Below are 57671 nucleotides of genomic sequence, written 5' to 3' on the forward strand. Positions count from 1 at the left end.
AAAGTAATGGTGGTGAACTACCTCAGGCCATAGCCGACTTGACCGACGTCATTGAGCTGAGCGCTTCCAGTGCCAAGGCGTTCACCGCCAAACGTATCACTGGTCAGCTCGTCGCTTGGGGACGCGAAAGTTTCGGAGGAACCATTGATCCAGTTATTGCCGAACTGAAAGATATTGTTGAAGTGAGTTCGACGGCAAATGCATTTGCCGCACGTAGGACCAACGGCCGTGTGATGGCTTGGGGTAGTGAATTGAACGGTGGGAAAATCCCACCCGAGATTGCACTAATGGACGATATTGTTCAGGTATGCGGTTCCAGTTTGGCGTTCGCAGCCTTGCGTAAGAACGGCACAGTCGTCGCTTGGGGTAACGCCAATTACGGCGGCGACGTCTCCCCCTTGGCTGATCAACTCGTTAAGGTGCAAGCTCTTTATAGCGGTCACGCCAGCTTCATTGCATTGACTGCCGATGGCCGCGTGGTCACATGGGGCGACCCGAGATTCGGCGGCGACAGCAGTGCCGTCCAAGACCGTTTGCGGGGCCAGGTATCCTATCTGGCCAGCCCTGTCTCAAGAGGTTTGGCACTTAAAGCCCGGCGTTTTAAAGAGGGAAGTAGATAACAGTAATTAACATTGGCAATCGTCCCGCAAGTCTAACAAGCGGTGCTCGTGTCCAGAGCGCCGCTTGTTTAATTCAATCTTTTTCAACGAGTTTTCACACGACTAGAGCCGATTAAAAATGCACTATTGTGAAAGCCCCCGCGAATTTTAAAATCCAGCCCACACTCCCCTCCCACTCGTCGGACTCCAACCCGACATCCCCCTTCTCGACGCCCTCGAACACGCCTCCGTTTACCTCAACTGCGCCGAAGCCCTCGCCCACCAAGCCCCCACCGCCACCCGCCCCGAGCACTGCGCCTCACTGCACTGGGCCAGTCAGCAAATGCTAGCCACCGCCCGCGCGTTGTTACTGGCCTCCGTCGCCAGAATTAAACGGGGCCAGACCACGTTATCTGCATTTCTGATCGAAGATCGCAGTCTTCAGTAACTCCTAAGCGATTCAGTAGGAACTGCTGCAGGCTGCGATCTCTTTTTGGCGGAGGGAACTGACAGATTGTCAAAGCGCGTAGCCTTGCCCCTACAAAGAATCCCGCCAAACGCCGGCAGATTGCAGCGGTTGACTGCCCTGCCCTCACTCCCTATCCTCGCGCCTGTCACGACTCATTCGTGATCGGGTTTGACGGCTCGGCGGTTTTTAAGGTGTGCATTGTTCTCCAACTTTGCTAGCGCGCTCGCGTGCTCGAAACAAAGCTAAATGGTGACTGTGTGCGGGGCACTTTCGAGTGCGCCGGGTACCTTAGACCGGTCCGTCAACCTGCGCACAGTTGCCACCCATTCGTTTGACGGCGATCTGGTGGCAACTCCTGATGACTAAGGAGCTACACCGATGACCGATCCAACCACGATATCCACCCCCTTCGCCCCCTGCGACCACGTCGCCCACCACCTCTTCACCGTCCAACCCGATATCCCCCTCCTCGACGCCCTCGAACACGCCACCGTTTACCTCAACTGCGCCGAAGCCCTCGCCCATCAAGCCCCGACCGCCACCCGCCCGGAACACAGTGGCTCTCTGCACTGGGCCAGTCAGCAAATGCTAGCCACCGCCCGCGCACTGGTACTGGCCTCCGTCGCCGGTCTGCACGCCGCGCAGGCCGGAGGTGAAGCATGAGTGCGCACATTTCGATGACCCACAACGAGGACAGCATTCCGGTTTTACTGATCTCCACCGAAGCACCGCTGGATGTCTTGCACAGCAGCGCGGCCAGTCGCTTTCTGGCGGCAACGCAGATGATGGAAAGTCTGGCCAGTCTGGATATCTCGTCCGCCAAGGGTGCCGATGTGCAGCAACTGGCCCATGCGGCGGCGATGTTGCTCCGCGATGGTTGTGACGTGATGGATGTGCTGGGGCGACAGATTCGCTTGCGGGTCTGAGTCTTGACTGGAAGCTCTGATCCCCGTTCTTCGGGCGCGGCGCACCTTCGTTTGATGTGCGCCGCATCTCTCAGATATCGCCTCGCAACATGCTGCAAAACCTGCACTGAAGGGGCGTTAACCCCGCGTTAATTCAGGCCTCCCAGACTCTCTTCCGAGATCTGCTTCATGGACGAACGGCTCCCACTTGTTCAGTAGGAGGCACCATGAAAATCACCACCGCAATCCTTGCCGGGCTGTTTGCCCTGGGTTCTGCCAGCGTTTTTGCCGAGGGCGGCGCTGAGCGTATGCGTTATTACTACGACAATTTCCCGGTTCACCAGGCCCAGAGCGAGCAGAAGAGCGACGCCAACGGGAAAGAGATTCGCGTTCCCGCCGATCAGACGGCGCAAGTGACCGAGTCGTATCGCGACTGAGATTGACCGAGCAACCGATGGACCTTCCGTGGCTCCGCTCTGGCCTGGAAGAAGACAGTTTGGCGCCCTGATTGGGGCGCCTTTTTTATGGGCAATGAGCGGGGTGTTCGACCTTATGCTGTCGCGAGTTCGCAGATGGGGTTGGGTCAGCAAGATCCAACCCCCTCACCCCAGCCCTCTCCCCAAAGGGGCGAGGGGGAAAGGGAGCTGTTTTGTGTGCTTTTCAAAACCTGAGTTCGGCTTGATGTCTCAGGTCGGCGTACTTTGCCTGAACACCTCGGTCAGTCCCCTCTCCCAAAACACAGGAGCTGTTTTGTGTGCTTTTCAAAACCTGAGTTCGGCTCGATGTCTCAGGTCGGCGTATCTCGCCCAAACACCGCGGTCAGTCCCCTCTGCCAAGACACAGGAGCTGTTTTGTGTGCTTTTCAAAACCTGAGTTCGGCTTGATGTTTCAGGTCGGCGTATCTCGCCAAAACACCTCGGTCAGTCCCCTCTCCCTCTGGGCGGTCCGACGTTTCGGGAGGGTTAGGGTGAGGGGCTTCTAGGCCTGCAAACTCTTGATCCAGAACTGCATGCGCCCGTGATCCGGGTCGAACATGCCCGGCGCAAAGCCGAACTTGCTGTAGGCATTCTGCGCCACGGCGTTGCCTTCCAGCACTTCGAGGGTGATTTTGCAGCAACCGCGCTGGCGAGAAATTTCCTCGACTTTCTGCAGCATCTTCTGGCTCAGGCCGAGACCGCGAAAGCGGCCCACCACCGCCACGTCATGGACGTTGACCAGCGGCTTGCAGGCAAACGTGGAAAACCCTTCAAAGCAGTTCACCAGCCCCGCCGGTTCACCACCGACAAAGGCCAGCACACTGAACGCATGCGGGCGCCGGGCCAGTTCTTCGGGCAGCCGACGCAGCAGCTCAGGGTCGAGCGAATGACCGCCGCCCATCGGGTCTTCTGCATAGTGGTTGAGCACGATACCGATGGCCTCGGCGTGCGTTGGATTGCTGTAGCTGGCCTGAAGTACAAGAATTTCTGCGGAATCCATTTCCATCCCCGAACACAAAAGCCCCGGCGCGCAAAGTGCGTACTGAAAGGCTGCCTGACATTAGCGCGGGGGTGATCGGGCGGGCAACCGACAAATGCAAAAGACTTTTGCTGTTTACCCGTCAGTGCCCCCAGATCAACTCTTCGGTCCAGCCCAGTTCGGCAAAGTCCTCGGCGCGTAGACTGCTCTCGCCGACGCAGAAAAACTCATCCAGTTGCGGCGGTTTCACCACGGTATCGCTGAGCATCGCATGCACCTGCCCCCGGTGATGAAGCTGATGCTCGAACAGGTGCGAAAGCATGCGCAAACGGCTGTCGTGCTGCGGCGTATCACGGGCGATGGTGACGATGCGGGTAAGATCGGCATCGCGCAGTTGCTCGCAATAGGCGATCAGACGTCGATCAACGTGGGCCTGCTCTTCGCGCAGTTGCGGGCCGTCGGCAAACGGCTCGTCCACGTTGAAAAACACGTAGCAATCGGAGTGCGGTTCAGCTCCGCGCAACTCACGCTCCAGTGCATCGACGTAGAACCAGTCGCAGGTGAGGATGTGATTGAGGGTCAGACGAATGCTCGGAAAAAAACTCACCCGAGGCGCCGCCAGATCCGTCGTACTCAGCTGCGTCCAGGCCTTGGCCAGGCGATGATTGGCCCAGGCATTCTGGTAAGCCATGGTCAGCAAATGATGGGATAACGCTTGGCTCATGTCGGCGCCCTCTTCCATTCAAGCTTCGGCAAAACGCTGCAGCTGCATCTCCTGCAAGCGACTGAGGGTGCGGCGGAACGGAAATTCCAGATAACCCTCGGTGTACAGCGCATCCATGGGTACTTGCGCTTCGATGTACAGCGGCACCTTACGGTCGTAGCACTCGTCGACCAGCGCAATGAAACGCCGCACGCCGTCGTCGTGAACCGACAATTGCGGCAACTCACGGTCGCCCGCAACTACCCGCTGCGCGGCGTCTTCAGTGCCGCGCGCGATCCGCCCTTCGCGTTTCTGCGCACTGAGATTGGGTACTTCGCTCAACAGAATAGCCGTGTAGCGGTCGCACAGCGCGATGAAATCCATGGCGGCGAACGGTTGCTCGCAGAGATCGGCGTAGCGGCACCACAACACCGTTTCACTGGCCTGCACCACGTTCAATTGGCGATGCCCGACCGCCACCGGTTCGACGCTGGCCCGTTGCCCGGCGGTCAATGCCTGAAAGACTTCCTCTAGCGCACTCACCGCAGACGTGGCGACAAAGTAGCGTTGCAGACCTGCCCCCGGATGCAAGCGATGATCCTCGGCGCCATTCACTGCAACCACCTGCATATGCGCCTTGATCGCGGCAATCGCCGGCACAAACCGGTCGCGATTGAAGCCATCGGCGTAAAGATCATCCGGCGGCAGATTGGACGTACAGACGATCACCACGCCTTCGTCGAACATCACCTGAAACAACCGACCAAGAATGATCGCGTCACCGATGTCGTTGACGAACAACTCATCGAAACACAGCACCCGCACCTCGGCTGCCAGCTCCCTGGCCAGCGCACGCAACGGATCGGCAATCCCGGTCAACTGGAATGAACGCTGATGGACCCAGCCCATGAAGTGATGAAAGTGTTGGCGTCGCGCCGGCACCCGCAGGCTCTGATAGAACTGATCCATCAGCCAGGTCTTACCGCGCCCGACCGCCCCCCACAAATAAACGCCGCTGACCGAAGCGGCCCCGGCGTGCAGCGCTTCATGGCATTTTTGCAACGCCCAGACCGCGTGTTCCTGGGCTTCATCCTGGATGAAGCCCTTGTGTTGCACGGCGTGTTGCCAGGCGCTGAGAGGAGAGTCGAAAGTCATGCGCGGCAGTATGCCACGATGGTTACAGGGAAATATCCAGTCGGGCGATTTTCCCCTGCTCGTTCAAGCGAAACGTGTAGCGCAGCTGCGCCGGGCTGCCGGGGAAAGTTCCGGAAATCAGCCCGTTTACCAGCACTTTGCCGGTGCGCTGCTGCACGTCCAGCACTTCGACCCGTGGCTGATAGCGTTGCCCGGTGTCGTGCATCCATTGCGCGATGGCTTGCGGGCCGACCTGATGTTGGCCCTCGTCGAACACGTTGGCATCCTCGGCAAAAAAACTGGCGACCCTGGAAGTATCGCGTGCGTTGGCCGCATCGATATACGCAGCAATCGCCGGGGCCAGTGCAGAGACGGGATGAGACATGGTTGCAGCTCCTTTTTGTTTGGTTCTGCGCCCATCCTAAAACAGCGTTGCGTCAGTTTTTGTCAGGAGTGAAACGTCCGCTTTCATCCAGTTGCATCTGCTCGCGCCATGTGCGCAACAGATCGCTGCGCCGTCCCGGATAACCCTCGCCCTGGCGGCTGGCTGCGCTGATGCGGTCGGTACGAAACGTACGATAGGCGCTGCGCAACTCGCACCACGCAACGATGATTCGCACCTCATTGAGGAAGCCCAGCGCCAAGGGCCAGATCAACCGCTGGCTGGGCACCTGTTGCGCGTCGGCGTAATCGATGTGCAGTTTGGCCTGGTCGCGGATGGCATGGCGAAACACGTTCAACGGCACGGCGTTTTGCGGAAAACCATAACCCGGCGGGCCCGCCATCACGGTGGGATTGCGCAGCGCTTCCTGAGCCTGCGGATCGAGCACGGCAGCAATTTTCGCCAGCGCATCCGCCGCGGCTTTGCCGAGAACTTCGTCACCGCGCTGATCGACGTAACGCAAACCGAGGACGATGGCTTCGGTTTCGTCGGCATTGAGCATCAGCGGCGGCAGAAAGAGGCCGCTGCGCAACACATAACCAATCCCCGCCTCGCCATGGATCGGCGCGCCGAGGGCGGTCAGTTCCGCGATATCGCGATAAAGCGTGCGCTCGGACACTTCCAGCTCGGCAGCCAGGGTCGCCGCCGTCACCGGGCGCTTCTTGCCGCGCAGCACTTGCAGCAAAGTCAAAAGACGAGTGGTACGCGACACGTTGGGCAGGCTCTGGAGGGCAAAGATGTTCGAGCTTAGCAGAGGCTGGTGTCAGAAACTGGCAGGAGCCTTGGCTGAAAATGTGGGAGCGAGCCTGCTCGCGAAAGCGGCGGGTCAGTCAACAAAGATGTTGGTTGAGCTGACGCCTTCGCGAGCAGGCTCGCTCCCACAGGGGTTATGGTGTGCGGGTTAAATATCAACCTTGTGGCGGGCGGCGTAGAGGCAGAGCATTTCCATCGCCAGTGTGGCAGCGGCCAGTGAGGTGACGTCGGCGTGATCGTAAGCCGGGGCGACTTCCACCACATCCATCCCGACCAGATTGATGCCGCGTAAACCGCCAAGAATCTCCAGCGCTTGCGCGGTGCTCAAGCCGCCGCACACCGGCGTGCCGGTGCCAGGTGCAAACGCCGGATCGAGGCAATCAATATCGAACGTCAGGTACACCGGGTTATCGCCAACCCGCGCGCGGATCGCTTCGACAATGGCGTCGCAACCACGTCGATGCACCTGCCGCGCATCGAGTACCTGAAACCCCATGTGATCGTCATTGGTGGTGCGCAAGCCGATCTGCACCGAGCTTGCCGGATCCACCAGCCCTTCCCGAGCGGCGTGCCAGAACATCGTGCCATGATCGACCCGCTTGCCCTCTTCGTCCGGCCAGGTGTCGCTGTGCGCATCGAAGTGAATCAGCGACAACGTCCCATGTTTGCGCGCGTGAGCCTTGAGCAGCGGGTAGCTGATGAAGTGGTCACCGCCAAATGTCAGCATCGCGCTGCCAGCGTTGAGAATGCGCTCGGCGTGAGCTTCGATGCTTTGCGGAATGCTGTGTGGCGCGCCGAAATCGAAATCGCAGTCGCCATAATCGATGACCGCCAGATGATCGAACGGGTCAAACGTCCACGGCCAGTGGCGTTCCCAGGCAATTCCGGTGGAAGCGGCGCGAATCCCGCGTGGTCCGAAGCGGGCGCCGGGACGGTTACTGGTGGCGGTGTCGAACGGCACGCCGCTGACCGCGACATCGACGCCGCGCAAGTCACGGCTGTAGCGCCGACGCATGAAACTGGTAATGCCGGCGTAAGTACTTTCGGCGGCGGTGCCATAGAGGCTGTCGCGAGTCATGGCCTGATCGTTTTGCATGGGCACATCCATCGTGGGGCTCCTGTTGTTATTGATGACTACGGAAAGTGGTCCACAGACGCGTGCGCTGACGCATGTCTTTGAGGCTCATGCTGCGATCGGCATACAGCCGCGCGCGAACTTCGCTCGGCGGATAGATGTCGGGATCGTTACGCACGGCCTCATCCACCAACGGCGTGGCGGCCTGGTTGGCGGTGGCAAAAAACAGTGTGTTGGTCAGTTCGGCCACGGAATCGGGGCGCAGCATGAACTCGATGAACGCCCGCGCGGCTTCGGGGTGCGGCGCGTCTTTGGGAATGGCCAGATTGTCCTGCCACACCAGCGTGCCTTCCTTAGGAATGCGGTAGGCCACTTCGTACGGTTTATTGGCCTTGTGCGCCTGATCAGCGGCCATGCTCGCGTCGCCGTTGTAAGTCAGCGCGAGGCACACGTTGCCGCTGGCCAGGTCATTGATCTGCCGGCCGCTGGCGACATAGAGCACCGACGGCTGGAGTTTCTGCAACAACGCCTCGGCGGCGGCCAGGTCGTTTTTGTCGGTGCTGTAGGGATCCTTGCCCAGATAATGCAGGGCCAGACCGATAACTTCCTGCGGCGAATCGAGGATCGCGATGCCGCAGTCTTTGAGCTTGCTGGCGTTCTCCGGTTTGAACAACAGATCGAGGCTGTTCAGCGGCACATCAGGCAGCCGCTGCTTCACGGCCTCGACGTTCATGCCCAGGCCCAGCGTGCCCCAGGTGTACGGCACGCCATAGCGATTGCCGGGGTCGACAGCGGCCATTTTCTCCAGCAAATCCGGATCAAGATTGGTGTAACCCTTAAGTCCCTCGTGAGGGATTTCCTTCAACGCGCCGGCCGCGAGTCCCCGCGCCAGAACGCTGGACGACGGCACCACTACGTCGTAACCACTGCCGCCGGTGAGCAACTTGGTTTCCAGCACCTCGGAAGTATCGAAGGTGTCGTAGCGCACATGAATGCCAGTCTCCTGCTCAAACCGTTGCAGGGTTGGCGGCGGTACGTAATCGGCCCAGCTGTAAAGATTGAGTGTCTTGTCCTCGGCCTGAGCCTGAACAGCCACCGACAACAAAAGCGCGGGGAAACACAGCTTGAACACGGGAGCCATGACGAACACCTGACCGGAGGAAGTGGTTGCAGGATGCGCCGTCGGATACATTAGAAAAATAGCCGAATAATTATCCTGACTTTACCCCGGAGTAATGTGATGTTGGGTCAACTCCACGACGTGGACTTGCAGCTGTTGCGCCTGTTTGTGCGGGTGGTCGAGTGCGGTGGTTTCAGTGCAGCCCAGGGTGATCTGGGCCTGAGCCAGTCGAGCATCAGCCAGCAAATGGCCAAACTCGAAACTCGCCTCGGCTATCGTCTGTGCAGCCGTGGCAAGGGCGGTTTCAGTGTCACGCCCAAGGGCGAGCAGTTACTGACCGCGGTGCGCAGCCTGTTTGAATCGATCGAAGCCTTTCGTCATCAATCCAACGGCGTCGCCGGGCGCTTGATCGGCGAAGTGCGCCTGGGGATTTCCGAGTCGGTCGATCAGTCGGTGCTGCAACGGGTGGCGGCGGCAATCCGGCGTTTTCGCGAGCGTGATGAGTCGGTGCGCATCGAACTGATCAGCGCCATGCCCGGCGAAATGGAGCGGCTGCTGTTGCAACAGCGGTTGGACTTGGCGATCGGCTATTTTTCGCAGGTGCAAAGTGCCTTCGACTATCGCCAGTTGTTCAGCGAAACCCAGCATTTGTACTGCGCTGCCGGCCATCCCTTGTTCACTGATGACGCGCCCAGCGATGCCGCGTTGCAGGCCTGCGACCGGGTCGATCACCCCTATCGGTTTTTTCGCAGTGACGAGCCGTTTCAGGGCAAGGTCTGCTCGGCGCGCTCGGAGCAGGTGGAAGGCACGCTGACCTTCATTTTGTCGGGTAAACACGTGGGGTATCTGCCGGATCACTATGCGCGGAGCTGGCAAGCGAAGGGCCTACTGAAGCCGATCCGTGAGGGCGAGTTGAGTTTCGAAGTCGCCTTTCATCTGGCCCGGCATCGGGCGCAGGTGCCGGGGGATGCGCAAAAAGCTTTTGAAGAGGATTTACTGGGCGCATTCAATCTCGCGTAGGAGCTGCCGCAGGCTCGGGCCGCGATCGGACGATCTTTTGATCTTAAAAGATCGCAGCCTCGTTTCACTCGACAGCTCCTACACGGGCGTTTGCCGTAGCGACCCGTAAAACCTGACCTTTCAGGCAGTTATTGCTCGTTGCCCTTACCGCCCTCTTCCGGCATTCTGCGCCTCCATTTTCTGACCCGGCCCCGCCTCGCGGCGCGCAAAACACCATGACCGCCTCTGAAAAAGCCCCGCGCAACAACGACCTGATTTACGGCCTCAACGATCGCCCGCACCTGACTGCTACCGTGTTTGCCGCGCTGCAACACGTGCTGGCCAGCTTCGTCGGCATCATCACCCCGACGTTAATCATGGGCGGCGCCCTCGGTCTGCAAAGTGAAATCCCCTACCTGATCAGCATGGCGCTGTTCGTCTCTGGCCTCGGCACGTTCGTCCAGGCCAAGCGCTTCGGCCCGGTCGGTTCGGGATTGTTGTGCCTGCAAGGCACCAGTTTTTCCTTTATCAGCGTGATTCTCAGCGCCGGTTTCATGGTCAAGGCGCGCGGTGGCGGCACCGATGAAATCCTCTCGACGATCTTCGGCGTGTGCTTTTTTGCCGCGTTCATTGAGGTGGTGCTGAGCCAGTTCATCGGCAAACTGCGCATGCTGATCACCCCGGTGGTCACCGGCACCATCATCACGCTGATGGGGCTGTCGCTGATCAAAGTGGCGATGACCGACATTGCCGGCGGTTTCGGCGCGCCGGATCTGGGTGCAGCCAGCCATGTGTTTCTGGCGGCGCTGGTGATCGGCACCATCGTCGTGTTGAACCGCGTCGACGTGCCGTTTCTGCGCTTGGGCGCGATCGTTATCGGCCTGACCCTTGGCTACGTAGTCGCATGGCTGATGGGCACCGTGGATTTCGCCGCGATGCCAGAGGTGCCGCTGGTCAGCGTGCCAGTGCCGTTCAAGTACGGTTTCAACTTCGACTGGGTGGCGTTCGTGCCAGTGGCGGTGATTTTCCTCGTGTCGCCGCTGGAGGCTGCGGGTGACCTGACCGCCAACTCGATGATTTCCCGGCAACCGGTCAAAGGCCCACTGTACATCCGGCGGATCAAGTCCGGCCTGCTCGCCGACGGCCTCAACTCGGCCATGGCCGCCGTGTTCAACAGCATGCCAATGGTAACCTTCGCGCAGAACAACGGCGTGATTCAGCTCACCGGCGTGGCCAGCCGTTACGTGGCCTTCTTCATTGCCGGTTTGCTGGTGCTGCTGGGACTGTTCCCGATGATCGGCGCAGTCTTGCAACTGATGCCGAAACCGGTACTCGGCGGCGCCGAACTGGTGATGTTCGGCACTGTGGCGGTGGCCGGGATCAAGATCCTCGCCGAAGCCGGCCTGCATCGGCGCAACATGCTGATCGTGGCGATTTCGCTGGGCATGGGCCTGGGCATCGCGGCGGTGCCGGAAGTGTTGCGCGAACTGCCGCAAGCGCTGCGCAACATCTTCGAATCACCGATCACAGTCGGCGCGTTGTGCGCTATCGTGCTGAACATCTTCCTGCCGGAAGAATTCATTGAGCTGGAAGAAGACGATTTCGACCCGGAAGCTTCTATTCTTCAGGTCATGGAAAACCCGGACATGCCGGCCAAAGGTGAACCTGCCCCAGCGGCGGCTGTCGCACAGTTGAACCGCTAACGTCTGGCCTTCAATAGAAAGGGCTGAGCCGGCGACGGTTCAGCCCTTTTTTGTTGAGAGACCGTTTATGCGCCGTTTTCAAGCCGTCATTCTGTCACTGCTTCTGCTGTCCCTCAGCGCCTGTGCGCTATTCCCCAACCGTGATCCGGTGAACATCAACGTGGTCGGCCTCGAACCGTTGCCAAGCCAGGATCTGGAAGTGCGCTTCGCCATCAAGATTCGCGTACAGAACCCCAATGAGACGGCCATCGACTACAACGGCATCGCGCTGGATCTGGAGGTCAACGGCCATTCGCTGGCCTCGGGTGTCAGCGATCAGAGCGGTTCGATCCCACGCTTCTCCGAAACCATTGTCAGCGTTCCGGTCAGCATCTCGGCGTTCTCGGTACTGCGCCAGACCTTGGGCCTGAGCCAGACGCAAACCCTCGACAACCTGCCCTATGTGCTGCGCGGCAAGCTCGCCGGCGGCCTGTTTGGCACCATGCGCTTTGTCGACAGCGGCAAGCTCAGCCTGCCCAAGGCCACTGCCGCGACCTGGTAAAAATGCGTTAGCCTGCTTCTTTCCCCAAAGACATTCAGGGAGGCTGCAGGTTTATGGAAGACACACCGACGCTGTACACCGAACGACTGATCCTGCGCCCCTTGCAACTGGCCGATGCCGACGCCGTGCAGCAACTGTTTCCCCACTGGGATGTGGTGCGTTATCTGAACGCGGCGGTGCCATGGCCGTATCCCGAGGACGGCGCCCTCACCTATTTGCGCGATGTTGCCTTGCCAGCCGTGGCGGCGGGCAAGGAATGGCACTGGTCGATTCGCCGCAAGTCCGCGCCCGAACAGTTGATCGGCAACATCAGCCTGATGGATCAAACTGACAACCACCGTGGATTCTGGCTGACACCGGCGTGGCAAGGTCAGGGCTTTATGACCGAAGCGAGCGCAGCGGTGACCGATTACTGGTTCAACGTACTTCAACGCCCGCTGATGCGCGTGCCGAAAGCGGCGCCGAATACCGGCTCGCGCAAACTCTCGGAGCGCGCCGGGATGCGCTTGATCCGGACCGATGAAGATGATTTCGTCGGTGGGCGTTTTCCACGAGAAATCTGGGAAATTTCCCGGGAAGAATGGCAGCAACGCCACTGATTTCCAGACACACCACCGATCCATTGTAGGAGTGAGCCTGCTCGCGATAGCGGCGGATCAGCCGGCATCTCTGTTAATGACACACCGCTATCGCGAGCAGGCTCACTCCTACAGGGTTCGGTGTCAGGCAGTACCCTAAGTGTTGAATCGCACGCCCGGTTTGGCGCGCTCATCCACACTCAACTCAAACACATCCGGCCGCGCGTAGTGCCCGACCACATCGTAGTCATACCGCGCCCGCACCAGTTCATCGGTGTCAATTTGCGCCGTTAGCAACCCCGCCTCGCCCCGCAACGGCCCGGCCAGCACGTCGCCCATCGGCCCGACAATCACGCTCCCCCCGGCAATCAACGGGCGATCCGCCGGCCAGTTGGCAATCTCCACGCCCAGTTCATTCGGTGACGCCTGCACCTGACAGGCGCTGACCACAAAGCAACGGCCTTCATGAGCGATGTGGCGCATGCTGACCTGCCACATCTCGCGTTCGTCGACGGTCGGCGCGCACCAGACTTCGATGCCTTTGGCGTACATCGCCGTGCGTAGGAGAGGCATCATGTTTTCCCAGCACACCACCGCGCCGAGCTTGCCAACCTGACTGTCGAACACGGGCAGGGTCGAGCCGTCGCCCTTGCCCCAGATCAGCCGTTCGGTGCCGGTGGGCATCAGTTTGCGGTGTTTGCCGACAAGCCCGGCCTGCGGATCGAAATACAGCGCCGTGCAATACAACGTGCTGCCAGCCCGTTCAATCACGCCGATCACCAGGTTGGCCCCGGTGCGCGCCGACAGACCGGCCAGCGCTTGCGTTTCGGCACCCGGCACATCGATCGCATTGGCAAAATATCGGGCATAGGCTTCGCGCCCCTCCGGCAGGCGATAACCCAATTGCGTGCCGAAGCCCTCGCCTTTCGGATAACCACCCAACAGCGCTTCCGGCATCACCACCAGTGCCGCGCCAGCCTCGATGATCGCGCCCTCCCAACTCAGAATCTGCTCCAGGGTCGCGCTTTTGCCTTCGGGCAAAGCACCGATTTGCAGCGCAGCAACAATTGATTTGGCCATCGCGATAACTCCATCAGGTTCAGTGGTTGCCGATTCTGCGGCGTCACGCGATCATGAATAAAGCCCCATTCACTGCTGAATGATATGAGCCAAATGAATATCGCCACGGTCGACCTCAACCTGCTGAAAGTCTTGGAAGCCCTGCATGAAGAGTCAAGCGCCAGCCGCGCAGCATTGCGACTGGGGGTGACACAATCGGCGGTCAGTGCGGCGCTGCGCCGCTTGCGCGAGGTCTACGGCGATCAATTGTTCGTGCGTACCGGGCGCGGCCTGGCGCCAACGCTCAAGGCCAATCAATTGAAACCGGTGATCAGCGAAGCGCTGAACAAGTGCCGGCAAAGCCTGGCGATGGTAGATCCGGCGGCGAACCAGTACGACGGCCGCTCGGTCACCGTAGGACTGTCGGATGACTTCGAAATTGCCTACGGTCGCCGCCTGATCGAGGAAATTGCCCGCAGCGCTCCGAAGTTGCGCCTGATCTTTCGTCAGACCCATAGCCAGATCGTCGCCCGCGCGCTGATGGAGCGCAGCATCGATCTGGCGATTACCGCCGGAGGCTTTGCCGAGCGCTTGCTCAGCCGACAGGTGTTGGGCGAAGGCGGTTATGCATGTCTGGTCGATCCGGCGAGCCTTGCGCCCGGTCAGCAGCAGATCGATCTTGAGGAGTTTGTCGACCGCGAGCACATCCTGGTGTCGTCCGGCGGCTTTATCGGGATCACCGATGAGGGTTTGGCGGCGCTGGGCCTGAGTCGACGGGTGTGCGCGTCGACCACGCATTTCGCCGCGCTGCCGTATTTGCTCAAGGGCAGTCGGGCGGTGGCGACGATTCCGACGCATGCCGCCGAAAGTATTGCTGAGCTCAGCGGCCTGACGCTGCTGCCCTGCCCGCTGAAGCTGCCGCGTTATCCGATCGAACTGGGCTGGCGTACCAGCACGCAGATCGATCCAGTGGTGGTCAAAGTCCGCGAAGCGATTGCCGCGACGGTCACCTGAAGCGTTACTTGTTCGCGGCCATCAAGCGATTGACTTCACTGCGCACCATGTTGGCGAACTCCGGCGGCGACATGCCGTCCAGTTCCGCGCGGACCCACTCGGCCCATTTGCCTTTGCGCTTGCCGCGCTCGCCGAACAAACGCGCGGCTTCGCCTTTGGCTTTGCCCAGATTGTTTTGCCAGAGTTCGAACAGACGGGATTTCTCATCTTCCAGCGCAGCGCGCTCTGCGAGTGATTTGTCGGCCAGATTGAAACTCATGGGGAATTATCCTGCTGCGTAAAATGGCGACATCTTACACGCTCGACGGAAATCTCCCGCGCAGGTTTTTATTTCTGACCTAAATTCAGTGCAACTTTTCAGCAAGCGCCACACTCCATTGATCACTGTCCATTCAACTGCAAGGAGTCACCCAATGGCCCGCAAATCCGCCGTGCAAGCCGCCGAAGATCAAATCAAGGATCAGGCCTTCAGCGAACTTCAGGCTCTGATCCAAGAGTCCGACAAACTGCTCAAGAGCAGCGCCTCACTGGTCGGCGAGGAAGCGGAAACGCTGCGCGGACAAATCGCCCTGAAACTGCAACAGGCGCTGGATTCGGTGTCGAGCGTACGTGATCGCACCAAACCGGCGGTTGATGCCACCGAAAGCTACATCGGCGGTCATCCGTGGCAGACCGTGGCGATCTCCGCCGGTTTCGGTCTGGTGGTTGGCTTGCTGCTCGGCCGTCGCTGAGTCAAGGCACACAAAAAAGGCGAACCCACTGGGTTCGCCTTTTTTATGCCTGCGTGTTTTTACCGGCTTTGAACCAGTTCCGGGCTTTCAGAACCTGAGCTCAACTCGATCTCTCACGTCGGCGCACATCCCCCATTCACCGCGGTCAGTATCCTCTCCCTCGGGGAGAGGGCTAGGGTGAGGGGCTTTTGATCTTTGATCACGCCCCCGCCAGCTCACGCAACTGCGCCAGCGTCTGCGCATCCAGCACAATGCCCTCAGCCAGCGACTTGCTGCGCTGCCAATGCCTGCGATCGCCCGGCAACCGCTTGAGGCCGACACTGTGCATCTGCCGCACCAGCTCACCACTGCGCTCGGCAAAACTCTGCCCGGCGGCTTTGCTCGGGTCGATGACGATCAACAATTGCCCGGTCCACGGCGTTTTCGCCCCGGGATGATTGGCCCAATCGAACTCGAAAGAAAAATTCCCTCCCGTTAATGCGGCCGCCAGCAGCTCAACCATCATCGACAGCGCCGAACCTTTATGTCCACCGAACGGCAGCAACGCCCCGCCCTCGAGAATCGCCTTGGGATCCTGAGTCGGCTGACCAAGGCTGTCCACGCCCATTCCGGCGGGCAACCGCTCGCCTTTGCGCGCAGCGATCTGCACGTCGCCATGGGCGATTGCGCTGGTGGCCAGGTCGAAGACAATTGGCGCGGCGCCGGCCCGTGGCGCGGCGAACGCAATCGGATTGGTGCCGAACAGCGGCCGGTCGGCGCCGTGCGGCACCACGCAGGTCATGCTGTTGACCACGCTCAGCGCCACCAGCCCCTCGTCGGCAAATGGCTCGACGTCCGGCCACAGCGCGGCGAAGTGATGCGAGTTGCGAATCGCCAACACGGCAATCCCGGCGCTACGCGCCTTCTCCACCAGCAACGACCGGGCGGCGGCCAGTGCCGGTTGGGCGAAACCGTTGCCGGCATCGACACGCACAAAACCGGAAGCGACATCTTCGACTTGCGGCACCGCGTGGCCGTTGACCCAGCCGCTGTTCAGGGTCGAGACATACCCGGGTATGCGGAACACACCATGGCTGTGGGCACCATCGCGCTCGGCGCCGGCGCAGTTGGCGGCCAGCACTCGGGCGACTTCGGCGGAAGTGCCGTGGCGCAGAAAAATCGTTTCAAGCAGTTGCGTCAGCGCTTCAAGAGACAACGAGGACGAGACAGCAGAGGACACATGATCGTGTGGCGCAGACATCTGAAGCTCCAGAATGATTATTGGAGGGAACAACAGCGTACGGACGACTTGCCCGCCGATTAACCATGCCACAGCTGTCGGCTGTCAACCCTTGGATTGGCGATGACGGGCATTGGCTCATGGCACATTTCAACTCGACGTGTGCGGTAACTATGTACCGCCTGCACAGCGACCTGCGTACCTACTCTTGAACTCCCCGCCCAAGGCGCCCCGTTCAGAGTTCCAATGATGTCCAGCCTCCTGCTATTCCCCGAGATACTCAAATCCCCGGGCCGGCATGCCAGCCTGGGTCCGACCCACGGCCTCAACAGCAAAGATTTCAGCTGGCTCGCGCATGTGCAACTGGCGACCCACGCCCTGCGCAGCGAACAAACCCCACCCATGCTGGCCGAACGCATTCTGCTAAACGCCGACAAGCAACTCGCCATCCCCCTGCCCGGCAGTTTTATTCTCGGCACCGGGCCGGATGACCATGGCGTGTTTTTGTACACACCTTACGACGGTCTGAAAAAATACAGCGATTACCAGACGCTGATGGACGCGCTGCAAAAACGCCTCGATAACGCTGAAGAAACCGATGATCTGTTGGCCTTTCTCAGTGTCTTGCTGCGCAAGGAACTGGTAGAGAAACGCGGCATCACCCTCACCCGCGAAACCATCGAAGGTGATGTGTTTGACGATCAAAAAGCGGCGATCAGCCAGTCTCAGGAGACCTGCGCCCGCGATGTGCTGGATGAGCTGAAACGTCTGCCGTCGCTCGCCACCTTGCTGGAGAACATTCTCGACGAACTGCTCGAGCCGCATTTTGCCGATTTGCCGCAGTCGCGCACCCGCGTCGGTTTTTACCTCGACAGCGCCCCGATGTCCGCGGAGATAAGGCAATGGGTCAGTTCGCTGTCATTGAGTGAAGCGCTGCTGCTGCACTTTCGCCGTCAGGGCTGGCCGCGCGGCCAGACAGCGGAATTCTCCCACCCGGCCCGCGCAAGCCAGGCGGCTGACCAGACCGTCTGGGCCGATGCGATCAAGTCCGCATCGGGACGACTGACCATGCTGCTGTTTCGACAGCTGGAGGCCTACTGGAATGCCGCGGCATTCGAGGGCTCGCCCAGGCGCACGTACTTCAGCCAGGCGTTAAAGGATCAAATGCGTGCAGATCTGATGCTCAAGCGCGAAGCGGAAATCCTGTCTGCCACTGAATTCGACGCCCTGCACAGCGTGATCCGCGAACCGAATGTGGCGTCCCGGCGGCCCAACTTCGAAACCGTGTGCTTGCGCGAGGACACCGCCTACATCGAACTGGCCGGGTCGCTGATGATCAACCATGACAAGGCTTATCTCTACACCCCTACCCAAGGCTTGCAAGTCCTCACCAACTACGCCGATCTCAAACAGACGCTGACCGCCAAACTCAATGCCGCCGGCCATGAAGACGAGCTGTACGGACTGATGAACCTGGAAGAGCGCAATCGCTATCTGGGATTTGCCCACGCGCAAGTGTTCGGGGAAAACATCGGCGGCGACATCATCAGCACGCTGTTTGAAGCGATCCTCACCAAACAACGGCAAAACATTGAATTCGTCTTGCAGCTCTTCCGCCAGAGTGAACGCACAACCGACATCCATGCGCTTTTCGACAAAGCGCTGGATATCCGTTCGATGATTCATGAGCGTCTGCTCAAGCTCGACGTCAACGAGCGCTGGAGTACCCGACCGTTGTTTTCCAGTGCGCCGCTGTCGTCACGGGTACAGACCGACAAGGCCAGGCAACTGGCGATACAGCTTGAACGCGCCGAGGAGAATCTTGGCAGTCACTTCAAGGATCAGCCGACCACCAGCAACGCCGAACAACGCGTGTTTCTCGAAGGTATTCGATGGAAACTGGCACAGGCCTTTGAGGATGGCGTGCGCGCTGAGGCACACATAAGGAACCTCAGCGGTTCCTGGCTGACGGCCGAACGAAAGATTGTCGATGCCGTGTTCGATGCAAAACACGCCAAACGCAGGGATCGTCAGTCGCTCAATGGCTTCCGGCCGGATGCCTGGTCGCTCAGCGTTACCTGCGCAGGCAAAGCCGATGCACTGTCGCTTGCGCATTGCGTACTGTTGACCGAGCGCGGAGGCATGGACGTCGAGCATTCCGGGCGTGCGATCCTGTGGACGCCGGCCATGGGGCTGGAATCGTTCGACGACATCGCCATCGCGCAGAAGCAACTGCAACAGCGCCTGGACGACAATAACCAGTCTCAGACACTGCTGGAAAATCTGCCAACGGCGCGCTATCAACTGGACCAACAATACACACTGGGCCCGTTCCAGTTGATTGAAGGCAACGTGTTGAACGATCGCATGCAATCGGCCATTGAACACTTCCTGGCCCATTGTGAGGCGTTACGCGTTTGCATCACGGACAAAGATGTACTCGCCAGTTTCCTTACTCGAATAACAAACACCGCCATCGATACCAACTTGCGCCGGGCCATCGACCTGGCCCGGGCTTTCGTCCGCCAGCAGGATTTCCCTGACTGGTTACGCATAGCGCCGGTCACAGAACAACGCACACAACTGGCACTGCTGGATGAAGTGCGGCGCAGCGTTATCGATGGCAAGGATTTTCTCCACGACGTCCCCGCGTTAGCCAGCCATGTGGAGCAGACGCTGAAAACACTGCTCGACGCCCGATTCCCTGGCACCGATCTCAAACCAAAGCAGATCCAGATCACCCCGAATCTCACGCTGGCAGGCCCGCCCTGCAACCTGCTCGATTTTGCCTTGCATCACTACAACATCGTGCAGGACACCGGGTTCAAGGTCGCCTCGACCATCGCCAGCGCTTTGCCAGCAACGCTCAATCAGTCTGCGGTTCAGCAACTGCTGCAATCCCTCGACATCACCACCTCCTACACCCGGAAAGTCACCGAGGCGCTCTCATCCGACACTGAGCCGGCACGCACCAGCAAAGCACGTTTCCTTCGTCAGTTGCCCTGGCAGTTGATGCAGCACGCGCACGCCTTGAAGTTGCAACAACAGTTGTCGCAAAGCGGTTTCGACTACGTTTGCCAGGTTCTGGACATGCCCGACGGGGTAGCGCGCGCCACCGTAGAGGGTGCTCACGCCAGTGCTTGCCCGCTGTCATTGATCAAGACCCCCGGTAGCGATTTCGTCGACGCCCTCGGACTTTATGTCATTGGCCCCGGGGCGGAACATACAGGGCCACGCGTGCTCTACGCACCCTACTCGCGGTTCGTATTTCGTGAATTCGAGGACGAAGCGCAATTGATCGAGGCCTTGAATACACCGGGGCATTTTCAGGACCTGATCATCCGGCGCCTGCCTTCCGGGCAACAAGCCGTCTTCAAGAATCTGCTGAACACGACGATTGGCAAGACCAGTGAAATCAAACTTCACCGCACGCCCATCACCGGCAATCTGCTGGAGCATTTGCACAAGGACACGCTCAGCCTTCTACCGCAACTGCTCGCGTGCCAGCCGCAGATCAACGCACAAGCCGATTGGGAAACCGCGAAGTCTCTGTTCAGTCACGGTGTGCGCCTGGTTCCCCATCTCTTGTCGGGGAAAATCGCCTCGTTGTTTTTTCTCTGGAAAAGCTACAACGAGTTCAAGGAGTCCGCCGAAGACCTTCAGGATCATCATTGGGCCAACGCTCTGAAAGGCTTTATCGCCGGGGCGTTATCTCTGTTTAGTCTGGGTCGGCTGTCCTGGGAAACAGAGGCAGAGGCGCAAACAGCTGAACTTGCCTCCGAGACGCAGACCACTGGAGCAAGGGTTGCCGAAACCGGCGCGAACACCACGGAAAAAACCGCCGCTCGCTGGTCAAAAGTCCCACCGGTTAGCACCTCGCGCGCGAACTTGCAGTCTTATGAAACGACCACCGCACTCGACAACCTCACACTTGATAGCAATAAACTGGTTTACGGGGATTCATCCAGCACGCACAAATATGCAGCGATTGCCGGCAAGGTATATCCGGTGATCCAGGCCGAAAAAGCCTGGTACTTGCGCGAAAAAGACGGAGGCCGTGGGCCGGCGCTTGAACAGAAAAACTCACGACTGGTGCTTGCCCGCGCCAGTCAGGCCGTGCATCGCTGTCGATCGAGGAGGCCCCTGGCTCTGCAAACCAAAGTGGAGCAGCACTGTTCAATTCTGATGCTGATCCAGGCGCGTGGGATGGCAGAGATCAACCGCCGATACCCCGCCAGAGCCTTCGTGATTCAGCAAGCGGTTACCCGGGCAAGAAACTACGCGTTGTATTGCCTGTATAACTTCGTCGAACATCGCGACAACCTCGGGGGCACTCGTGTGGAAACGGTCCTCAGGGATTTTTTCGACGTGCGACAGATCACGCCGATGCTGCTGAAGAAAATCGAGAAGGTGATCCTGCCGATTTGCCGCGAACTGACGGACCCAAAGGATGACTTGCTCTACACAGAGCGCTTTTTCGCTGGCCTCAATGCGCGCTACGACGATGACACGGTTGCCTTTGTCTTCAAGGAAGACCGGCGAAAAGTCGTGCACTTCACCGAGCATTTTTTCAATCCGAAACTGGATGTCTACACCGCCTTTTTGCCACCCAGGTTCAATGTTGATTCCCATGCTCGCGCGATCACGCTGCTGCACGAACTGTCGCACCTGATCAACGATAGCGAAGATTTCGTCTCCGTAGAGGCGATGAGTCCCTACCCCGACCTTATCGATACCACCACCGCGGACGGGCAACAGCTCAAAACGGGTCTGGAACGTTATCGTAAATCCTTGTCACGCTCCGCTGCGCCCGAACAGTTATTCGCGACCAGGAATGAGCAGGGGCTGTGGGTAGATCTGGATAAGTTGCCGGAGCAGGCCGATGTCTACAAAAAAGTCCTCAGTCTGACCAAAACCAGAAACCTTGCAGAGGCACGTAAAGCCTTTCGCAATCCGCTCGCTGATGAAGCACGCATCGAAGTGCTGATGGCCAACGCCGACTCGATCGCCTTACTCATCAGCGAAATGGGCAGACAACTGGATCCGCGAACGGCGCCGATACCGTTGCCGGCGCCAACTTCAAGCCAGGCGGATTCCGTGCAAGCGTCACCGTGACCACGGGAGAAAAAAATGCGCCGGTCTGAGGCCGGCGCATTTTTTAGGAACACACTGAGTATTTACCGGGTGATCAATCCTTCTGATCGCGCAAGATATTGCCCGATGCGCCGTCGATGCGGAACTCGTAAACCACGCCGTCAGCCTTGCGTCCTTCACCTTTCCAGTAGCCGTCGTTGTCGGCTTTGATCTCATAGACTTCGACGTAACCGGCCTTGGTCTTGACGATCTCGATGGCTTTTTCGATGGTGACCCAGCCAGCGCCGGGGCGATCGGCCAACGCTGCGCCAGCACTGAGCAAACCGGCCGTGGCGATCAACGCTGCGAATGTCTTCTTGATCATTTGTTTTCTCCATTTGTGGATAGTGGTCTTGGTCGTCCTGCTTTTTGGGTGTCTGAGGGAAAAATAAGTTCCACTTTGATGGGTAAATGCCATGACGGTTGTTCTCGGTCACTTCCCGACAAGGTTAGAATGGGCGAAATCAGGACGAGTCAATGACCCAAGACACTCTCTCGGAAGCCGAATACGATGCGATCACCGATGCCGCCGCGCATTGGTGCATGCGGGTGCACGCCGATGACTGCACGGACGAAGAACGTCGCGCATTCAAGCAATGGCACGACGCTCATCCCCTGCATGCATTCGAGTACGAGGCCATGCTGGAAGTCTGGGAGGTGGCCGAACATTTGCCACGCCCGCAATCCGTTCCGGTCATGCCGGCCCGTCAGGCACCGCGCTCGTGGCGTCAACTCGTCGTAGCGGCCGGCGTCTGTGCGCTCGCCCTGCCGCTGGCGGCTTACACCGGCTGGAATCTGGGCTGGCTGCCCAACAGCTATCAGCATTTCGCCGCTACCGATACTGTCCGCCAGGTCACGCTGAGTGACGGCAGCCAACTCGAACTGAACCTGAACACTGATCTGACCTTCAGCAATTACAAGGACGAACGCCGCGTCACCCTGAAAAAAGGTGAAGCGTTCTTTACGGTCAGCCACGACATGGCCCACCCGTTTGTCGTCCGCGCAGGCGAAGGCAAGATTCGCGTCACCGGGACGCGTTTCAATGTCTGGATGTATCAGGACCAAGTGCGTGTGAACCTGATCGAAGGTTCGGTGCTGGTCACCAGCAATCGCTCGTTGCCGGGCGATGGTTTGCGCCTCGGCCCGTCGATGCAGGCGCGCTACAAACAGGGCGATTACATGCCCCAGATCAGCCAGACTTACCCTGGTGACACCTCGCTGGCCTGGCGCAATGGCAAACTGGTGCTGGATAACCTCGCGTTGAGCGAAGCGCTGCCACTGATCAACCGCTATCTGAGCAATCCATTGGAGCTGGCGGACAACAGCACCGGTACGATTCGCGTGGGTGGCATCTACAACATCAAAGAGCTGAACAATCTCGCCAACAGCCTGCCCAAGGCGCTGCCGGTCTACCTCACCCGTAACAAGGAAGGTAACCCGGTGATCAACTCGATACCGCAACAACCGCCAAAAAGCTGAAGGCCGCACCCCTTGCAGGATGCGGCCCTCTGGCTCAACGCAATTGACGCTCGGGATTACTGAGCGGCGACCTTCCCCGCTTTGTCCAGTGTCTGGCGCACAGTCTGCACCTGATACTGCGGGTCAGCCTGAATCTGCTGTTCGGTAAACGGCAGGACACTCCACTGTTTCTTCGAGAACGCCTCGGTCTGATCCCGCGAATACTTCGACGCCGGATCGCTCGACAGCGAGAACGCCAGCAGCCCTTGGGCGTGCGGGCCCTTTTCGTCGAAGGTCACGACTTGCAGGTAGCTGGTGCCGCTGACCACTTCGAGTTTGCCGTCTTCACGCGGCACACTCTGGATAGCGTTGTAGATGCCCAACGTGCCCGGCCCACCGTGAATTGGCGTCTGTTGCCCGCCGCTGCTGACGACCTGGATATCCCCCCAGCGGGTCTGCGGCTTGAGGCCCATTTTTGTGCTCGACTCGACCGATGCCAACATGGCCTCACGCAGTGCCTTGGCCACGGTTGGCTGCTCGATCGCTAGACCGCGCGGCGTGTGTTGCGCATCTTTGGGATCGAACGCGACACGCCAGACATCCGGCGAAGCCTGCAAGGCCTGCATGATGTTGTGGAAATGCATCAGGCCCATACCCGAATCAAGATTAGCGCGGCCATCCCATGCCTTGAGGCTGGTGCAAACCGGCTTCAGCGCTGGCGCATCGACACCGAGGTCAGAAGCACAGAACTTCAACAGATCCGGCACCACCTGAGTCGCCAGGTACACCTGATCGTCCATCACCATTTGCTGCAGATCCTTCACTGCCAGCGGGCCTTTTTTACTCAGCGTGCTCAAGCGATCCAGAGCAAACCGGGAGCGTAAGCCCAGTGGTTGGCCATCCTGACTGATCAGCGGCGAGAAACCGGTCAGCGGTTGCGCCGGGTTGGCCAGCCACGCCGAGTCGTTGGAGTGCTGAACGAAGTCCTTGCGCAGCAGTTGCGGCAATTGGCTGGAAGCATAAATACCCTGCTGCGCCGCTTGCGGATCAATGTCCCATGCGCACGCGCTGTTGGAGCCATCCAGCACGATCATCTGCGTGCCGATACGCGGATCACTGCACTTGGCCAGTTTCTCGGCATTGACGTTCGGCACCACTGACAGGTTCATGTACAGCGTCTGGCCTTTGTCATCCACGGCCAGGGTGTTGACCCACGGAATGCCCTGAATCTTATGTACCGAATTCTGCAGTTCCTGAAGCGTGGACGCCTGATTCATCGCGTACCACTGGTTCAGCACGCGATCATTGTCGATATTGGCATCGCGCAGGCTGTAGGCGAACTGATTGTCCCAGTCGAGCTTGCCCGGCCACTGCACGATCGGGCCAAACTGCGAGCTGTAGACATCACGCGAAACCGGCACCACCTGGCCGTCGGCCTGTTTGACCTGCACGGTCACGGTCTGCTTGTTCAGCGGCAAGGATTGGCCATCGAGCATATAGCGTGTGGAATCCTTTGGATCGAGTTGCAGACGATACAAGGTGAAGTGTTTCGACGAATCGACCGTGTGCGTCCACGCCAGATGCTGATTGAAGCCGATATTGATCATCGGCAAGCCTGGCAAGGCAGCGCCCATGACGTCGAGCTTGCCGGGGATGGTCAGATGCATTTGATAGAAGCGCATGCCACCGACCCACGGGAAATGCGGGTTGGCGAGCAGCATCCCACGCCCGTTGAACGAGCGCTCGCTACCCACCGCGACAGCGTTACTGCCACGGTCCAGAGCGAAGCGTTGCTGACGCGCATCGGCTAACTGATAGGCCTGCACATCGTGTTCGATCACCGCATTCGCCTGCGGCGGCGTAGCCCCAGCCAGCGCCTCGGCGAACTGCCCGACACCACCCTCGACCAGCAGACGGCGGGTCAGCTTCACCAGATCTTGCGGTGCAATCTCACGCACCCACTCGCCCTGACACTGTGGCGGCAAGCCTTGCTGACGACGCTCGCCCAGATAGCGGTTGTAGCCCGCAGCATAGCCTTCGACCAAATCACGCACCTGCGTAGGTTGCGCCTGCCAGAACGCCTTGACCGCTTCCGGTGTGTTGAGCCAGGTAAAGAACACATCGCTGACACGGTTTTCACGCTGCTCGACGGTGAACTGGTCCGGGCCGAAGTAGCGTGAACGCTGACCATTGACCGTCACGATCTCATTGGCCAGCAGACAGAGGTTGTCCTGCGCATAGGCATACCCGATGCCGAAACCAAGCCCGCGCTCGTCCTGCGCACGAATATGCGGCACACCAAAAGCGGTACGGCGAATATCGGCGCTGACATCCGTGGCCGGACTGAACGCATAGGCCGAACAACTCAGCCCGAAAGCCACGCCGGCCAAGGTCAGTCCCGTTAACTGTCTGGAAATTATCACGCTCGCTCCTGATCGACATGCCAAAGAGCGAACCCGGCGCTGGCACGGATCCGCTCTGGAAACACCCACGCGTCCACGCGCAATGAGCCTGTCCAAGAAACGAAGTCAGAGGAAAAAATTTAGGCTCTCCACGCAATCCCCGAAGCAGAATCAAAAGCCCCTCACCCTAGCCCTCTCCCAGAGGGAGAGGGAACTGACCGAGGTGATTGCGAGAGCTACGCCGACGTGTAATACCAAGCCGAACGCAAATCCAGAAGCAGATCAAAAACCCCTCACCCTAGCCCTCTCCCGGAGGGAGAGGGAACTGACCGAGGTGATTGCCAGAGCTACGCCGACGGGAAATACCGAACCGAACTCAAATCCAAAAGCAGATCAAAAGCCCCTCACTGGCCCTCTCCCGGAAGGAGAGGGAACTGATCGAGGTGACCAAACCCAACCCCCCCCGCCCCTCACCACTCCACAGGATGAGCGTTAGCTCGGCTGCAGCTCTTGATCTTGCCGTGCTGGCCCCTTCGGCAGGCTGAGTGGAGGGATTGATCCGGGGGTGGGAGCGCAGCGACCGTTTGGCGAAGCCAAACACAGCGAGAGGAGGTGCAGCGAAGCAAACCGTAGGCGCTGCGCCCGGATCGATCCCGGAGCGAAGGAACCCCGAGCCCCAGCGAGCGGGCCGAACGCCGGGGCCCAGCCTTTTGCTTACTTTTCGGCGTCTGGAAAAGTGAGTCGCTGTAAGAGCGAAACCGCCAGCCGCAACCCCAAAAAAAACGGATATACACCCAAAACCCAAAGAACCTGGTCGGCCCAAAGGCCGCCAAGGCCAACCCCCAATCACAAGGAAAAGACAAATCCCCGACAAAATTTCTACATTTTTTCTTTCATGATTTGTCGTGCTGATACGTCTTGTTCTAGAGAGCGCAAAAAAACCACCCCGATCAGACTCTGAAAAGGAGTAATCGCATGTACAACTCGCAACTACCAACGGACGGTAGCCAGGCACCCAAAGGAGTTTCCATGAGCCCTCACGCGAGCGATTTCGGGCAACGCGTCGAGCGTCACGGTAACGAACGCATCCGCTTGCTGCTGAAAAGTTTCGGGCTGCGCACCAGCCTGATTCGTCTGAAAGTCATCGACGCCTTGCTGGTCGCCGCACAAAGTGAACGGCGCCTGGGCGTTCGCGGTGTCCACAGCCAATTGCTGGATCTGGATATTCCGCTGTCCTTCCTCAGTGTGCGTGAGGTGCTCAAGCGCCTGTGCGCCGAAGGCGTGATCACCTTCAATGACGACAAGAGCTACAGCCTGCATCCACAGGCCGCAGCCGTCCTCAACCACGATTGAAGCGTGCAGCCATCGCCGTCAAGGCTTGACCTTGCGGCGCATCACGCCGTTGATCACCACCACGATCACCGCCACACCGATGGCGACGAACTGGAACGTCTTCTCCGAAATCATGCCGGCATTTTGCAGCCAGGACAGGCCGAGCATGATGGCCAGGACCGACACGGCGATCAGAATCGAATAAATCAAGCGTTGCTTGTGGGTCATTGCGGCTTCCTGAAACTTTGAAATGTATCCGGTTTGTATCCGTTTGCATGCCATGCACTTACCGTTCTACGGGGATGCGCCGCTGCAATCGGGGTCTCATGTTACAGCCGATGAAGAGTTTTGGCTTCATGACGGCGTAACCATGAGGAATTTTCAAAATGCTGCGTCGAATCACCTGGCTGATTCCCGTTCTTGCCCTGCTGACCCTGAGTGGCTGCATCATCTTCCCCCACGGCGGCTGGCATGACGATCACCACCGTTACTACCAGGGTGGCCCTGGTTATTACCAACATCGCTAGAACAGGATTGTTCGCCCTGCCCGCTTGCCAATGAACAGACCGTGGCAGGAAATCAACAAGTCCGATCAACTTCAAACAAAGCCCGCCCCGTTGCGGGCTTTTCTGTTTTTGCCAAATGCTTCTATAAATCGCTCTAACTCGTGCGCTGCGCAAAACCCGATCACTAAATAAGTTGCAAGCATTTGAAATCTAATGTCGCAGCAAAACAATAGGCCGGGCGCACCTCTGCAACTAGTCTCTGGCAACTTCCTTTCACTCACTAACAGGAACGTTTATGCAGAGAACTCTTATACAGATCCCGCCGCAAAAAGCGCTCGGATTTTGTTTGATGATCAGCGCGTTTGAACTTCTGACGTATATGGCCAGCGACTTGATCATGCCTGCGATGATAAGCGTTACCACCGAACTTGATGCCGATGTGCGGCATGTACCGAACGCTTTCAATCTTTATCTGCTTGGCGGTGTCTGCCTGCAATGGCTGATTGGCCCGCTGTCCGATCAATGGGGTCGAAGGCGGGTATTGTTGATCGGCTGCGCGTTATTTGCGGTCGCCTGCGCGGGGGCCTACAGCACCGAAAGCATTGAAGCCTTCAATCTACTGCGACTGCTGCAGGGCATGGGCCTGGGTTTTGTTGTGGCGGTCAGTTATCCGGCCCTTCAGGAAGTGTTCTGTGAAGCCGATGCGGTGCGTTTGATGGCGCTGCTCGGCAATATCGCCCTGCTTTCCCCCTTGATGGGGCCGCTGCTGGGCATTCTGCTGTTGCAATGGCTGTCGTGGCGCGAAGTGTTTCTGGGCCTGGGCCTTGCCGCGTCTATGGTCTGGCTGGGGCTATTCGCATGGATGCCGGAAACGGTTGGCGTCGCCCGTCGAGACGGACAGATGCAACCTGCCGTGTGCTTTTCCTGGGAGCAAACCTGCCGACGTTACCGCGCCCTGTTGGGTAATTGCCGATTCCTCGCCGCCAGCCTGGCGCTGGGGCTGATGAGCCTGCCGCTGATCGCCTGGATCGGCCTGGCGCCGTTGCTGCTGATCGAGTTGCTCGGGCTGACGCCGCTTGAATATGGCGTCTGGCAAATCCCGATTTTCTCTGCGGTGATTGTCGGCAATCTGATCCTTGACCGGTTGCTGATCACGCACGCCTTGCCGCAACTGATCCGCTTGGCGCTCTGGCCGTTTTGCCTGGGGCTTCTGGCCCTGATCGTCTGCGCACTGGCTGGCGCCGGACTCGGGCCGGTGGTCGCCAGTCTGGCGTTGTACGCAGTCGGATTGGGCATGAGCAATGCCGCGCTGTATCGATTGGCGCTGTTTGCCAGTGATGACAGTAAAGGTCTGGTATCGGCATTGGTCGGGATGATTTCGATTGCCGTGATGGGCCTCGGCGGCTTGCTGATTGCTGCCATCGGCGGTGGCGCAAGGCTCGAGCTTTTCGCGCTTTGCGCCGCTTTCAGCGGTTTGATGTGTCTCCCTCTGTTGCAGGGTTTGTTGCAACGCACCCCTCCCGACTCCGCCTCTGCTCAGTAAAGGAATATTGAATGCACCACTTCCCCGCCAGCGATGCGCTTTGCGCGTTGCCACACCCCTATTGCCCGGATTCCGTGCCGGTGGGCCTGTTCGATCAGGCCATGACCGAGATCAGTCGGTTTCATTGCCGGTACACCCCCGGCTACGCCCATTGGCTGAACGCCAACGGCCTCGACGAACAGGACCTGGACAGTCTTGATGACTGGGCCCGTCTGCCGCCGATTCTGGCGAACTTCTTCAAACAGCAATTGCTGCTCAGTCCGACCGGAGCGCGCGCCCTGGAACTGACATCGTCCGGCACCAGCGGCCAGAAAAGCCGTATGCGCTATGACCCGCGCAGCCTCGCGGGCGCTCAGTTCATGGTCGAGCGGATCTTCAGCCATTACGGCTGGCACTCACCAGATACGCCTTGCAATTACCTGCTGCTGAGCTACGAACCGCAGGGTGCGATCACCTTGGGAACGTCGTATACCGATCAGTTTCTGTGCCGCTTTGCTCCCGTCAACCGCGTCGCCTACGCGTTACGCAGTAACGGCGACGGCCATCAATTCGATGTGTTCGGCGTCATCACGGCCCTGCAATCGTTCGCCGCAGAAGGCCTGCCCGTGCGCATTTTCGGTTTCCCGGCGTTCCTTTGGCAGACCCTGCAACACATGCAGGCCACAGGCGTGCCCGAGCTGAAACTGCCGGCAGGTTCGCTGGCATTTTTTGGCGGTGGCTGGAAAACCCGGGCCAGCGAGGAAATCCCCAAACAGCAATTGTATGGACGCATCGCCCGGCAACTGGGCATCGAAACCGCACGTTGCCGCGACGGTTACGGTGCAGTCGAGCACGCGGTGCCGTACATCGAATGTGACCGGCATCATTTTCATGTGCCGGTTTACGCCAAGGCGTACGTGCGCAATCCGCAGGATTTTTCCATCCAGCCCTACGGCCAGCAAGGCTTGCTGGGATTCGTCTCGCCCTACATTTCGTCCAGCCCGGCGCATGCGGTCGTGATGAGCGATCTGGCGACGCTGCACCCCGGCTCAAGTTGCGGCTGTGGCCTCGCCAGCGACTGGTTCGAACTGCATGGCCGTGCAGGCACCACCGCCGGCAGGAGCTGCGCGATGGCCGCCTCCGAATTATTGGGGAGGCACTGACATGTACCTGATCCACGGAGAGCTTTGCGCCGAAATCGACCTCGACAACGCACTGGCGCAACTGCATCAGACCTTGCCGCACCACCTCAGCACACCGCTGGATAGCGCCGTCGTTCTGACCGCCGCGGGCAACTTTGCGCAGCATCTGCACAGCGCCGAACTGCCGCTGGATGACGAACAACGCCAGGCGCTGATTGACTTCTGTCAGCCTCACGCCCTGCAAACCAAACTTGAACGCGAACTGGGTGATCAGGCCGATTCACTGCGGCGCGTTGATTATCAGCAATCGCGCTTTGAGCGCTGGAGTCCCTTGGGCCTGGTGGTTCACGTCACCCCGGCCAACGCGCCGCTGTTGGCCTGCTGCGCCATGCTCGAAAGCCTGTTGGCCGGCAACCTCAACTGGCTACGCCCCAGCCGCAGCGACCAAGGCCTGACCGCACGCCTGCTGCACGCATTGGTGCAATGCGACCCCAGCGGTCAACTCTGCCATTACGTCGCGGTGTTACCCGTAGCGACGGAGCAGATCAGCCGCTTGTGCAAAATGGCCAATGGCGTATCGGCGTGGGGAGGCGAAACCGCGCTGCAAGCCATCCGCCAACAGTTGCCACCCGGATGCCGCTGGATCGACTGGGGGCACCGCATCAGTTTCGCCTACCTGACGCCAGACGCGGCCTCGCCGCCAGCACTGGACGCGATTGTCGATGAAGTCTGCCGACTGGACCAACAAGCTTGCTCCAGCCCGCAATGGTTGCTGGTCGACAGCGACGATCCCGCCGTTGTGCAAGGCATCGGCAGCGCACTGGCCGAGGCATTCGAGCGTCGCGTCGGGCAATGGCCGGCGCTGACTCCGACGGTTCAGGAAGCCAGCGAGATCACCAGCCACACCCTGATGGCGCGTCTGGGCCAGAGCTTTTCCGGTAACACCGGGCAGGTCTGGCGCGCGCCGGGCTGGCGGGTGATCTGGAGCCATGATCAGTCGCTGGCGCCTTCGCCGCTGTTTCGCACGTTGCTGCTCAAACCACTGCCACGGGCGCGACTGACGCAAACGCTGCTGCCTTGGCGCAACGTGTTACAGAGTTGCGCGCTGGTCTGCGGTGAGGCGCAGATCAATGAGCTCGCACGCACATTGATTGCAGCGGGCGTCAGCCGAATTACGCCGATCAACGCGATCCACGACGGCTACGACGGCGAGCCCCACGACGGCGTTTACGCACTGCAACGCCTGAGCCGCCGCGTGTCGGTCAGCCTCGCGCCAACGCAGTTGCCCACCCGCATGAACCTCGACCAGCCACCTTGCGCACTGACACTGACAGGTCTGCCGATCACCGACAAAGCAGCGTTTATCGCGCGACCGACGACAGCGGCGGCGCAGCTGTTTTTCCGCTCCGGCGGCAGCAGCGGCACACCGGCGCTGTCGGGCTTCAGTTACCGCGATTTTCAACGGCAAATGCGCGCGACGGCCGATGGGTTGTTCGCGGCGGGCCTTGATCCGCGCCGCGACAAGGTGATGAACCTGTTCTTCAGTGGCGGCTTGTACGGCGGCTTCTTCAGTTTTGCCAAAGTCCTGGAATTGCTCGGTGCGACGCACCTGCCCATGGGCGCGCCGGCCGACGATGATTACCGCGATATTGCGCAAGTGATCATCGAGCAGCGCATCACCGTGCTGATCGGCATGCCCAGCACCCTGCATCGACTGTTCCTCAACGAGGGGCCGCGCCTGAGTCGTTATGGGGTGATTGAAAAGGTTTTCCTCGGCGGAGAGCACATCAGAGATCAGTGCCGCGAATTACTGCATCGCTGCGGCGTCGCCAGTATCCGCTCAGCGGTGTACGGCAGTGTCGATGCGGGGCCATTCGGGCATGCCTGCGCCGCCACCGGCGACGGTGTGTTTCATTTGATGGACGCTATCCAGCATCTGGAAATCGTCGCACTGGAGCAGGACAAGCCGGTCGTTGGCGCTGAAGTCGGCCGTTTGCTGTTCACCTCCAAAGCACGTGAAGGCCAACAGGTGCAGCGCTATGAAGTCGGCGACACCGGCCGCTGGCTGCCCGGCGATTGCCCGTGCGGGCTGAGTTCGCCGCGTTTCGAATTGCTGCAACGACACGGCCGGCTGCTGCGCATCGGCAGCGATTTCATCTGTCTGAACGAACTCGCCCGGCACCTGCAAACGCCATTTCAGTTACACCTCGATCACGCACCCGATGGCCTCGAGCGCCTGCTGATTCACAGCCCTGGCGAACCCGCAGACATTCTCTGCCGACTCGAGGGCTACGCGACGCTGGCGACACTCGTGCGCACCGGGCTTCTCACCGTGCAGGCGCAAACCTGCGAGCCGCAACATTTCCACAGAAACAAACACAGCGGAAAGATTCCGCCCGTAATCGACTCGCGCCGTTAACAGCGATCGTCAGCCATGGCCAAAACAATTAACGAGAACACCATGAATACAACAACAGAACTTGGCAAGTTGTTCGCTTTTGCCCGCGAACATTCGGCGTATTACGCCAGACACTTGCAAAACGTCGCGCCGCAGACAAATACCCTGGATGAACTTCCGGTAATCGATCCACAACAATACTGGGCAAGTAGCGAGCACCTGGAACAATGGCCGGTACTGACTTCACCCGTCGAACGCGCCCTGGTATTCAAGACCGGTGGAACAACCAGCGCCGGTAAACTTTCAGTATTTACCCGCGAAGAATGGCAGACACTTGTGCGGGACTTCGGCAGCCATCTCGCCGGTCAACTCAATCCCGGCGACCGGGTGGCGAACCTGTTTTTCGTCGGCGACCTGTACGCCAGTTTCATTTTTATCCACGACGCCCTGGCGCACGAACCGGCGGGTGTTACCGAATACCCGTTTACCGGCTACGTCGACCCTGCGGTGCTGGCCGACTCGATCCGCCAACACCGGATCAATGTGCTGGCCGGCGTGCCCGCGCAATTGCTGGCGTTCGCCGCCGTGCTGGAACGCCAGGCGCGAACCCTGGCCGAAGTGGAAACAATCCTTTACGGCGGCGAAAGCCTGTTCACCGGACAATTGCAGGTGTTGCACCGGGTGTTTCCCAACGCGCGGATTGCCTCGATCGGTTACGCCAGTGTCGATGCCGGTTTCATCGGCGCCGCAAGCCGCGATTGCGCACTCGGCGAGCATCGGATGCTGGCCAGCCACAGCGTGCTGGAAATCGTCGATGAACACACCGGTGAAGTGATCGAAGAATGCGAACGAACCGGGCGACTGCTGATCACCAACCTCACCCGCCGACTGATGCCGCTGATCCGCTACCCCGTGGGTGATCTCGCTTGCTGGCGAGAGCCGGCTACCGCGTCGATGCGCAAGTTCGCCTTGATGGGCCGCAGCGCCAGCAGTCAGCGGGTGCGCGTGAGCAGCCTGACTCTGTTGATCGAAGACATTGCCGCAATAGTCGCACGCATCACCGCCAGCGACGACTGGCAACTGGTCATCAGCCAATCGGCCAACGTCGATATCGTGTGCCTGAAATGGCTCCCCGACGCGCTGACGGCCGAGACCGCTGACGCCAACACGACCTTGCAGCGCGCACTGATCGAGCAATACCCGCTGATCAAGCAACTCTGCGCTGAGCGCTTGATCGAGTTGCAGATTACCCATTGCACTCCCGATGAACTCGCGCGCCATCCGCGTTCCGGCAAGCGCCAACGCGTCGTCGATCTGCGTGTCTACGCCGCGCCCGGACCGGAGCAACGTCCATGGACAACTTGACGCTGCGCAGTTATCGCCGATCCGACGCCAGGGCCATCAGCCATCTGTTTCGGGAAATCTATGGTGACCACTACGTGCAGCCGCACGTGTATTTGCCGTTGATGATCAATCAGAACCATGGCGAGGGTCGCTGGCATTCGCTGGTGGCGGAATCCGGGAAAAAAATCCTCGGCCACGCCACGTTGTGCAGAAACGCAGGATCGTCTACGGCGGAACTGGCGTTGAGCGTGGTCCATCCGTCAACACGCGGGCAGAACATCGCGACGCAGTTGGGCATGCGGTTGTTGATCCATGCCCAGGCACTCGGTTGCCACGGCGTGACCATCAAACAGGTGACGCAGCATCTCTACACCCAACGCATGGCTGACCGACTCGGTTTTTGCAGCACCGGGTTGTTGCTCGACTACGTACCCTCACCGTTTGGCGAGCCACTGCCGGAGTCCATCGTCATCGGCTACACCCCCGTCGAAGGCTATCGCCGCCCGCTCCCGGCATTGTCCTGGCCGCAAAGCTGTCACGATTTCATGGCGCATTTGTGCGGCGTATACGGAACACAAGACAAAGAAGCGCGTTGGGTGGGAGAGCCGATGCAGGTTGAACAATGCTCAGGGCGTTATGACGTGGTGCTGAAAAAACTCGACGCCGGCTTGCTTCAACAGCTACGACGACTGCCCGAACACTGGATGATCTCGATCAGGCTCAGGCTGGCAACGGGCTTCGTCAATGCCGTGGATAGCCTGTCGGCAATGGGCTTCGTCTTCACCGGGATTGCCCCGAATGAACGGGGCGCTGGATGGTTGGCGTTGTTTCATCGGGGCTATCGCGCGCGATCGCTGGAGCTGCGCTGCCCGCACCTGCAACGACTGCATGATCAGGCTCAACAACGCGTCGCGGCACGCTGAAGCGAGGCGTTGCCGGGTTCTTGCACATCAACCAGCCCGTTCAAGCGTTGAGCGGGCTAAACGGTCAGCCTCATGCTTTGGCTTTGACACCTTCATCGACCGGTTTCGCGGCGTTGCCTTCACCGTAGGTCTTGAGGTTCTGCAGGACATAGATCGCTTTCTTGAACTCGGGAATCAGACTCTGGCCGTAAGCGTTGCCATTGAGGCCATTGTTCTGAATGGCGTCGAGCTGGGTCGCGAAATACTCCAGGGCGTTGAATTTGGCATCGATATCTTTGGTCACGCCAAAACGGTCGAACTTGTCACCGGCGTTCTTCAAGGTAAACGACGTGATCTCGGAGATCAGGCCGCGGCTGCGCAGCATCTCGCTCAGATTTCCCAATTGTTTTACTGAAACATTCGCAGGATCAAAGCCCTTGATGGCCTTGCGCAGGCCCTGCTTGTCCATTTCAGCGGTATTCAGCGCGGTGGGATTGGTACCGACCTTGGTCAGCATCTGCTGCACTTTGATGCTCTGGGCCACTTGTTTTTTCGCGCCGGTGTTACGAACCATAACGCCTGCTTTGCTCTCCCAGCCGCCGACAATACCGATCGTCATGAGAAGACTCCCTGTGAAATGAACAAAAAAATATCCGTGTTGAACGGCAATAATGGCCGCGAGTATCGGCGGGCGAATTGATGGCACCAACCTATTTCTGCACTTTTTTACAATTCTTGTACATTCTCGATACAAAAGCCCAATGGCCCGCGTTCACTGACCCGAAGTTGTCATGACAAGGTAACGAAAATCACTTTTTTGCTTATCGACGCGCGCTGATCAACACCTGTGTATCGATCTCGATACCGGCCGGTCATCGGTATTGCTGCTTTTTAGGACGCGAGTACCTAAAGCTTCCGGGCACCACGACGATACGCTGGAGATACCCGCACTGTTTTATCCCTGCCCCTAATAAGAAACGCTGCTCAAGGACCGGACTCCATGCCCGCATTCCGCACTATTCAGGCTCGCTACACGCTGTTTCTGGTTCTGTTCATCCTGCTGTTGTCGGTGTTGACCGTGGTCGGCATCAGCCAGCTGGTTGCCCCCAAGTTGCGTCACACCGAAGAACAGGTGGTACTTAACCGCATCGCCGAAGTCGCCGAGCAGATTCAGGGCGAGTTGAACAAAGTGCAGGCGCAACAGCGCAGCATCACCCAGACCATCCCTCTGCTCGACAGCGCCGCCATCGACGCGGTGCTGCCAGGTCTGGTCGATCAATACGGCGAGCTGAAAGTATTCGGCGGCGGGATCTGGCCTCTGCCGGGGCAACGTGAAGCCGGGCGCAACAAATTCAGTACGTTCTGGCACCGCGACGCCTCGGGCAAACTCGCCGTCAACACGTTCTGGAACAGCGACGCGGCGCCCAACTACTACGACCAGAGCTGGTACAAGGGCGGCATGGCCACACCGCGCGGTCAATGCGCCTGGGCGGCGGCCTATAAAGATGACGCCAGCGCCGAGCCGCGCACCAACTGCGCCATGGCCATCCAGAAAAACGGCAATGCGTGGGGCGTGTCGACCATTGACGTCACCCTTGGCTTCTTCAACGACCTGGTAGCGCGCAAGGAAAAAGACCTTAACGCTGAGATGCTGATTGTTGAAGCCGACGGCAAGGTCATCAGTAACAGCTCGCGCATCAGTGGCCCGATCGTGCTGAAGAACATCAGCGAACTGGCCGGCACGTCGACCTTCGCCAGCCAGGTCAAAGCCGGACTGCAGAATCGCGATCAGGCGCAGCGCATCGAGTTCGATAACAACGGCGAAGCCAGCACTTTCTTCATGCGTCCTATCGAAGGCACGCCGTGGTTCCTCGCCACGGCGCTGCCGACGAAAATGCTCACCGCCCAGCGTGATGACGTCCTCAGCACCTTGAGCCTGTTGCAGATTCCGCTGGTGATCCTGCTGGTGCTGTTGCAGGTCTACGCGATTCGTCAGTTGGTGCAACGCATGAAAGCCTTGAAAGCCAACATCGATTTGCTGTCCAGCGGCGATGCCGACCTGACCCGGCGCATCACCATTCGCGCCGAAGATGAACTCGGCGCCATCGGCCACTCGGTGAACACCTTTATTGCCTACCTGCAAAACATGATCGGTGAGGTCACCCAGGCCACCGGCGCCATGGCTTCCAGCCTGGATAACCTGCAACGCACCTCGGCGCAGACCAGCCAGATTCTGTTGCGCCATGCTTCGGAAACCGATCAGACCGTTACCGCCATCACCGAAATGAGTTCGACGGCAGAAAGCGTTGCGCAGAACGCCGCCGAAACCGCCGCGTTTACCCAGCGCGCCAATGAAAACGCCGACCGTTCGCGGGTGGTGGTGGGCGAAGCGACCAACAGCGTGGTCGCGTTGATCGATGAAGTGGCCAGCGCTACACACAAAGTTGAAAACATGCAGCAGGACGCCCAGCGCATCACCGAAATTCTCGGGGTGATCGGCGCGATTGCCGGGCAGACCAACCTGTTGGCGCTCAACGCGGCCATCGAAGCAGCACGCGCCGGTGAACAGGGCCGTGGTTTTGCCGTGGTTGCCGATGAAGTGCGTGCCCTCGCCGCGCGCACCCAGGCCAGCACCTCGGAAATCAACGAGATGTTGACGCGTCTGACTCAGGGCGTGAGCTCGTCAGTCAGCGCCATGGAAAACACCCAGGCCAGTTGCCAGTCCGCCGCCGACGCGACCGCACGGGTCAACTCCGGTCTGGACGAAATGGCCGGCTCGGTCAGCCACATCAACAGCCTCAGCACCCAGATCGCCACCGCCGCCGAGCAGCAAAGCGCCGTGACCGAAGAGATCAACCGCAGCATGGTGCAGATCCGCCACATGGTCGATGAGCTGGTGCAGAGTGGCAAAGCCAGCGAACTCAACACTCACCAGTTGCTCGAAGCCAACAGCCGGGTGAGCGCGATCATGGGCCGTTTCAAAGTGCGCTGATCCCTCGTACCACAAGGGTTTTCTGCCCAACAGATAACCCTTGTGGGAGCGAGCCTGCTCGCGAAAGCGATCTTTCAGTCCCCGCTTCAGTGTTTGAACTACCGCATTCGCGAGCAGGCTCGCTCCCACAGGTTGGTGCTGCGTTTTGCAACAACTGGAAACATTGCGTTGATGCCCAGCGGCAAAAACCGGTCAAAATGCGTGCTTTCCGATTGTCACCCGAGCCGAGAATCCGTTATGCGAACCCACCTGCGTCTGCTCGCCCTGAGCGCCCTGTTCATCTCCGCAATGGCCCAGGCTGCCGACCTGATTCCGATCGAAGTCCATCGCGATGCCAATTGCGGCTGCTGCAAGAAATGGATCAGCCACCTTGAAGCCAATGGCTTCAAAGTCGAAGATCACGTCGAAAGCGACATGAGCAGCTTCAAGCAGCAACATGGCGTACCGCCGCGTCTGGCCTCGTGCCACACCGCGATCATCAACGGCAAATTCGTCGAAGGCCATGTGCCCGCGGAACAGGTTCTGGCCCTGAGCAAGCGTGACGATCTGCTCGGCGTCGCCGCACCGGGCATGCCAATGGGCTCGCCGGGCATGGAAATGGACGGCATGAGTGATGCTTATCAGGTTATCGGCCTGAAGAAAGACGGGGCTGACGTGGTCGTGGCGGATTACCCGGCCCATTGATCATCACGGCGTACGGCGGCCTGTTTCTCGCCGCTTTCGGCGCGGCGACCTTGTTGCCGCTGCAATCCGAGGCGTTACTGGTCGGCCTGATCGTCAGCGAGCGTTACTGGCTGTGGGGGCTGCTGGCGGTGGCGACGCTGGGCAACGTACTCGGCTCGCTGGTCAACTGGTGGCTGGGGCGCGGGATCGAGCGCTTTCAGGATCGGCGCTGGTTTCCGGTCAGCGCCGCGCACATGGCGAAGGCGCGCAAACACTATGAGCGCTACGGTCACTGGTCGTTGCTGCTGAGCTGGTTGCCGATCATTGGCGACCCCCTGACGCTGATTGCCGGCGTGATGCGCGAACCGCTAGGGCGCTTTCTGTTGATCGTCACCCTGGCCAAAGGTGCACGTTACGGCGTGCTGGCCCTGCTGACGCTGGGGTGGCTGGGTTGAACGTTCAGGCGCGGGCATTGCCTGTGTTTAACGTCGGCGTAATCCGCTCGTTCCAGCATCGGCCGATTTCAAACGGAGTTTGACCTTATGTTTGTCATGTTTTCCCGTTGGCTGCCTGGCCTGTTTCTTTGCGCCGCCCTGCCACTGTCGGCGCAGGCTGCGACGCCAAGCGAAGCGACGCCGGAAGGCCCGGCCTATGGCCCGGAACTGCAAGGCTTCGATTATCCCTACACCCTTAAACACTTTGCCTTTCAGTCCCAGGGCAAATCCCTGCAAATGGGTTACATGGACGTCGCCGCTCACGGCAAGGCCAACGGCCGCACTGTGGTGCTGATGCACGGCAAGAACTTTTGCGCAGCCACCTGGGACAGTTCGATCAAGGCCTTGAGCGAATCCGGTTACCGGGTGATCGCACCGGACCAGATCGGCTTCTGCACCTCCAGTAAACCCGACAACTATCAATACAGCTTTCAGCAACTGGCGACCAACACTCAGCAGTTGCTCAAAGCGCTGGGCATTCAAAAAGCCACGCTGCTCGGTCATTCCACCGGCGGCATGCTCGCCACGCGTTATGCCTTGCTGTTCCCCGAGCAGGTCGAGCAACTGGCGCTGGTCAACCCGATCGGCCTGGAAGACTGGAAAGCCCTCGGCGTGCCGTATCGCACCGTGGATCAGTGGTATCAGCGTGAGCTGAAAGTCAGCGCCCAAGGCATCCGTGATTACGAACGCACCACTTACTACGACGGCCGCTGGAAACCGGAATTCGACCGCTGGGTGGACATGCTCGCCGGGCTGAGCAAAGGCCCGGGCAAGACTCAGGTCGCATGGAACTCAGCGCTGATCTACGACATGATTTTTACCCAGCCGGTGTATTACGAGTTCAAGGACCTGAAGATGCCGACCCTGCTGCTGATCGGCACCTCCGACACTACGGCCATCGGCAAGGACCTCGCGCCGCCTGAGGTGAAAGCGAAAATCGGCCATTACGACGTGCTCGGCAAACAAGTGGCCAAGCTGATCCCGCAGTCGACGCTGGTGGAATTTCCCGGCATGGGCCACGCGCCGCAAATGGAAGAGCCGGCGCAGTTCCACAAGGCCTTGCTCGGCTGGCTGAATACAACCAATCCCGTTCGTTGATGAGGTAAGGCTGATGGCGGTGCAGATTGCAGTAATCGATGACTGGCAGGACGTAGCCCGCGACGTGGTCGACTGGTCGGTGCTCGATGGCCTCGGTGAGGTGACGTTCGAACACGATTACCCAGCGGACAATGCCACACTGGCCGAGCGACTGGGCCGCTATCAGGTGATCTGCGTGATGCGCGAACGCACGCGCTTCGATGAGGATTTGCTCAAGCGTTTGCCTCATCTGAAATTGCTGGTCACCGGCGGCATGCGCAACGCAGCACTGGATATGCAAGCGGCCGCCAGGCTGGGGATCAAGGTTTGCGGCACCGACAGTTACAAGCATGCCGCGCCGGAACTGACCTGGGCGCTGATCATGGCGGCGACACGCAATCTGGTGAACGAAGCCAATGCCCTGCGCGACGGTCACTGGCAGCAAGGGCTGGGCGGCGATCTGCATGGCAAGACCCTAGGGATTTTGGGTCTTGGCAGCATCGGCCAGCGCGTCGCGCAGTTTGGTCAGGTGTTCGGCATGCGGGTGATTGCCTGGAGCGAAAACCTCACCGCCGAACGCGCTAAACAGGCTGGCGTGATGTACGTGAGCAAGCAGGAACTGTTCGAACAGTCCGATGTGTTGTCGGTGCATCTGGTGCTCAGCGAGCGCAGTCGCGGGCTGGTCGATGCGCAGGCACTGGGCTGGATGAAGCCGACGGCCCTGCTGGTCAACACCGCCCGCGGGCCGATTGTCGATGAGGCGGCGCTGATCAAGGCGTTGCAGAAACAGCAGATCGCCGGGGCGGCGCTGGACGTGTTCGAGCAGGAACCGCTGCCCGCGATGCACCCGTTTCGAACGCTGGACAATGTACTGGCGACGCCGCATGTCGGGTATGTCAGCCGGCAGAACTATGAGCAGTTCTTTTCGCAGATGATCGAGGATATTCAGGCTTGGGCGGCTGGGGAGCCGGTTCGCCTGTTGAATTGAGTCATACCGTAATCGCGGCGGTGTCATGGCCATCGCTTTCGCGAGCAGGCTCGCTCCCACAGGGGATCTTCAGTGAGCAGAAAATCTGTTCCCGGCGCAGATCCAATGTGGGAGCGAGCCTGCTCGCGAAGGGGCACTCACTGTCACCCCATCAACAAACTGCCCGCACCACAACAGTGCAACCTCACTTCCCGCTAGCACAGAATCGTGACCGATCAGTCACCGTTTTCGCCCTCCCTCGCAGAAAAACCTGCACTTCGTCGGTGCGTTTCCCCCTCAAAAGCACGGTCGGCGTGGCTTGCCAACCGATTGTCGAACAATTTACCCATTTGCTCCGCCCCGCTCTAGGATCTGGCCTAGACTGACTTTCGCGGGGTAAAACCGACCGGTCACATCGCGGAAAAAAAGTCGAAACTTTTACGCGCGGCGGCTGGTCATCTGAAAGACAGGGCCATAGCGACTGGTGCAATCCTTGCAACGGCCCGTTCACCCATTCTGCTTGCGCGTGTTGGGTAGCGTTTGCTCACCGATGCGTGGCGCGTTTGCGCCCGGCCACAGGACTTGGCCATGGACATCGCTTGTTCAAGACAAGAATCAGATCAACGAGACGGGAGATTCATATGATCAGTGCGGCATTGGAAATTCAGGGAGAGCGTGCTCAGCAGGCGGTTGGTGAATCGAGCACCATCAGTGTTCCTGGCAGCCGACAGATCAACATTCCCGGCACCAAAACGCTGACTCCGGTAGCGAGCCAGAACCCCAACAAGAAAAAAGTCTTGTTCGTCACCTCGGAAATCGCCGATCTGGTCAAGACCGGCGGTCTGGGTGACGTCTCCGCTGCCCTGCCCCGGGCCATGGCCCATCTGCACGACGTGCGCGTGTTGATCCCCGGTTACCCGCAGGTGATGCACAGCGAAAACCCGATCCACATCATCGGCGAACTGGGCGGCCACGCAGCGCTGCCGCCGTGCAAGATCGGGCGCATGGACATGCCGGACGGTCTGGTCATCTACGTGCTGATCTGCCCCGAACTCTATGAGCGCGAAGGTTCGCCCTACGGCGCCAACAACGGCCGCGACTGGCCGGATAACCACATTCGCTTCGCCCGCCTCGGTCTGGCCGCCGCCGACATCGCCGCCAACCTCGCGCAAATTCACTGGTGCCCGGATCTGGTGCACGCCCATGACTGGCCGGCCGGTCTCGCGCCTGCCTATATGCACTGGCGCGGGCAGCGTACGCCCACCCTGTTCACCATTCACAACCTCGCCTATCAAGGCGTGACCAGCCTCGGCTCCTGCCCGGAGCTGGGGATTCCAGCCCATGCCCTGCAACAGGAAGGCATGGAGTTCTACGGCAAGATGTCATTCCTCAAGGCCGGCATGGCGTATTCGAGCCATATCACCACGGTCAGCGCCACTTACGCGCAGGAAATCACCACCCCGGATTTCGGCTGTGGCCTCGACGGTTTTCTCGCCGCCAAGACTCAGCAAGGCTTGCTCAGTGGTATCCCCAACGGCATCGATGAGAGCTGGGACGCTGCGACCGATCCGCACCTGTTTGCACCGTTTGCCATTGGCGACTGGGAAGGCAAAGCGATCAACGCCGCGCACGTGCGTGAGCTGTTCGGCCTCAACGATTCCAGCGGACCGTTGTTCGCTGTGGTATCGCGACTGGTCTACCAGAAAGGTCTGGACCTGACGATAGCGGTATCCGAATACATCGTGCAGAACGGTGGCCAGATCGCAATCATCGGTCGCGGCGAGCCGGAAGAAGAACAAGCCATGCGCGAACTGGCGCTGCGCTTTCCAGGGCAGATCGGTGTGCGCATCGGCTTCAACGAAACCGACGCCCGACGCATGTTTGCCGGCAGCGATTTCCTGCTGATGCCTTCGCGTTATGAGCCTTGCGGTTTGAGTCAGATGTACGCCCAGCGTTTCGGCTCGCTGCCAGTCGCACGCAATACCGGCGGTCTGGCCGACACCATTGAAAACGGTGTCACCGGTTTCCTCTTCGATGAGTCCACCGCTGAAAGCTATCAAGAGGCCCTGAGCCGCGCATTCAAGGTATTCGCCTTCCCCGAACTGCTCAACGCCATGCGTTGCCGGGCAATGGCTGCGCCGTTCAACTGGTGCAAAGCGGTTGAACCGTACGCCGAACTCTACGAACAACTGGTCGCCAAGGCGCTGGGTAAAGCTCACCACAAATAACCAGGGAGGTTCACCACGATGCCGTTACGGTCTACTGAAACCTGGCCCCACGGCGCGATCATGCTGGACGCCGAACACACGCAATTTGCGCTATGGGCGCCGGATGCGTTTTACGTGAGTGTCGAACTTGAAAATGGCCAGTCGCTGCCGATGCTGCCTCAGGCAGACGGCTGGTTTGTGATCAAGGCCCGCTGTCCGGCGGGCACCCGCTACCGCTACAACATCGACGGCGAACTGGAGGTACCCGACCCGGCCTCCCGAGCCCAGGATGGCGACCTCGACCGCCACAGCGTGGTGGTCGATCCTCTGGCTTATCAATGGCGACACACGGCCTGGCACGGTCGGCCATGGAGCGAAGCGGTGATCTACGAGTTGCACGTCGGTGCGCTCGGTGGTTTCGCGGAAGTCGAACAACATCTGGCGCGCCTTGCAGGCCTGGGCATCACCGCCATCGAACTGATGCCGCTGGCGCAGTTCCCTGGCGAACGCAATTGGGGCTACGACGGTGTTTTGCCCTACGCCCCGCAAGCCTCCTACGGCACGCCGGAACAACTCAAACACCTGATCGACAGCGCCCACAGCCACGGTCTGGCGGTAATTCTCGACGTGGTCTACAACCACTTCGGCCCGGACGGCAATTACCTGCACCGTTACGCCAAAGGCTTCTTTCGCGAAGACAAGCACACGCCGTGGGGCGCGGCGATCGATTTTCGTCGCAGCGAAGTGCGCGAGTTCTTCATCGAAAATGCGCTGATGTGGCTGCTCGAATACCGTTTCGACGGCCTGCGCCTCGACGCCGTGCATGCCATTGAGGATCCGGATTTTCTCAGCGAAATGGCCCGACGCATCCGCGCGCAGATCGACCCCAGTCGGCATGTCTGGCTGACCGTGGAAAACGAACTCAACCAGTCGAGCCTGCTGGAATACGACTACGACGCGCAGTGGAACGATGACGGCCATAACGCCCTGCACGTCCTGCTCACCGGCGAAACCGATGCGTATTACGCCGACTACGCCGCACAACCCACCGAACAATTGGTGCGCTGCCTCAGTCAGGGCTTTGTTTTCCAGGGCCACATCACCCGCCATGGCGAACCACGCGGCGAACCCAGCGAACACCTGCCCTCCACGGCGTTCGTGCTGTTCCTGCAAAACCACGATCAGATCGGCAACCGTGCGTTCGGCGAGCGCCTGCATCACCTGGCCGATCCGCGTGCCGTGCAGGCAGCGACCGTGTTGTTACTGCTGTCGCCGATGATTCCGCTGATGTTCATGGGCGATGAGTTCGCCGCCGAGCAGCCGTTCCTGTTTTTCACCAGTCATCACGGTGAACTGGCCAAGTTGGTGCGCGAGGGCCGCCGCAATGAATTCGCCGCGTTCAGTGCCTTCACCGATCCGCACAAACGCGAGCAGATTCCCGACCCGAACGCCGAAAAAACCTTTCACGCCTCACAGCCCAGGTTGATCGGCAATGGCAGCGTGAAACAGCAGGAAACCCTCACGCTGTACCAGAAGCTGCTGCAATTTCGCCATCAATACATCATTCCACATCTGTCCGGCACGCAAGCGCTCGGCGCGCATATGCTCGGTTATGGCGCGGTCAGTGCGCGCTGGCGTCTGGGCAATGGCAGCGAGCTGCGAATTGACCTGAACCTCAGCGACACGCCAGTGGTCAACCCTCCACAGACCGAGGCCGTGTGGTTGTTTCAACAGCCATCCAGCGTCGATCTATCGGAATCGGGCGAACTGCCCGCGTATTGCGCGCTTGTCAGCCTCACGGCCGCAACCCCTTTGCAACCTCTGGATGGAGAGCGCCTATGAGCGATGCGCAACTGGAAATACTTGCAAGCCGCGCCGGCCTTGCCGTCGACTGGATCGACGCCAACGGCCGCCCGCAAAAAGTCGCCCCGGCGGTGCTGCGCAATGTTCTGATCGGACTCGGCCACCCCGCCAGCACCGCGCAGGAAATCGACGCCAGCCTGCTGGAACTGCAAGCTGCCCAACAAGACCGGCACTTGCCGCCGCTACTCACTAGCGATGTCGGCGTCGGCCTCGATCTGGGTCGGTATTTCGCCCCGCAAACCCCGTGCGAAATCCACCTTGAAGACGGCTCACGACTGAACCTGAAACTCGATTCTGAAGCGGTACTGCCGGGACTGATTCCGGTCGGCTATCAACAGGTGCAAATCGGCGATCAATATTTCACCTTGGCCGTGGCCCCGGAGCGGTGCTTCAGTGTCGGCGATGCGGTGGATAATCCGATTCCCCGTGTTTGGGGTCTGAGTGCGCAACTGTATTCGCTGCGCCGCCCCGGCGATGGCGGTTTCGGTGACACCCAAGCGTTGGAAGATCTGGTGCGCGTGGCGGGTGAACGCGGCGCCGATGCGCTGGCGATCAGCCCATTGCACGCTATGTTCAGCGCCGATACCGGGCGCTACAGCCCTTATTCGCCGTCCAGTCGTCTGTTCCTCAATCCCCTGTACGCCGCGCCCGGCGCGATTCTTGGTGAGCGCGCTTTGCGCGATGCGATCGACGCGACCGGCCTGGCCGAGCAGTTTGCGCAACTGGAAGACCTGACCCTGATCGACTGGCCAAGCGCCGCCGACGCCAAGCAAAAACTCCTGCAAGCCTTGTATGAAGGTTTCGTCGCCGGTGACCACCCGCTGCACCCGGACTTCGCCAGTTTCCGCCATGCCGGTGGTGAAGCACTGGAAAACCATTGCCGCTTCGAAGCCATTCAGGAAATGCGCGCCGCCCGTGGCGAAAACCTCGACTGGCGACAATGGCCGGAACACTGGCACGACCCACGCGGCGCGGCGCTGGAAGCCTTTGCCGAAGAATATGCAGAACGCATCGGCTACTTCGCTTTTTGCCAATGGCTGATCCACCGTTGCCTGGAGCGCGCGCAAACCGCTGCACGCAGCGCCGGCATGGGCATTGGCCTGATCGCCGATCTGGCGGTGGGTGCCGATGGCGCCGGTAGCCAGGCCTGGAGTTTCCAGGATGAATTGCTCGCCTCGCTGACCGTGGGTGCGCCGCCGGATATTCTCAATCGCTCGGGCCAGGGCTGGGGCATTTCCGCATTCTCGCCGGAAGGTCTGATTCGCAATGGGTTTCGCGCCTTCATCGACATGCTGCGCGCCAACTTCGCCCATGCCGGCGGCTTGCGCATCGACCATGTCATGGGCCTGCAACGCTTGTGGGTGATCCCCAACGGCGCGGCGCCGGCCGATGGCGCGTACCTGTATTACCCGGTCGATGACTTGCTGCGATTGCTGACCCTCGAATCCCATCGTCACCAGGCCATCGTCCTCGGTGAAGACCTTGGCACGGTGCCCGATGGCCTGCGTGAAAAGCTCATCGCCCGCTCCATGCTCGGCATGCGCGTGCTGCTGTTCGAGCAGGACAACACCTTTTTCAAACCGATTCTCGACTGGCCAGACAACGCCTTGGCGACCACCAGCACCCACGACCTGCCGACGCTCAACGGCTGGTGGCATGGTCGTGATATCGACTGGAACGCACGCTTGGGGTTCGTCGATGCCAACGGTGAAATCGAATGGCGTCATCACCGCCAGCGTGAGCGCGAAGGCCTGCGCAACGCGTTGAGCCAGGACCCGCAAAACTTTCGCGAGGAATCCCACGAGGCCGATCAAGTAGTCGATGCCGCCGTACGCTTCCTTGGCCACACCCGCGCGCCGTTGGTGCTATTGCCGCTGGAAGATGCGCTGGGCATCAATGAACAGGCGAATCTGCCCGGCACCATCGACACCCATCCGAACTGGTCACGGCGTTTGCCCGGCACCAGTGAGGCGCTGCTCGATGGCGCGGATGCGGCGCGACGTCTGGAATTACTCGCCTGCGCAAGGCTTCAGGCTGCCGAGCGTGACCAATGAATCAAACGCTCATCCAGCCCTTGCGCGCGACCTTGCGTCTGCAATTTCATAAAGGTTTCACCCTCGAACACGCGGTGCCATTGGTGCCGTACTTCGCCCGCCTCGGCATCAGCCATATTTATGCCTCGCCACTGCTCGCAGCGCGGGCCGGTTCGATGCACGGCTACGACGTGGTCGACCCGACCCAGGTCAACCCGGAACTTGGCGGCGAGCCGGCGTTACGACGCTTGGTCAGCACGTTGCGCGAACACAACATGGGCCTGATCCTCGACATCGTTTCCAACCACATGGCAGTCGGTGGCAGCGACAACCCGTGGTGGCTTGATCTGCTGGAATGGGGACGGCTGAGTCCTTATGGCGAGTTCTTCGACATTCAATGGCATTCGCCGGATCCACTGATGGAAGGCCAGTTGCTGCTGCCGTTCCTCGGCAGCGATTATGGCGTGGCCCTGCAGGAAGGCACGCTGAAACTGCACTTCAATGCGCAGACCGGCAGTTTCCATGTCGAGCACTACGACCATCACTTCCCGGTGTGCCCGAATGATTACCCTGAGCTGCTGAAATCCTCGGATGCGCTGAAGCCGTTGGCCGATCGCTTCGGCGCCCTCAGCTATCAGACCGATGCTCATTCACTGGCGATTCCGCTCAAAGAAGAATTGCGCCAACTGGCGAGTGATCCGTCAATTGCCGAGGCCATCGAAAACAACCTGAAGCATTACGATTCGACCAGCGAAGAAGGCTTCCACAAACTGCATGAGTTGCTCGAACGTCAAAGCTATCGCCTGGCGAGTTGGCGCACGGCGGCTGACGACATCAACTGGCGGCGCTTTTTCGACATCAACGAACTCGGCGGGCTGCGTGTCGAGCGCCCGGCAGTGTTCGAAGCCACCCACGGCAAGATCTTCCAGTTGATTGCCGAAGGGCTGGTCGATGGTTTGCGCATCGACCACATCGACGGCCTCGCCGACCCGCGCGGCTACTGCCGCAAACTGCGCCGCCGGGTTGATCTGCTGGCGCCGGGCAGACATTTGCCGATCTACGTCGAGAAGATCCTCGGCGCCGGCGAAACCCTGCACCGCGACTGGGCGGTGGATGGCACCACCGGTTATGAATTCATGAATCAGCTGTCGCTGCTGCAACACGACCCGGATGGCGAACACATGCTCGGCGACCTCTGGCAACGGCGTAGCGAACGCCCGGCCGCGTTCATCGAGGAAGCGCAACTGGCGCGTCAGCAGATCCTCAACGGCTCGCTCGCCAGCGATTGCGAAAGCGTCGCCCAGGCCCTGCTGCAAGTCGCCCGCGATGACCTGATGACCCGCGATCTGACCCTCGGGGCGATCCGCCGAGTGTTGCAAGCGTTGATCGTGCACTTCCCGGTGTATCGCACGTACATCAGCGCCATGGGCCGCTCCGCGCAGGATGAAAAGTTCTTCCAGCAGGCCATGGACGGTGCGCGACAGAGCCTCGGCGAAGGCGACTGGCCGGTGCTCGACTGCGTTGCCGCCTGGCTTGGCGGTACGCCGTGGCGGCGTAAACCGCGCGGGCGTTCGCGCAAGATTCTCAAGCATGCCTGCGTACGCTTTCAGCAACTGACCTCCCCGGCAGCGGCCAAAGCCGTGGAAGACACCGCGCTGTATCGCTCCGCTGTGCTGCTGTCGCGCAATGACGTCGGCTACAACACCGAACAGTTCAGCGCTCCGCTCAGCGACTTTCATGCGGTCAATCAACAACGGCTGAAGGAATTCCCCGACAACTTGCTGGCCACCGCGACCCACGATCACAAACGTGGTGAAGACACCCGCGCACGTCTGGCCGTACTCAGTGAGCGCAGCCATTGGTACGCCGAGCAGATCGAGCTGTGGCGCGCCCTCGCCCGCCCGGTGCGGGTGGATGATCAGATGCCATCGAGCGGCGATGAGCTGATTCTCTATCAAGCGTTGCTGGGCAGTTGGCCGCTGCAACTGCGTGACGACGACCAGGCGGGTTTCGCCGATTACGCCAAGCGCATCTGGCAATGGCAGCAGAAAGCCCTGCGTGAAGCCAAGCTGCAAAGCAGTTGGAGCGCACCGAGCGAAAGCTACGAAAACGCCGCGCAAGCGTTCACCGAAAAACTCCTCACCGGTGAGGAAGGCGAACTGCTGCGCGCCGCGCTGAGCAAGACCGTCAACAGCATCGCCGCTGCCGGCGCGCTCAATGGTTTGGCGCAAACCTTGCTGCGCATGACCGTGCCGGGGGTGCCGGACCTGTATCAGGGCAATGAGTTCTGGGACTTCAGCCTGGTCGATCCGGACAACCGCCGGCCGGTGGATTACGCCGCTCGCGAACACGCTTTGCACGAGCCATTGCCACCTGTGGAGTTGCTGGCGAATTGGCGTGACGGGCGCATCAAGCAAGCCTTGATCGCCCAAGTGCTAAAGCTGCGCGTCGAACATGCCGAGCTGTTCCGCCGGGGCAGCTACCAGGCCCTGGAGGTGCTCGGCAGTCAGGCGCACAACGTGCTCGCGTTTGCCCGTGAGCACGAGGGGAAGCAGGCCATCGTGATCGTGCCGGTCCGTTGCGCGACCCTGCTGGAAAACGGTGCTGTACCTCAGGTCGATGCGCTGCGCTGGGGCGACACGCGGGTGGTTTTACCGTTCGCCGCCTCTGCGACAAACCTGAAGGGACTTTTTTCAAGCAGCGCAGTCACAAAAAACAGGGAGCTGAATATCAGCGACGCGCTGGGGGATGTCCCGGTCAATCTCTTTATCCAACACTTAACGTAAGCATGAGTTCAGTTCAGGAGCATTGCGATGAGTACCGACGATAAACGCATCCGCGAATTCGCCTATCAAATCTGGGAATCGGAAGGTAAGCCCGAGGGGCATGAAGAACGCCACTGGGAAATGGCGCGCAAGCTCGCCGAAGCGGAAGCGCTGGCACCGAAGAAACCGCCGAAAGCCACCGGCAGCAAACCGGCTGGCAAGACAGCCGAGGCCAAGGCCCCGGCCGCCAAGCCGAAACCACCGGCCAAAGCCAAGCCGGCCAGCGCCGCCAAAGTGGTTCCCCCAGGCGAAAAGCCTGCCGAGAAAAAGCCTCGGGCGCCGCGAAAGCCTTCGGCGATCTGACGCTTTAACGACGATTGAACTGAATGACCGTGTGGCGGGTTCGCTCGCCACCGAGGGCTCACTCGCCCTCAAGAACCCACCAATCCCCTGTAGGAGTGAGCCTGCTCGCGATAGCTATCTGACATTCAACATTGATGTCGCCTGATAGACCGCTATCGCGAGCAGGCTCACTCCTACAGGGGGATGTGTCAGCCTAGACTACCGTTTTGCAGGAGCAATCATGACCCGTCCAAAGAATACCGAGCCCACCGCGCACGCCGAGCCGTCGAGAATCCGTGAAGGCCTGCCCTTCCCGCTCGGTGCGACCTGGGATGGTCTGGGGGTGAACTTTGCTCTGTTTTCCGCCAACGCCACCAAGGTCGAACTGTGCATCTTCGACGATGCCGGCGAAGTCGAACTCGAACGCATCGAACTGCCGGAATACACCGATGAGATCTACCACGGCTACCTGCCCGATGCGCACCCGGGGCTGATCTACGGCTACCGCGTCTACGGTCCGTACGACCCGGCCAACGGTCACCGCTTCAACCACAACAAATTACTCATCGACCCGTACGCCAAACAATTGGTCGGCCAACTGAAATGGTCGGAAGCGTTGTTCGGCTACACCATCGGCCACCCCGACGCCGACCTCAGTTTCGATGAGCGCGACAGCGCACCATTTGTACCCAAGTGCAAAGTCATCGACCCGGCGCACACCTGGGGCAATGACCATCGCGTCAGCGTGCCGTGGGACAAGACCATCATTTATGAAACCCACGTGCGCGGCATCAGCATGCGTCACCCTTCGGTACCGGAGAACGTACGCGGCACCTTTGCCGGGCTGATGGTCGACGACGTGCTCGAACACATTCGCAAGCTCGGCGTGTCCACCGTCGAATTGCTGCCGATTCATGCCTTCGTCAATGACCAGCATCTGCTGCACAAAGGCATGACCAATTACTGGGGTTACAACAGCATCGCGTTCTTCGCCCCGGACCCGCGCTACCTGGCCAGCGGCAAGATCGCCGAATTCAAGGAGATGGTCGCGCACCTGCACGAAGCCAACCTCGAAGTGATCCTCGACGTGGTCTATAACCACACCGCCGAGGGCAACGAACAAGGCCCGACCCTGTCGATGCGCGGCATCGACAACGCCTCGTATTACCGCTTGATGCCCGACGACAAGCGCTACTACATCAACGATTCCGGCACCGGCAACACCCTCGACCTGAGCCACCCGTGCGTGCTGCAAATGGTCACCGACTCGCTGCGTTACTGGGCCAGCGAGATGCACGTCGACGGTTTCCGCTTCGACCTGGCGACGATTCTCGGCCGCTACCACGACGGTTTCGACGAGCGTCACAGCTTCCTTGTCGCCTGTCGCCAGGACCCGGTGCTGCGTCAGGTGAAGATGATCGCAGAACCGTGGGACTGCGGCCCCGGCGGCTATCAAGTGGGCAACTTCCCGCCGGGTTGGGTCGAGTGGAATGACAAATTCCGCGACACCGTGCGCGCGTTCTGGAAAGGCGACGACGGCCAGGTTGCCGACTTTGCCAGCCGCATGACCGCTTCCGGCGAGATGTTCAACCAGCGCGGGCGGCGGCCGTACTCCTCGGTGAACTTCATCACCGCGCACGACGGTTTCACCCTCAACGATCTGGTCTCGTACAACGATAAGCACAACGAAGCCAACGACGAAAACAATCAGGACGGCAGCAACAACAACCTGTCGTGGAACCATGGCGTCGAAGGCCCGACCGACGATCCTGAAATCAATGCCCTGCGCCATCGGCAGATGCGCAATTTCTTCGCCACCCTGCTGCTCGCCCAAGGCACGCCGATGATCGTCGCCGGTGATGAGTTCGCCCGCACTCAGGACGGCAACAACAACGCCTATTGCCAGGACAGCGAGATCGGTTGGGTCAACTGGGACCTGAGCGAGGACGGCAAGGCGTTGCTGAAATTCGTCAAGCGCCTGATCAAGCTGCGCCTGGCCTATCCGATCCTGCGTCGCGGCCGCTTCCTGGTTGGCGAATACAACGAGGACATCGGCGTCAAGGACATCACCTGGCTGGCGCCGGATGCCACTGAGATGACCACCGAGCATTGGCACGATGCGCACAACCGCTGCCTGGGCATGTTGCTCGACGGGCGCGCGCAGGAAACCGGGATTCGCCGCAAAGGTGCGGATGCGACCTTGCTGCTGGTGGTCAACGCCCATCATGACATCGTCAATTTCACCTTGCCGGAGGTACCGGAAGGCAGTTTCTGGACCTGCATGATCGACACCAATCAGCCGTCGATCCGTGGTCAGGAACGCTTCGATTTCGGCCACGAATACTCGGTCACCGGGCGCTCGCTGCTGCTGTTCGAACTGCAACGTGACGAAGAAGACTGATATGGATCTGCACCGTTATCTGAGCCGACGACCAACGGATCATCCGCACACCGCAGCCCTCGGCGGGTGCCTGCGGGCGCTGGTCGAGGCCGGGCTGGATCGTCTGCCGTTACCGGGCAGTGGCCGCACGCTGGAGCGCTTTCAGCAGTTGGCGGAAGTCGGCGGGCATGACCTGGGTCTGTGCAAACTGTTCGAAGGTCACACCGACGCGCTGGCGATCATTGAACAACTCGGCGGCTCACCTACGCCGGGCAGCACTTGGGGCATGTGGGCAGCGGAGCCACCGCAAGCACGAGTCAAAGCCAGCCCGGCCGGGCACATGGTCGCGCTGCATGGACGCAAGGCATGGTGCTCCGGCGCCGCCGTGCTCAGCCACGCCTTGCTCACCGCCTGGGATGGCGACGATCAGCAGCAACTGGTCGCCGTCGCCCTCGACCAACCGGGCGTCACCGTCACCGAGCAAGGCTGGCAAGCGGTGGGCATGGCGGCTACTGGCAGCGTTGAGGTGCTGTTCGACGGTGCCGAAGCGCAGGCCATTGGCAATCCCGGCGACTATCTGCAACGCCCGGGTTTCTGGCAGGGCGGGATCGGTATTGCCGCGTGCTGGTACGGCGCCGCACGGCAAATCGCCGACGCGTTGCGCATCCAGTGTGAGCAACGTCCGGAACCGCATGCGTTGGCGCATCTCGGCGCGGTCGACAGCGCTTTGCAGGCCGCTGCCGATGTACTGCGTTTCAGCGCCTTGCACATCGATGCGCATCCCGAGGACAACGCCGAACTGCTGGCCCGGCGTGCTCGCGCGGTGGTCGAACAGTCGGCTGAACAGGTCATGCGTGAAGTCGGCCGCGCCCTCGGTGCCGGGCCGTTTTGCAAAGATCGCCACTTTGCCCGGCTCAGCGCCGATTTGCCGGTGTTTCTGCGCCAGAGCCATGCCGAACGGGATCTGGCCGCGCTCGGGCAATTGGTGGCCGGGCAATCCGTGGAGGCATGGGCCTTATGAAAACCAATCCGATTGTCGGCCAAGGCACGAGCCTGCACCAATGGCAGGCTTCGCGGCATCTGGCGGAACTGGATAGCATCGACATCCTCAGTCTGGTGCCACCGGGCGCGCGGGCGGTGATTGTCGCGCCGCACCCGGACGACGAAGTGCTCGGTTGCGGCGGTTTGCTGCAATTGCTTGCCGAGGCCGGTCGGCCTTTGCAACTGATGTCGGTCACCGACGGCAGCGCCAGTCATCCCGGTTCCAGTCGCTGGCCGGTGGAACGTCTGAGCGTGGTGCGCCCACAGGAATCCGCCGAAGCGCTGCGCCGACTCGGTCTGCCGATGCATCGCGTGAAGTGGCTGCGCGGCGGCTTCACTGACACTCAGGTCGCGGCGCAGGAAGCGCAGTTGGTCGAGTTCATCGAGCGTCATCTGCGCCCCGACGACGTGCTCTTTACCACGTGGAGCGAGGACGGACATTGCGACCACGAGGCCGTCGGCCGCGCCAGTGCCGAGGCTGCCCGTCGCGTCGGTGCGACTTGCCATGAACTGCCGGTGTGGACCTGGCACTGGGCAACTCCGGAAGACGCCTTCGTACCGTGGCAACGCGCACGCAAGATTCTTCTGACGCCGGCGCAAGTCGCGCGCAAACGCCACGCGGTGCACGCTTTCGCCAGTCAACTGGAAGGCGATCCTGACGCCGGACTCGGTCCGGTACTGGCGCCCTATGTGCTCGATCGCCTGCTGCAACCTTTCGAAGTGGTGTTTCTATGAGTGTCGAAGATCGCTATTTCGACGGATTGTTTGCCGGCAACGATGACCCATGGGCGTTCCGTGAGCGCTGGTATGAGCAGCGCAAACGCGCGATCACCCTCGCCGCCCTGCCGCGTCCGCACTACCGGGCAATCTTCGAACCGGGTTGCGCCAACGGCGAGTTGAGCGCCGAACTGGCCGCGCGTTGCGATCGATTGTTGTGCTGTGACACGGCCAGTGCGGCAGTGACTCTGGCGCGCACGCGGTTGAGCGTGTTCGACCACGCCGAAGTGCGGCAAAAGCGTCTTCCCGGCGACTGGCCGGAGGAAAAATTCGACCTGATCGTATTTAGCGAGATCGGCTACTACCTGGATAGTCAGGATCTGACAGAAGTGATCCGTCGGGCCAGTGATTGCCTGACTGCCGACGGCCAGTTCCTCGCCTGTCACTGGCGTCCGCCCATTGAAGGCTGCCCGCTGAATGCGCGGCAGGTTCACGACCTGATTCACGAAAAACTGCATCTGCCCCGTCTGGTCTTGCATCAGGAAGCGGACTTCATCCTTGAGGTGTGGAGCCGCGAACCGCGCTCGGTGGCGGCACTGGAGGGCTTGCGATGATCGGCATTCTGATCCCGGCGCACAATGAGGAAGACCTGCTCGACGACTGCCTGAGCGCCGCAGTGCGCGCCAGCCGCCACGGTTTGCTGGCCGGTGAAAAGGTTGAGGTGTTGGTGGTGCTCGACAGTTGCACCGACCGCTCGGCGCAGATCGTCAGTCGCTATCCGGTGCTGAGCCTGCACATCGATGCGCGCAACGTCGGTCAGGCCCGGGCGGCCGGCGCGCAGCTATTGCTGGAGCGCGGCGCGCGCTGGATCTCTTGCTCGGACGCCGACAGCCGCGTGGCCGACGACTGGCTGGTGGCGCAACTGGGGTTGGGCGCGGACGCGGTATGCGGTACCGTCACGGTCGAACGCTGGCACGAGTCGTTCGATGAAGCGGCGCAAATCCGCTATCACCGGGATTACCGGGCCTGCGATGGTCATCGGCACATTCACGGCGCTAATCTGGGCATCAGCGCCGACGCCTATCGTTGGGCCGGAGGCTTTAAACCGTTGGCCTGCGACGAAGATGTGCAGTTGGTGCGGGAGCTGGAACGGGACGGTGCCAACATCGCCTGGAGTCATCGCCCGCAAGTGCTGACCAGCGCGCGCTTCGACAGCCGTGCGCGCGGTGGCTTTGGTGACTATCTGCGACAGCTGGCACAGATGGAGCAAAAAAAAGCGGATCAGATTGATCTGTGACGCGACGAACTACGCTTCATGAGCAATACTCTGCTGCGCGGCAATCCAGGGTTCGGAGCGTCGCTGGGCAATCAACCAGCCTTCACGGGTCGGCGGCGTCTGGCAATCACCGCCAAACGCACGACTGAGGGCGAAACAACACAAGGACGTCACACCATGAAACCGTTAACCCTCAGCGACAGCAGTTCGTCGGCGCAAATCTGGAACAGCGCCCCGCAACTGGACAACATCCCGGTCATCAATACTTTAAGTCTGGTACCCGCCGGCGCCCGCGCCGTGGTCATCGCGCCGCATCCGGGCGATGAAGTGGTCACCTGTGGCGGTCTGCTGCAATTACTCTCCAGCCTCGGTCATCCGTTGCAATTGCTCTCGATCACCGATGGCAGCGCCAGCCACCCGGGTTCGCGGCAATGGTCGGAAAAACGCCTGAGCGTGTTCCGCCCGCAGGAAAGCGTCGAGGCCCTGCGCCGTCTCGGCTTGCCAATGCACAGCCTGAAATGGGTGCGCGGCGGGTTCACCGACAACGCTCTGTGCGAACAGCAAGCGCAAGTGACCGAATTCATCAGCCGCTACCTGCGCCCAGGCGATGTGGTGTTCAGCACCTGGCGCGGCGATGGCAACGACGACCATGAAGCGGTGGGTCGGGCCAGCGCGCAGGCAGCGGAACAAGCCGGGGCGACCTTTCACGATGTACCAGTCTGGGCCTGGCACTGGCCCGAGCGCGACCAGCAACTGATCCCTTGGGAACGCGCGCGCAAACTGCGCCTCGACACCTGGACGGTGGCGCGCAAGAGCCACGCCACCCACGCGTATGCGAGCCAGCTCAAGGGCGAACCGGCGATCGGCATTGCGCCGATGCTGCCGCCGGTGATTCTCGAAAGAATGCGCCTGCCCTATGAAATCGTCTTCGTCTGACGCCGTTTCGGGTAGGAGCGAGCCTGCTCGCGAAAGCGGTGGTTCTACCAACTCATGTATTGGATTTACCGACGCCTTCGCGAGCAGGCTCGCTCCCACAGGAATTGGGTTGTCATCAACCATGATTTGCAAGGAACTGCCGCCCCTCGCCATCAGTCGCATGAATAAGCGGCCCGCAATCCAGAGGAGTGAACGTGTCCAGCGATCCCGAGCGTCATCTTATCGGCGCGCCCGTCATTCATCGTCTTAGGGTGCTGACGGTCAACACCCACAAGGGTTTTACCGCGCTCAATCGGCGATTCATCCTGCCGGAACTGCGGGAAGCGGTGCGCAGCACCTCGGCCGATCTGGTGTTTCTGCAAGAAGTGGTGGGTGAACACGAACGGCATTCGAACCGTTACAACGAATGGCCACAAACCTCGCAATACGAATTTCTAGCCGACAGCATGTGGAGCGATTTCGCCTACGGGCGCAATGCCGTTTACCCTGACGGCCATCACGGTAATGCGCTGCTGTCGAAATACCCGATCCGTGAATACCGCAATCTCGATGTGTCGATCACCGGCCCCGAACGCCGAGGCCTTTTGCACTGTGTGCTCGATGTGCCGGGTCACACCGAGGTCCACGCAATCTGCGTGCACCTGAGTCTGCTCGAAAGCCATCGGCAATTGCAGCTGCAACTGCTCTGTCAGTTGCTTGAATCGCTGCCCGAGGATGCCCCGGTAATCATCGCCGGCGACTTCAACGACTGGCAGTTACAGGGCAACGCCGCCCTCGCCCGTCGCGATTACTTGCACGAAGCCTTCGAGCGCCATCACGGGCGCCCGGCCAAAACGTATCCGGCACGTTTTCCGTTGCTGCGACTGGACCGGATCTACCTGCGCAATGCCAGTAGTCATGACCCGCAGATCCTCGGCAACAAGCCGTGGACGCATCTGTCCGATCACCTGCCATTGGCGGTTGAAGTGCATCTGTAACCGCATTAATGACAGCAATACCCTATGTGGAAGATTGACAACCCTTGTGCCCTTTCAGTGCCGGCAGACCTTCTGTCGGTAACTGAAGCGCTCTGAGCCGGGGCTTTGGCCGGGTTGTTCCATACAAACAACCACTTAGTTATGTGCAGAAAAACAAACGCTTGCAAAGCCTGTTTTGCCACTACCGCTCATCGTTCAATTTCTTGACGGCGGCGCGCGACTCTTCTTATCTCTACCTTACTACCCCCGGAATAACTACCGGGACGAGCCTTAGGACACTCGCGAAATCGAGCGGCCACGGTT

At 60.1% G+C, this 57671-nt stretch carries 50 protein-coding genes and 3 pseudogenes (1 of these 53 running past the window's edge); 38 read left to right on the top strand and 15 right to left on the bottom strand.

The window, feature by feature from the left end; all coding sequences use genetic code 11:
* The 5 genes and pseudogenes from HU754_RS29460 to HU754_RS15700 form a co-directional block, all read left to right on the top strand.
* On the top strand, positions 1 to 620 hold the 3' portion of the coding sequence (locus tag HU754_RS29460; protein WP_225919911.1) for an RCC1 domain-containing protein. It extends 1573 nt beyond the left edge of the window; the window shows 620 of its 2193 coding nt (coding positions 1574–2193); its start codon lies off the left edge, out of view; its stop codon occupies positions 618 to 620.
* Between the two features lie 184 nt (positions 621 to 804).
* A pseudogene (locus tag HU754_RS15685) lies at positions 805 to 1047 on the top strand (DUF3077 domain-containing protein); the annotation flags it as partial.
* 399 nt (positions 1048 to 1446) lie between these two features.
* Positions 1447 to 1731 carry a DUF3077 domain-containing protein gene (locus HU754_RS15690; RefSeq protein ID WP_186625526.1) on the top strand — a complete coding sequence of 95 codons (285 nt, stop codon included), beginning with the start codon at positions 1447 to 1449 and terminating at the stop codon, positions 1729 to 1731.
* Positions 1728 to 1994: a short-chain dehydrogenase gene (locus tag HU754_RS15695; protein WP_186625528.1), complete on the top strand. Its 267-nt coding sequence runs from the start codon at positions 1728 to 1730 to the stop codon at positions 1992 to 1994. The genes HU754_RS15690 and HU754_RS15695 overlap by 4 nt, the downstream gene beginning before the upstream one ends.
* A gap of 206 nt (positions 1995 to 2200) precedes the next feature.
* On the top strand, positions 2201 to 2410 hold the full coding sequence (locus tag HU754_RS15700; protein WP_186625530.1) for a hypothetical protein: 210 nt from the start codon (positions 2201 to 2203) through the stop codon (positions 2408 to 2410).
* A gap of 541 nt (positions 2411 to 2951) precedes the next feature.
* Here HU754_RS15700 and HU754_RS15705 read toward each other — a convergent pair.
* The 7 genes from HU754_RS15705 to HU754_RS15735 all read right to left on the bottom strand — a co-directional run bounded on the left by HU754_RS15705 (position 2952) and on the right by HU754_RS15735 (position 8676).
* Positions 2952 to 3449 (bottom strand): GNAT family N-acetyltransferase, encoded by a 498-nt coding sequence (locus tag HU754_RS15705; RefSeq protein WP_095048851.1) that lies wholly within the window; start codon positions 3447 to 3449, stop codon positions 2952 to 2954.
* 121 nt (positions 3450 to 3570) lie between these two features.
* Positions 3571 to 4152 (bottom strand): DinB family protein, encoded by a 582-nt coding sequence (locus tag HU754_RS15710; RefSeq protein WP_186625545.1) that lies wholly within the window; start codon positions 4150 to 4152, stop codon positions 3571 to 3573.
* Positions 4153 to 4170: 18 nt separating this feature from the next.
* The gene (zapE, locus tag HU754_RS15715) at positions 4171 to 5286 is read right to left on the bottom strand and encodes a cell division protein ZapE (protein ID WP_186625547.1); all 1116 of its coding nucleotides are present in this window, start codon (positions 5284 to 5286) and stop codon (positions 4171 to 4173) included.
* Between the two features lie 22 nt (positions 5287 to 5308).
* Entirely contained in the window at positions 5309 to 5650 is a 342-nt protein-coding gene (locus HU754_RS15720; protein WP_099759073.1) for a nuclear transport factor 2 family protein, read from the bottom strand.
* 52 nt (positions 5651 to 5702) lie between these two features.
* Complete coding sequence (locus HU754_RS15725; protein ID WP_116256222.1) at positions 5703 to 6419, bottom strand: helix-turn-helix transcriptional regulator; 717 nt, start codon at positions 6417 to 6419, stop codon at positions 5703 to 5705.
* Positions 6420 to 6608: 189 nt separating this feature from the next.
* Positions 6609 to 7568 carry an agmatinase gene (gene speB / locus HU754_RS15730; protein WP_186625549.1) on the bottom strand — a complete coding sequence of 320 codons (960 nt, stop codon included), beginning with the start codon at positions 7566 to 7568 and terminating at the stop codon, positions 6609 to 6611.
* Between the two features lie 16 nt (positions 7569 to 7584).
* Complete coding sequence (locus tag HU754_RS15735; protein ID WP_186625551.1) at positions 7585 to 8676, bottom strand: polyamine ABC transporter substrate-binding protein; 1092 nt, start codon at positions 8674 to 8676, stop codon at positions 7585 to 7587.
* A 99-nt stretch (positions 8677 to 8775) separates the two neighbouring features.
* Between HU754_RS15735 and HU754_RS15740 the strand changes: the two genes are divergently transcribed.
* The 4 genes from HU754_RS15740 to HU754_RS15755 all read left to right on the top strand — a co-directional run bounded on the left by HU754_RS15740 (position 8776) and on the right by HU754_RS15755 (position 12497).
* The gene (locus HU754_RS15740; RefSeq protein ID WP_186625559.1) at positions 8776 to 9675 is read left to right on the top strand and encodes a LysR family transcriptional regulator; all 900 of its coding nucleotides are present in this window, start codon (positions 8776 to 8778) and stop codon (positions 9673 to 9675) included.
* Between the two features lie 215 nt (positions 9676 to 9890).
* Positions 9891 to 11357: a nucleobase:cation symporter-2 family protein gene (locus HU754_RS15745; RefSeq protein WP_186625561.1), complete on the top strand. Its 1467-nt coding sequence runs from the start codon at positions 9891 to 9893 to the stop codon at positions 11355 to 11357.
* A gap of 67 nt (positions 11358 to 11424) precedes the next feature.
* Positions 11425 to 11898: an LEA/WHy family protein gene (locus HU754_RS15750; RefSeq protein WP_093432857.1), complete on the top strand. Its 474-nt coding sequence runs from the start codon at positions 11425 to 11427 to the stop codon at positions 11896 to 11898.
* Between the two features lie 53 nt (positions 11899 to 11951).
* Positions 11952 to 12497 carry a GNAT family N-acetyltransferase gene (locus HU754_RS15755; RefSeq protein WP_186625563.1) on the top strand — a complete coding sequence of 182 codons (546 nt, stop codon included), beginning with the start codon at positions 11952 to 11954 and terminating at the stop codon, positions 12495 to 12497.
* A 135-nt stretch (positions 12498 to 12632) separates the two neighbouring features.
* Here the strand turns inward: HU754_RS15755 and HU754_RS15760 are convergent, their stop codons facing one another.
* Positions 12633 to 13556 carry a carbon-nitrogen hydrolase family protein gene (locus tag HU754_RS15760; RefSeq protein ID WP_093432863.1) on the bottom strand — a complete coding sequence of 308 codons (924 nt, stop codon included), beginning with the start codon at positions 13554 to 13556 and terminating at the stop codon, positions 12633 to 12635.
* Positions 13557 to 13640: 84 nt separating this feature from the next.
* On the opposite strand from HU754_RS15760, the gene HU754_RS15765 reads away from it, so the two are divergent.
* Positions 13641 to 14549: a LysR family transcriptional regulator gene (locus HU754_RS15765; RefSeq protein WP_186625565.1), complete on the top strand. Its 909-nt coding sequence runs from the start codon at positions 13641 to 13643 to the stop codon at positions 14547 to 14549.
* A 4-nt stretch (positions 14550 to 14553) separates the two neighbouring features.
* Here HU754_RS15765 and HU754_RS15770 read toward each other — a convergent pair whose 3' ends face one another.
* Complete coding sequence (locus tag HU754_RS15770) at positions 14554 to 14808, bottom strand: hypothetical protein (protein ID WP_007917411.1); 255 nt, start codon at positions 14806 to 14808, stop codon at positions 14554 to 14556.
* 154 nt (positions 14809 to 14962) lie between these two features.
* Here HU754_RS15770 and HU754_RS15775 point away from each other — a divergent pair, with 154 nt between their 5' ends.
* Positions 14963 to 15280 (top strand): ElaB/YgaM/YqjD family protein, encoded by a 318-nt coding sequence (locus HU754_RS15775; protein WP_007917413.1) that lies wholly within the window; start codon positions 14963 to 14965, stop codon positions 15278 to 15280.
* Positions 15281 to 15479: 199 nt separating this feature from the next.
* Here HU754_RS15775 and HU754_RS15780 read toward each other — a convergent pair whose 3' ends face one another.
* A complete protein-coding gene (locus tag HU754_RS15780) occupies positions 15480 to 16520 on the bottom strand; it encodes an Ldh family oxidoreductase (RefSeq protein WP_186625567.1) in 1041 nt (346 codons plus the stop codon).
* 228 nt (positions 16521 to 16748) lie between these two features.
* Here HU754_RS15780 and HU754_RS15785 point away from each other — a divergent pair, with 228 nt between their 5' ends.
* Positions 16749 to 21614 (top strand): dermonecrotic toxin domain-containing protein, encoded by a 4866-nt coding sequence (locus HU754_RS15785; RefSeq protein ID WP_186625569.1) that lies wholly within the window; start codon positions 16749 to 16751, stop codon positions 21612 to 21614.
* 73 nt (positions 21615 to 21687) lie between these two features.
* Here the strand turns inward: HU754_RS15785 and HU754_RS15790 are convergent, their stop codons facing one another.
* Positions 21688 to 21957 (bottom strand): PepSY domain-containing protein, encoded by a 270-nt coding sequence (locus tag HU754_RS15790; RefSeq protein ID WP_186625571.1) that lies wholly within the window; start codon positions 21955 to 21957, stop codon positions 21688 to 21690.
* 152 nt (positions 21958 to 22109) lie between these two features.
* Here HU754_RS15790 and HU754_RS15795 point away from each other — a divergent pair, with 152 nt between their 5' ends.
* Positions 22110 to 23111, top strand: a complete 1002-nt coding sequence (locus HU754_RS15795; protein WP_093432879.1) for a FecR family protein — start codon at positions 22110 to 22112, stop codon at positions 23109 to 23111.
* A 56-nt stretch (positions 23112 to 23167) separates the two neighbouring features.
* Here HU754_RS15795 and pvdQ read toward each other — a convergent pair whose 3' ends face one another.
* A complete protein-coding gene (pvdQ, locus tag HU754_RS15800) occupies positions 23168 to 25513 on the bottom strand; it encodes a bifunctional acylase PvdQ (protein ID WP_186625573.1) in 2346 nt (781 codons plus the stop codon).
* 954 nt (positions 25514 to 26467) lie between these two features.
* Between pvdQ and HU754_RS15805 the strand changes: the two genes are divergently transcribed.
* Entirely contained in the window at positions 26468 to 26845 is a 378-nt protein-coding gene (locus tag HU754_RS15805; RefSeq protein ID WP_093432884.1) for a fe2+ zn2+ uptake regulation protein, read from the top strand.
* Positions 26846 to 26863: 18 nt separating this feature from the next.
* Here the strand turns inward: HU754_RS15805 and HU754_RS15810 are convergent, their stop codons facing one another.
* Positions 26864 to 27052 (bottom strand): hypothetical protein, encoded by a 189-nt coding sequence (locus tag HU754_RS15810; RefSeq protein WP_038363103.1) that lies wholly within the window; start codon positions 27050 to 27052, stop codon positions 26864 to 26866.
* 158 nt (positions 27053 to 27210) lie between these two features.
* On the opposite strand from HU754_RS15810, the gene HU754_RS15815 reads away from it, so the two are divergent.
* From HU754_RS15815 to HU754_RS15840, 6 genes are all read left to right on the top strand, one after another.
* The gene (locus HU754_RS15815; protein WP_007918111.1) at positions 27211 to 27351 is read left to right on the top strand and encodes a hypothetical protein; all 141 of its coding nucleotides are present in this window, start codon (positions 27211 to 27213) and stop codon (positions 27349 to 27351) included.
* Positions 27352 to 27625: 274 nt separating this feature from the next.
* Positions 27626 to 28873: an MFS transporter gene (locus HU754_RS15820; RefSeq protein WP_186624749.1), complete on the top strand. Its 1248-nt coding sequence runs from the start codon at positions 27626 to 27628 to the stop codon at positions 28871 to 28873.
* 11 nt (positions 28874 to 28884) lie between these two features.
* A complete protein-coding gene (locus tag HU754_RS15825) occupies positions 28885 to 30015 on the top strand; it encodes a LuxE/PaaK family acyltransferase (protein WP_186624748.1) in 1131 nt (376 codons plus the stop codon).
* A 1-nt stretch (position 30016) separates the two neighbouring features.
* On the top strand, positions 30017 to 32413 hold the full coding sequence (locus HU754_RS15830) for an acyl-CoA reductase (protein WP_186624747.1): 2397 nt from the start codon (positions 30017 to 30019) through the stop codon (positions 32411 to 32413).
* A 42-nt stretch (positions 32414 to 32455) separates the two neighbouring features.
* Positions 32456 to 33757: a phenylacetate--CoA ligase family protein gene (locus HU754_RS15835; protein WP_186624746.1), complete on the top strand. Its 1302-nt coding sequence runs from the start codon at positions 32456 to 32458 to the stop codon at positions 33755 to 33757.
* Positions 33745 to 34659 carry a GNAT family N-acetyltransferase gene (locus HU754_RS15840; protein ID WP_186624745.1) on the top strand — a complete coding sequence of 305 codons (915 nt, stop codon included), beginning with the start codon at positions 33745 to 33747 and terminating at the stop codon, positions 34657 to 34659. The genes HU754_RS15835 and HU754_RS15840 overlap by 13 nt, the downstream gene beginning before the upstream one ends.
* A 70-nt stretch (positions 34660 to 34729) precedes the next feature.
* Here HU754_RS15840 and HU754_RS15845 read toward each other — a convergent pair whose 3' ends face one another.
* The gene (locus HU754_RS15845) at positions 34730 to 35257 is read right to left on the bottom strand and encodes a hypothetical protein (RefSeq protein WP_093432901.1); all 528 of its coding nucleotides are present in this window, start codon (positions 35255 to 35257) and stop codon (positions 34730 to 34732) included.
* A gap of 381 nt (positions 35258 to 35638) precedes the next feature.
* On the opposite strand from HU754_RS15845, the pseudogene HU754_RS29780 reads away from it, so the two are divergent.
* The 16 genes and pseudogenes from HU754_RS29780 to HU754_RS15920 form a co-directional block, all read left to right on the top strand.
* Positions 35639 to 36769: pseudogene (locus HU754_RS29780) on the top strand (HAMP domain-containing protein); the annotation flags it as partial.
* A gap of 333 nt (positions 36770 to 37102) precedes the next feature.
* Positions 37103 to 37630 (top strand): annotated as a pseudogene (locus HU754_RS29785) (methyl-accepting chemotaxis protein); the annotation flags it as partial.
* A gap of 237 nt (positions 37631 to 37867) precedes the next feature.
* Positions 37868 to 38314: a DUF411 domain-containing protein gene (locus HU754_RS15855; protein WP_093432907.1), complete on the top strand. Its 447-nt coding sequence runs from the start codon at positions 37868 to 37870 to the stop codon at positions 38312 to 38314.
* A complete protein-coding gene (locus tag HU754_RS15860) occupies positions 38311 to 38748 on the top strand; it encodes a YqaA family protein (protein ID WP_186624744.1) in 438 nt (145 codons plus the stop codon). Before HU754_RS15855 ends, HU754_RS15860 begins: the two co-directional genes overlap by 4 nt.
* Before the next feature lie 87 nt (positions 38749 to 38835).
* Positions 38836 to 39885: an alpha/beta fold hydrolase gene (locus HU754_RS15865; RefSeq protein ID WP_186624743.1), complete on the top strand. Its 1050-nt coding sequence runs from the start codon at positions 38836 to 38838 to the stop codon at positions 39883 to 39885.
* Positions 39886 to 39898: 13 nt separating this feature from the next.
* Positions 39899 to 40852 carry a D-2-hydroxyacid dehydrogenase family protein gene (locus HU754_RS15870; protein WP_186624742.1) on the top strand — a complete coding sequence of 318 codons (954 nt, stop codon included), beginning with the start codon at positions 39899 to 39901 and terminating at the stop codon, positions 40850 to 40852.
* A gap of 620 nt (positions 40853 to 41472) precedes the next feature.
* Complete coding sequence (glgA, locus tag HU754_RS15875; protein WP_099759054.1) at positions 41473 to 43059, top strand: glycogen synthase GlgA; 1587 nt, start codon at positions 41473 to 41475, stop codon at positions 43057 to 43059.
* 18 nt (positions 43060 to 43077) lie between these two features.
* Positions 43078 to 44880 carry a malto-oligosyltrehalose trehalohydrolase gene (gene treZ, locus HU754_RS15880; protein ID WP_186624741.1) on the top strand — a complete coding sequence of 601 codons (1803 nt, stop codon included), beginning with the start codon at positions 43078 to 43080 and terminating at the stop codon, positions 44878 to 44880.
* Positions 44877 to 46955, top strand: a complete 2079-nt coding sequence (malQ, locus tag HU754_RS15885; protein ID WP_186624740.1) for a 4-alpha-glucanotransferase — start codon at positions 44877 to 44879, stop codon at positions 46953 to 46955. The genes treZ and malQ overlap by 4 nt, the downstream gene beginning before the upstream one ends.
* Positions 46952 to 49720: a malto-oligosyltrehalose synthase gene (locus HU754_RS15890; RefSeq protein ID WP_186624739.1), complete on the top strand. Its 2769-nt coding sequence runs from the start codon at positions 46952 to 46954 to the stop codon at positions 49718 to 49720. Before malQ ends, HU754_RS15890 begins: the two co-directional genes overlap by 4 nt.
* A 27-nt stretch (positions 49721 to 49747) precedes the next feature.
* Positions 49748 to 50062, top strand: a complete 315-nt coding sequence (locus HU754_RS15895; protein ID WP_186624738.1) for a DUF2934 domain-containing protein — start codon at positions 49748 to 49750, stop codon at positions 50060 to 50062.
* A 220-nt stretch (positions 50063 to 50282) separates the two neighbouring features.
* Positions 50283 to 52442 (top strand): glycogen debranching protein GlgX, encoded by a 2160-nt coding sequence (gene glgX, locus HU754_RS15900; RefSeq protein ID WP_186624737.1) that lies wholly within the window; start codon positions 50283 to 50285, stop codon positions 52440 to 52442.
* Between the two features lies 1 nt (position 52443).
* On the top strand, positions 52444 to 53442 hold the full coding sequence (locus HU754_RS15905) for an acyl-CoA dehydrogenase family protein (RefSeq protein WP_186624736.1): 999 nt from the start codon (positions 52444 to 52446) through the stop codon (positions 53440 to 53442).
* Positions 53439 to 54197 (top strand): PIG-L deacetylase family protein, encoded by a 759-nt coding sequence (locus HU754_RS15910; RefSeq protein WP_093432939.1) that lies wholly within the window; start codon positions 53439 to 53441, stop codon positions 54195 to 54197. Before HU754_RS15905 ends, HU754_RS15910 begins: the two co-directional genes overlap by 4 nt.
* On the top strand, positions 54194 to 54793 hold the full coding sequence (locus HU754_RS15915; protein WP_099759048.1) for an SAM-dependent methyltransferase: 600 nt from the start codon (positions 54194 to 54196) through the stop codon (positions 54791 to 54793). The genes HU754_RS15910 and HU754_RS15915 overlap by 4 nt, the downstream gene beginning before the upstream one ends.
* Positions 54790 to 55476, top strand: a complete 687-nt coding sequence (locus tag HU754_RS15920) for a glycosyltransferase family 2 protein (protein WP_099759047.1) — start codon at positions 54790 to 54792, stop codon at positions 55474 to 55476. Before HU754_RS15915 ends, HU754_RS15920 begins: the two co-directional genes overlap by 4 nt.
* Positions 55477 to 55485: 9 nt before the next feature.
* Here the strand turns inward: HU754_RS15920 and HU754_RS15925 are convergent, their stop codons facing one another.
* Positions 55486 to 55629 (bottom strand): hypothetical protein, encoded by a 144-nt coding sequence (locus tag HU754_RS15925; protein WP_156685515.1) that lies wholly within the window; start codon positions 55627 to 55629, stop codon positions 55486 to 55488.
* Between the two features lie 3 nt (positions 55630 to 55632).
* Between HU754_RS15925 and HU754_RS15930 the strand changes: the two genes are divergently transcribed.
* Both HU754_RS15930 and HU754_RS15935 read left to right on the top strand, forming a co-directional pair.
* Positions 55633 to 56391 carry a PIG-L deacetylase family protein gene (locus tag HU754_RS15930; RefSeq protein WP_093433571.1) on the top strand — a complete coding sequence of 253 codons (759 nt, stop codon included), beginning with the start codon at positions 55633 to 55635 and terminating at the stop codon, positions 56389 to 56391.
* A 194-nt stretch (positions 56392 to 56585) separates the two neighbouring features.
* On the top strand, positions 56586 to 57368 hold the full coding sequence (locus HU754_RS15935) for an endonuclease/exonuclease/phosphatase family protein (protein ID WP_186624735.1): 783 nt from the start codon (positions 56586 to 56588) through the stop codon (positions 57366 to 57368).
* Positions 57369 to 57671 lie beyond the last annotated feature (303 nt).

The sequence above is a fragment of the Pseudomonas zeae genome (assembly GCF_014268485.2).
GTDB lineage: Bacteria > Pseudomonadota > Gammaproteobacteria > Pseudomonadales > Pseudomonadaceae > Aquipseudomonas > Aquipseudomonas neuropathica.

Coding starts and splice junctions, on each gene's coding strand:
- HU754_RS15690 (WP_186625526.1), top strand. CDS start 1,447: ATGACCGATCCAACCACGATATCCACCCCCTTCGCCCCCTGCGACCAC.
- HU754_RS15695 (WP_186625528.1), top strand. CDS start 1,728: ATGAGTGCGCACATTTCGATGACCCACAACGAGGACAGCATTCCGGTT.
- HU754_RS15700 (WP_186625530.1), top strand. CDS start 2,201: ATGAAAATCACCACCGCAATCCTTGCCGGGCTGTTTGCCCTGGGTTCT.
- HU754_RS15705 (WP_095048851.1), bottom strand. CDS start 3,449: ATGGATTCCGCAGAAATTCTTGTACTTCAGGCCAGCTACAGCAATCCA.
- HU754_RS15710 (WP_186625545.1), bottom strand. CDS start 4,152: ATGAGCCAAGCGTTATCCCATCATTTGCTGACCATGGCTTACCAGAAT.
- zapE (WP_186625547.1), bottom strand. CDS start 5,286: ATGACTTTCGACTCTCCTCTCAGCGCCTGGCAACACGCCGTGCAACAC.
- HU754_RS15720 (WP_099759073.1), bottom strand. CDS start 5,650: ATGTCTCATCCCGTCTCTGCACTGGCCCCGGCGATTGCTGCGTATATC.
- speB (WP_186625549.1), bottom strand. CDS start 7,568: ATGGATGTGCCCATGCAAAACGATCAGGCCATGACTCGCGACAGCCTC.
- HU754_RS15735 (WP_186625551.1), bottom strand. CDS start 8,676: ATGGCTCCCGTGTTCAAGCTGTGTTTCCCCGCGCTTTTGTTGTCGGTG.
- HU754_RS15740 (WP_186625559.1), top strand. CDS start 8,776: ATGTTGGGTCAACTCCACGACGTGGACTTGCAGCTGTTGCGCCTGTTT.
- HU754_RS15745 (WP_186625561.1), top strand. CDS start 9,891: ATGACCGCCTCTGAAAAAGCCCCGCGCAACAACGACCTGATTTACGGC.
- HU754_RS15750 (WP_093432857.1), top strand. CDS start 11,425: ATGCGCCGTTTTCAAGCCGTCATTCTGTCACTGCTTCTGCTGTCCCTC.
- HU754_RS15755 (WP_186625563.1), top strand. CDS start 11,952: ATGGAAGACACACCGACGCTGTACACCGAACGACTGATCCTGCGCCCC.
- HU754_RS15760 (WP_093432863.1), bottom strand. CDS start 13,556: ATGGCCAAATCAATTGTTGCTGCGCTGCAAATCGGTGCTTTGCCCGAA.
- HU754_RS15765 (WP_186625565.1), top strand. CDS start 13,641: ATGAGCCAAATGAATATCGCCACGGTCGACCTCAACCTGCTGAAAGTC.
- HU754_RS15770 (WP_007917411.1), bottom strand. CDS start 14,808: ATGAGTTTCAATCTGGCCGACAAATCACTCGCAGAGCGCGCTGCGCTG.
- HU754_RS15775 (WP_007917413.1), top strand. CDS start 14,963: ATGGCCCGCAAATCCGCCGTGCAAGCCGCCGAAGATCAAATCAAGGAT.
- HU754_RS15780 (WP_186625567.1), bottom strand. CDS start 16,520: ATGTCTGCGCCACACGATCATGTGTCCTCTGCTGTCTCGTCCTCGTTG.
- HU754_RS15785 (WP_186625569.1), top strand. CDS start 16,749: ATGTCCAGCCTCCTGCTATTCCCCGAGATACTCAAATCCCCGGGCCGG.
- HU754_RS15790 (WP_186625571.1), bottom strand. CDS start 21,957: ATGATCAAGAAGACATTCGCAGCGTTGATCGCCACGGCCGGTTTGCTC.
- HU754_RS15795 (WP_093432879.1), top strand. CDS start 22,110: ATGACCCAAGACACTCTCTCGGAAGCCGAATACGATGCGATCACCGAT.
- HU754_RS15805 (WP_093432884.1), top strand. CDS start 26,468: ATGTACAACTCGCAACTACCAACGGACGGTAGCCAGGCACCCAAAGGA.
- HU754_RS15810 (WP_038363103.1), bottom strand. CDS start 27,052: ATGACCCACAAGCAACGCTTGATTTATTCGATTCTGATCGCCGTGTCG.
- HU754_RS15815 (WP_007918111.1), top strand. CDS start 27,211: ATGCTGCGTCGAATCACCTGGCTGATTCCCGTTCTTGCCCTGCTGACC.
- HU754_RS15820 (WP_186624749.1), top strand. CDS start 27,626: ATGCAGAGAACTCTTATACAGATCCCGCCGCAAAAAGCGCTCGGATTT.
- HU754_RS15825 (WP_186624748.1), top strand. CDS start 28,885: ATGCACCACTTCCCCGCCAGCGATGCGCTTTGCGCGTTGCCACACCCC.
- HU754_RS15830 (WP_186624747.1), top strand. CDS start 30,017: ATGTACCTGATCCACGGAGAGCTTTGCGCCGAAATCGACCTCGACAAC.
- HU754_RS15835 (WP_186624746.1), top strand. CDS start 32,456: ATGAATACAACAACAGAACTTGGCAAGTTGTTCGCTTTTGCCCGCGAA.
- HU754_RS15840 (WP_186624745.1), top strand. CDS start 33,745: ATGGACAACTTGACGCTGCGCAGTTATCGCCGATCCGACGCCAGGGCC.
- HU754_RS15845 (WP_093432901.1), bottom strand. CDS start 35,257: ATGACGATCGGTATTGTCGGCGGCTGGGAGAGCAAAGCAGGCGTTATG.
- HU754_RS15855 (WP_093432907.1), top strand. CDS start 37,868: ATGCGAACCCACCTGCGTCTGCTCGCCCTGAGCGCCCTGTTCATCTCC.
- HU754_RS15865 (WP_186624743.1), top strand. CDS start 38,836: ATGTTTGTCATGTTTTCCCGTTGGCTGCCTGGCCTGTTTCTTTGCGCC.
- HU754_RS15870 (WP_186624742.1), top strand. CDS start 39,899: ATGGCGGTGCAGATTGCAGTAATCGATGACTGGCAGGACGTAGCCCGC.
- glgA (WP_099759054.1), top strand. CDS start 41,473: ATGATCAGTGCGGCATTGGAAATTCAGGGAGAGCGTGCTCAGCAGGCG.
- treZ (WP_186624741.1), top strand. CDS start 43,078: ATGCCGTTACGGTCTACTGAAACCTGGCCCCACGGCGCGATCATGCTG.
- malQ (WP_186624740.1), top strand. CDS start 44,877: ATGAGCGATGCGCAACTGGAAATACTTGCAAGCCGCGCCGGCCTTGCC.
- HU754_RS15890 (WP_186624739.1), top strand. CDS start 46,952: ATGAATCAAACGCTCATCCAGCCCTTGCGCGCGACCTTGCGTCTGCAA.
- HU754_RS15895 (WP_186624738.1), top strand. CDS start 49,748: ATGAGTACCGACGATAAACGCATCCGCGAATTCGCCTATCAAATCTGG.
- glgX (WP_186624737.1), top strand. CDS start 50,283: ATGACCCGTCCAAAGAATACCGAGCCCACCGCGCACGCCGAGCCGTCG.
- HU754_RS15905 (WP_186624736.1), top strand. CDS start 52,444: ATGGATCTGCACCGTTATCTGAGCCGACGACCAACGGATCATCCGCAC.
- HU754_RS15910 (WP_093432939.1), top strand. CDS start 53,439: ATGAAAACCAATCCGATTGTCGGCCAAGGCACGAGCCTGCACCAATGG.
- HU754_RS15915 (WP_099759048.1), top strand. CDS start 54,194: ATGAGTGTCGAAGATCGCTATTTCGACGGATTGTTTGCCGGCAACGAT.
- HU754_RS15920 (WP_099759047.1), top strand. CDS start 54,790: ATGATCGGCATTCTGATCCCGGCGCACAATGAGGAAGACCTGCTCGAC.
- HU754_RS15930 (WP_093433571.1), top strand. CDS start 55,633: ATGAAACCGTTAACCCTCAGCGACAGCAGTTCGTCGGCGCAAATCTGG.